The 57671-nt window shown below is 64.0% G+C and carries 37 protein-coding genes (1 of these 37 running past the window's edge); 7 read left to right on the forward strand and 30 right to left on the reverse strand.

Annotated elements, in window-relative coordinates; genetic code table 11:
* Nucleotides 1-608: 608 nt before the first annotated feature.
* Nucleotides 609-1058 (reverse strand): hypothetical protein, encoded by a 450-nt coding sequence (locus B0919_RS16885; protein ID WP_078013462.1) that lies wholly within the window; start codon nt 1056-1058, stop codon nt 609-611.
* Between the two features lie 727 nt (nt 1059-1785).
* Here B0919_RS16885 and B0919_RS16890 point away from each other — a divergent pair.
* Entirely contained in the window at nt 1786-2097 is a 312-nt protein-coding gene (locus B0919_RS16890) for a hypothetical protein (RefSeq protein WP_078013463.1), read from the forward strand.
* Here B0919_RS16890 and B0919_RS16895 read toward each other — a convergent pair.
* The 22 genes from B0919_RS16895 to B0919_RS17000 form a co-directional block, all read right to left on the reverse strand.
* Nucleotides 2001-4310, reverse strand: a complete 2310-nt coding sequence (locus tag B0919_RS16895; RefSeq protein WP_078013464.1) for a DUF5703 domain-containing protein — start codon at nt 4308-4310, stop codon at nt 2001-2003. The genes B0919_RS16890 and B0919_RS16895 overlap by 97 nt on opposite strands.
* Before the next feature lie 125 nt (nt 4311-4435).
* Nucleotides 4436-5872, reverse strand: a complete 1437-nt coding sequence (locus tag B0919_RS16900; protein ID WP_078013465.1) for a sialate O-acetylesterase — start codon at nt 5870-5872, stop codon at nt 4436-4438.
* A gap of 170 nt (nt 5873-6042) precedes the next feature.
* Nucleotides 6043-8094 (reverse strand): glycoside hydrolase family 127 protein, encoded by a 2052-nt coding sequence (locus B0919_RS16905; protein ID WP_078013466.1) that lies wholly within the window; start codon nt 8092-8094, stop codon nt 6043-6045.
* Nucleotides 8095-8253: 159 nt separating this feature from the next.
* Complete coding sequence (locus B0919_RS16910) at nt 8254-11775, reverse strand: glycosyl hydrolase (RefSeq protein WP_078013467.1); 3522 nt, start codon at nt 11773-11775, stop codon at nt 8254-8256.
* Nucleotides 11776-11933: 158 nt separating this feature from the next.
* Nucleotides 11934-13238, reverse strand: coding sequence for an L-fucose:H+ symporter permease (gene fucP / locus B0919_RS16915; RefSeq protein ID WP_078013468.1), 1305 nt, complete (start codon nt 13236-13238; stop codon nt 11934-11936).
* A 195-nt stretch (nt 13239-13433) separates the two neighbouring features.
* The gene (locus B0919_RS16920) at nt 13434-13886 is read right to left on the reverse strand and encodes a MaoC family dehydratase (RefSeq protein ID WP_078013469.1); all 453 of its coding nucleotides are present in this window, start codon (nt 13884-13886) and stop codon (nt 13434-13436) included.
* Between the two features lie 177 nt (nt 13887-14063).
* Entirely contained in the window at nt 14064-15173 is a 1110-nt protein-coding gene (locus B0919_RS16925) for a Gfo/Idh/MocA family protein (protein ID WP_078013470.1), read from the reverse strand.
* Nucleotides 15166-16422 carry an ABC transporter substrate-binding protein gene (locus tag B0919_RS16930; protein WP_078013471.1) on the reverse strand — a complete coding sequence of 419 codons (1257 nt, stop codon included), beginning with the start codon at nt 16420-16422 and terminating at the stop codon, nt 15166-15168. The genes B0919_RS16925 and B0919_RS16930 overlap by 8 nt, the downstream gene beginning before the upstream one ends.
* Nucleotides 16415-17578 (reverse strand): CaiB/BaiF CoA transferase family protein, encoded by a 1164-nt coding sequence (locus tag B0919_RS16935; protein WP_078013472.1) that lies wholly within the window; start codon nt 17576-17578, stop codon nt 16415-16417. Before B0919_RS16935 ends, B0919_RS16930 begins: the two co-directional genes overlap by 8 nt.
* A gap of 182 nt (nt 17579-17760) precedes the next feature.
* On the reverse strand, nt 17761-18927 hold the full coding sequence (locus B0919_RS16940) for a CaiB/BaiF CoA transferase family protein (protein ID WP_078013473.1): 1167 nt from the start codon (nt 18925-18927) through the stop codon (nt 17761-17763).
* A gap of 221 nt (nt 18928-19148) precedes the next feature.
* Nucleotides 19149-20345, reverse strand: coding sequence for an ABC transporter substrate-binding protein (locus B0919_RS16945; RefSeq protein ID WP_078013474.1), 1197 nt, complete (start codon nt 20343-20345; stop codon nt 19149-19151).
* Nucleotides 20346-20445: 100 nt separating this feature from the next.
* Nucleotides 20446-23871 carry a glycoside hydrolase family 2 TIM barrel-domain containing protein gene (locus B0919_RS16950; protein ID WP_078013475.1) on the reverse strand — a complete coding sequence of 1142 codons (3426 nt, stop codon included), beginning with the start codon at nt 23869-23871 and terminating at the stop codon, nt 20446-20448.
* A gap of 16 nt (nt 23872-23887) precedes the next feature.
* The gene (gene galB / locus B0919_RS16955; RefSeq protein WP_078013476.1) at nt 23888-26353 is read right to left on the reverse strand and encodes a beta-galactosidase GalB; all 2466 of its coding nucleotides are present in this window, start codon (nt 26351-26353) and stop codon (nt 23888-23890) included.
* A gap of 180 nt (nt 26354-26533) precedes the next feature.
* A complete protein-coding gene (locus B0919_RS16960) occupies nt 26534-27685 on the reverse strand; it encodes a glycosylase (protein WP_078013477.1) in 1152 nt (383 codons plus the stop codon).
* A gap of 122 nt (nt 27686-27807) precedes the next feature.
* A complete protein-coding gene (locus B0919_RS16965) occupies nt 27808-30705 on the reverse strand; it encodes a family 78 glycoside hydrolase catalytic domain (protein ID WP_078013478.1) in 2898 nt (965 codons plus the stop codon).
* Nucleotides 30706-31091: 386 nt separating this feature from the next.
* The gene (locus tag B0919_RS16970; RefSeq protein ID WP_078013620.1) at nt 31092-32108 is read right to left on the reverse strand and encodes a zinc-binding alcohol dehydrogenase family protein; all 1017 of its coding nucleotides are present in this window, start codon (nt 32106-32108) and stop codon (nt 31092-31094) included.
* 268 nt (nt 32109-32376) lie between these two features.
* The gene (locus tag B0919_RS16975; protein ID WP_078013479.1) at nt 32377-34176 is read right to left on the reverse strand and encodes a RagB/SusD family nutrient uptake outer membrane protein; all 1800 of its coding nucleotides are present in this window, start codon (nt 34174-34176) and stop codon (nt 32377-32379) included.
* A gap of 19 nt (nt 34177-34195) precedes the next feature.
* Nucleotides 34196-37423 carry a SusC/RagA family TonB-linked outer membrane protein gene (locus B0919_RS16980; RefSeq protein WP_078013480.1) on the reverse strand — a complete coding sequence of 1076 codons (3228 nt, stop codon included), beginning with the start codon at nt 37421-37423 and terminating at the stop codon, nt 34196-34198.
* Nucleotides 37424-37461: 38 nt separating this feature from the next.
* Nucleotides 37462-38130, reverse strand: coding sequence for a DUF3826 domain-containing protein (locus B0919_RS16985; protein ID WP_254846601.1), 669 nt, complete (start codon nt 38128-38130; stop codon nt 37462-37464).
* Nucleotides 38131-38556: 426 nt separating this feature from the next.
* Nucleotides 38557-39456, reverse strand: a complete 900-nt coding sequence (locus B0919_RS16990; protein ID WP_078013482.1) for a sugar phosphate isomerase/epimerase family protein — start codon at nt 39454-39456, stop codon at nt 38557-38559.
* Nucleotides 39457-39493: 37 nt separating this feature from the next.
* Nucleotides 39494-40954, reverse strand: a complete 1461-nt coding sequence (locus tag B0919_RS16995) for a sialate O-acetylesterase (RefSeq protein WP_078013483.1) — start codon at nt 40952-40954, stop codon at nt 39494-39496.
* A gap of 79 nt (nt 40955-41033) precedes the next feature.
* The gene (locus B0919_RS17000; RefSeq protein ID WP_078013484.1) at nt 41034-42674 is read right to left on the reverse strand and encodes a polysaccharide lyase family 1 protein; all 1641 of its coding nucleotides are present in this window, start codon (nt 42672-42674) and stop codon (nt 41034-41036) included.
* A 445-nt stretch (nt 42675-43119) separates the two neighbouring features.
* On the opposite strand from B0919_RS17000, the gene mtgA reads away from it, so the two are divergent.
* Nucleotides 43120-43866 (forward strand): monofunctional biosynthetic peptidoglycan transglycosylase, encoded by a 747-nt coding sequence (gene mtgA, locus B0919_RS17005; RefSeq protein WP_078013485.1) that lies wholly within the window; start codon nt 43120-43122, stop codon nt 43864-43866.
* A gap of 5 nt (nt 43867-43871) precedes the next feature.
* Complete coding sequence (locus tag B0919_RS17010) at nt 43872-44336, forward strand: YybH family protein (protein WP_078013486.1); 465 nt, start codon at nt 43872-43874, stop codon at nt 44334-44336.
* Between the two features lie 98 nt (nt 44337-44434).
* Here B0919_RS17010 and B0919_RS17015 read toward each other — a convergent pair whose 3' ends face one another.
* Entirely contained in the window at nt 44435-45601 is a 1167-nt protein-coding gene (locus B0919_RS17015; protein ID WP_078013487.1) for an App1 family protein, read from the reverse strand.
* A gap of 102 nt (nt 45602-45703) precedes the next feature.
* Between B0919_RS17015 and B0919_RS17020 the strand changes: the two genes are divergently transcribed.
* Complete coding sequence (locus B0919_RS17020) at nt 45704-46234, forward strand: hypothetical protein (RefSeq protein ID WP_078013488.1); 531 nt, start codon at nt 45704-45706, stop codon at nt 46232-46234.
* Nucleotides 46235-46286: 52 nt separating this feature from the next.
* Here the strand turns inward: B0919_RS17020 and B0919_RS17025 are convergent, their stop codons facing one another.
* Nucleotides 46287-47108 (reverse strand): M48 family metalloprotease, encoded by an 822-nt coding sequence (locus B0919_RS17025; protein WP_078013489.1) that lies wholly within the window; start codon nt 47106-47108, stop codon nt 46287-46289.
* A 273-nt stretch (nt 47109-47381) separates the two neighbouring features.
* On the opposite strand from B0919_RS17025, the gene B0919_RS17030 reads away from it, so the two are divergent.
* Nucleotides 47382-48500, forward strand: a complete 1119-nt coding sequence (locus tag B0919_RS17030) for a DNA topoisomerase IB (RefSeq protein WP_078013490.1) — start codon at nt 47382-47384, stop codon at nt 48498-48500.
* 80 nt (nt 48501-48580) lie between these two features.
* Here B0919_RS17030 and B0919_RS17035 read toward each other — a convergent pair whose 3' ends face one another.
* A complete protein-coding gene (locus B0919_RS17035; protein WP_139362198.1) occupies nt 48581-50083 on the reverse strand; it encodes a hypothetical protein in 1503 nt (500 codons plus the stop codon).
* Nucleotides 50084-50359: 276 nt separating this feature from the next.
* Between B0919_RS17035 and B0919_RS17040 the strand changes: the two genes are divergently transcribed.
* The gene (locus B0919_RS17040) at nt 50360-51949 is read left to right on the forward strand and encodes a hypothetical protein (RefSeq protein WP_139362199.1); all 1590 of its coding nucleotides are present in this window, start codon (nt 50360-50362) and stop codon (nt 51947-51949) included.
* 93 nt (nt 51950-52042) lie between these two features.
* Here the strand turns inward: B0919_RS17040 and B0919_RS17045 are convergent, their stop codons facing one another.
* The 4 genes from B0919_RS17045 to B0919_RS17060 form a co-directional block, all read right to left on the reverse strand.
* Nucleotides 52043-52810 (reverse strand): MbnP family protein, encoded by a 768-nt coding sequence (locus B0919_RS17045; RefSeq protein ID WP_078013493.1) that lies wholly within the window; start codon nt 52808-52810, stop codon nt 52043-52045.
* 179 nt (nt 52811-52989) lie between these two features.
* Complete coding sequence (locus tag B0919_RS17050; RefSeq protein ID WP_078013494.1) at nt 52990-54471, reverse strand: exonuclease domain-containing protein; 1482 nt, start codon at nt 54469-54471, stop codon at nt 52990-52992.
* 409 nt (nt 54472-54880) lie between these two features.
* Nucleotides 54881-55351 (reverse strand): PA2169 family four-helix-bundle protein, encoded by a 471-nt coding sequence (locus B0919_RS17055; RefSeq protein ID WP_078013495.1) that lies wholly within the window; start codon nt 55349-55351, stop codon nt 54881-54883.
* Nucleotides 55352-55489: 138 nt separating this feature from the next.
* Nucleotides 55490-56674: an AI-2E family transporter gene (locus B0919_RS17060; RefSeq protein WP_078013496.1), complete on the reverse strand. Its 1185-nt coding sequence runs from the start codon at nt 56672-56674 to the stop codon at nt 55490-55492.
* A gap of 207 nt (nt 56675-56881) precedes the next feature.
* Here B0919_RS17060 and B0919_RS17065 point away from each other — a divergent pair, with 207 nt between their 5' ends.
* Nucleotides 56882-57671 carry the beginning of a DNA topoisomerase IV subunit B gene (locus tag B0919_RS17065; RefSeq protein ID WP_078013497.1) on the forward strand. The gene runs 1157 nt beyond the window's last position, so only the first 790 of its 1947 coding nucleotides appear in the window; the start codon lies at nt 56882-56884; its stop codon lies off the right edge, out of view.

Here is a 57671-nt window from a genome sequence, read left to right on the forward strand (position 1 = left end):
TGGCTCAACTGCTTCCGCCGCCTAGTGGTCGACTACGAGCACCTGCCCGAAAGCCACGCCGCCTGGATTCTCTGGGCCAACATCACGCTCTGCCTAAATCGAATCACCTAATTCCCCAACACGCTCTTAGATACTCAGGGTCAAAAAAGAAACCTTTTTCTCGTAGTCAGCTATTGGGACAAACTTCATAGTATCAATGAGGGACCTTTTCGCTGTCTGATCAATCACAGCCATCAGCATCAACTTTTGGCATGTGCCTGTCAACGATTTAAGCGCGCCAATATCAGTAGCCACGTCGGCGATGAAATTGCTATTGATGTATTTGTGCGTTTGTGCTTTGATCTCTACAGCCGTGGGCGTGGTACCCCCCTAACTGACTATTAAGGACCCAATCGAGACGCCCCCCGTACCCGAACATATGGGCCACTTCTCGCCGGAAGTCATACTGTGTACTGTGGAACACATCCAGATAGACGGGAAAGTCGATCTGAATCCAGTATTCCCAGCCACCCTCGATGTCGAGGATTGGGCTTAGGAACCTAGTCTTCATCCGCTTCTCGATATCTGTAGCAAGGGCGTCTACGTGGTATTGCTGCATGGCGTACCGGCTAGCGGGTAGCCTTGAATCGAGCCAAGTCTTCCTCCCCTGGCGCCCATACTACCAGCGCGTAGTAGGACACGTAGAAGTTCTCCTGAGTGGCCCAGTCTTGTGCTGAGGCTTCCTCAACGACGGAGTAACAAGCGCTTACATAAGTCGTGGTCTGCCCTGAGCCGTCTGCATTTGGAACTGGCGTCTTGGTCGATTCGAACTGAGCACCGGTCTGGACGGAACCTGAACCGATAATATTATTTAGGACGGTGGTCACCACATCCAGGGCATCGGTTGCCACCTTTTGCTTATCGCCGTCAAATGCGGATTGCAGCAGCAGTTGTGCGCCTTCCGTGTATTCGTTAGCGATAGGGTCCGTCGAATAGACCATATCGAACTGCACAACCCGAACGTCGGCCACCACGGCATTGGGCAGTGCCACCCCCACCCATGTTCGTCTGAAAATCATTGAACAGCGTGGCAGACATCTGCGCAGACAGCGCGTCCATTTTTGCAACGAGGTCAGAGCTGCTCTGTACTTGCTTCTGTATTTGGGTATTGGAATGGTGTCCCATTTAGGAAAGTTGTTGACAAAATGAGTTAAGGATATGTGTCCTACATTCTCTGAATTAGCGTGCACGCAGAATTTTTTGAGTAGCAGAATTACAGCAGTAAATATTCCTTACTAAATCAAAAGTAAAAAGGAAATTAATGCAATTATTGTGACTATTAATATCACAATCGTATGTATAATTATTGATTGTATATGTGATATTTTAAATTATAATAGTTCAATTATATCATTGCCCATCTATTTCATGTTATTAGGGGTAAGTGAATTATTTTCAGTGCCTTACACCAATATAACCGGGCGTGTGTAACAAAAGGTCGATTGCCCTGCCTAGCCTGCACGGGGGAAGCAGATAGCTTCACTACCGCATTCTGCCCCTGCCCGATGAATCAGTTATTTGCCGCCGGTGTCGAGTTGGACCTCGATGAGCAGACGTTTATCCTGCCCAACTTCGTGGTGTCGGGTTTAGTGGGCCCGACTAAGGTGCTCAGCGACACTACGCCCAAGGCCAGCCTGCCGGCCACCAGCAAGAACCACCACGCCCTCAGCCAGGCGGCCTACGGACAGCAGCATCCAGCGGCTGCCCTACTGTTCCCTGCCCGACGTGACGCTCTAGGCCGACGGCGTGGACATCATGCCCCGCGCCTGGCTGCTGCTCAAAGGCTTCGACGGCCGCTATCAGGTGCAGCTGGTGGCCGGCAACAAGCGGCTGGTGGAAGCCCTGGGCGAGAAGACGCAGCGCGACCTGGACTTCGCCCGCTTCGACCATACCTGGACGCTCGCCAACGTGGAGCCCCCAACATGCCCCCTGAGCGTCAATATCACTATTTCACCATCTCACTACTTTACCTCCACGTCCGCGCGCCGCGACTCCGGCGTCACCTTCAGCTCGGTGATTTTGCCATCCTTCACGGTACATTCCACGGTGGTCTGGTAGGGCGCGTGGAGCTTGAAATGCACGTCCCAGGCGCGGGGCCAGGCCGGCAGCAGGTAGATTTTCCGGTCGTCGGTTTGCAGCAGCATTTCCTGCAGCCCGATCATGCCCGCGCCGCCCCAGTTGTGGTCGGGCGCCCAGTCGTAGCCGGGGCCCCAGAAGGCGGGAAAGCGGCGGCCCGAGTCCTGCAGCTTCTGCACCGTGAGGGCGGCGGCCTCGTCGGTCAGCCCCAGGCGGGCGGCGAAGATGTTGTGCTGCTTCCAGCCGATGTGGGTGCGGAATTTCTGCACGTCCGGGTCGTAGCGGTAGGTATTCTGCGCCACATCCAGATCGGGCCGGCCGATGCCGTACAGGCCCCAGGGAAACACCGGGTAGAGCTGCGGGCTTTCCACGTTGTTAACCCGCTCCCAGCTTTTGGCCGGCGCCAGCATCCTATGCCCGTCGATTTCGCGGAAGCTGATATTGGGGATGCGGCCGAGCATGGCCGTCCACGTCTTGCGCTGTTCCGCCGAGCCCATCTGCGGCGGCAAGGCCAGCAGGCGCGTGAGCACCGTGCGCAGGCCGCTGATGGTGGCGGTGGAGTTGTAGGCCATCTTGTAGGTCTCGGCTCCCGAACCGGGGTAGAGCACGAGGTGGCCTTCGCCGTCGAGGGCTTTGGCGCCGCGCTGCCGGGCCAGCTGCTGGTAGTGCTGGTCGAAGAAGGTCAGGCAGCTTTCGATGAAGGGCAAATACGGCCGCACGTCCTGGCCGCTGTACTGCCCGGCGTCGAGCATCATCAGGCAGAATTCCAGCACCGTGTCCCACTCGTATTCCAGCCAGGCGTTGTACTCCAGGCCGGGGTCAAAGCTGGGCGGCCGCTTCCAGCCGTACTCGGCGGGGTTGGGCAGGCCGAAGTTTTCGAGCTGTTCGGTAAAGCAGGCGCCGGGGTGCTGCCAGTACATCTGGCTGCGCAGTTCGGCGTTTTTGAGTAGGCGCAGGTAAAAATCGAACTGCGGCTTGAGTAGGGCCGCGTCGCCGCTTTTGAGCAGCGGCCAGTACACGAGGCGCTGGTTCTGGGCCGTGTGCGTGCCGCCGCCCCAGTTACGGAAGTCCGGGGTGAACTTCAGCGTGGAGTCGGTCAGGGCGGGGTCGTAGGTAAACAGGCCGCCGTTGAACTTGGTGGGCCACTGGCCCAGGCCATTGCAGCCGAGCATATAGCGCATCAGCTGATAATTGCGGCCGGCCTGCCACTCGGGGGCGTTTTCAGCGGCTCGGTCCGGCTGTACGTGGATGAAGCTGCGCTGCCAGAAGCTGCGCCACCAGGCCAGCGTCTGCTGCCGGGCGGCTTTGGGGTTTTGCCGGGCGGCTTGCTGGGTTTGCTGCAGCTCCCGCTGCCACTGCGCCAGGCTGGGCGCGTAGCTGGTGTGCAGGGCCAGCGTAAAGGCGTGGCTGCGGGCGGCGCTGCGGCTTTTCAGGGCATAGGCACGGTAGGGCGTGCGTTGGTATTGGCCCTCGGAGGTGCCGGCCGGCTGCATGTTCTCGCCGGTCAGCGCCCCGCCGAAGATGAGGTTCTGCAGCGGGTTGTACAGCTGCGCCTTCACGGCTTCGAGGCCCTGCTGGCGCACCGCCACGTCGAAGACGGTTGCGGGGCGGTTCTGGTGCACGAACTCCACCGCGCCGTTGCGGAAGCTGATGCTGTCGTGGCGCGTTCTGACCTCACCCTGTGGAGCCCACTTGTAGGAGTTCTGGTTGTTTTCCTTGCCCTTCGGCAGGCGGTCCTGGAAGCGCCAGCTTTCGTAGCGGGCCTCGGCCGTGAGCTTCTGGTTGCTGCTCACTTCCACGTGCACTACGGGGCGGAACACGTCGACCCAGATGTGCACCTGCGCTTGCAGGCCGCCTTGCGCGGCGGTCAGCGTCACGTCGCCCTGCCGTAGGTTCAGCGTCTGGGTGAAGGAGCCTTTTTCAAACGGATTCGGCGAGAGACGCAGGCGCACGCGGCCGAGCTTGAGCAGGGAGTTGTTTTCGTCGAAGGTGCCGCTGCGGGCGGCGTAGAAGAGCACATCGCCGTTTTCAGACCACACGTTCAGGCCCACGTCGCCGCCGCCGCAGGGCATGGACTCGGCGCTGTTGCGGCTCGGGCTGGTCCAGGTGATGTTGTTGGTGGCCAGTTCGGGGCTTTGGGCGGCAGCCGGGAGGCTGGCTAGTAGGAGCAGGCCGGCCCAGGCGAGGCGCCTCACCCTCCGGCCCCCTCTCCGAAAAAGGAGAGGGGGAGCCGGACGACAAGGGGGCTGTTCTACAGGCGACGACGTTTGATAGCACGTCCTTCCTTCCGGAGGGAGGGGCACGGAATGAGGCGCTTGGTTCATTGCGCCCAGTCATCGGTGCGGAACGAGGACACCGGCAGGCCCTCGGTGCTGTAGAGCGTGGCGCGGGTGAAGTCCTGAAAGGCGTAGCGCACGGCCACCGGCTGCTTGACTTGCTCGGCCGTCACCTTGATGACGCTGCCGTCGATGCTGGCTTTGGCGGGAAACCATTTCTGGTCGGCCCCGGCCACTTCAAAGCCCGTCAGCGCCTCGCCGAAGGAGGTCATGCCGTTGGGTGCGTCCTTAAACTTCACCACCGCGGTGCCCTCCTTTACTTCCATCGATTCATACGCCGGGCTCACCGCCCCGAAGCCCTTGCGGCCGTAGATTTTCTGCAGGGCCAGCAGCGCCAGCCGCTGCCCGCCGGGCTCCTTGCGCATGGGGTGGATGCTGGCTTCCTCGCCCACGTCGAGCAGCACGGCCATGGCGGCGTTAGGAATCTGCGTTTCGGCCTTGCGCTGAGCGTCGCGGATAAAGGCCGAGTTGAACTTGCCGCCCTTGTTATAAGGCGGCAGCTGGGCGTAATTGTAGGGCGCAATCTGGGCGTAGTAGAACGGAAATTCGCCCTGGCCCCACTCCGCGCGCCACTGCTTCACCAGCGCCGCCAGCCGGGCCGGGTACTCGTCCGGGTGCTCGTAGTTCGACTCGCCCTGGTACCACAGGGCCCCGCGGATGCCGTAGCCCGCTACCGGGTGCAGCATGCCGTTGTAGAGCGTGGTGGGCGTGCGGTTAACCACCTTGATGGAGTCGGTTTTGGGTGGAATCGTCACGCCCGCAAACTGCCGCAAGGTTTCCTCGCTCATCCACGCCTCGATGGTGGAGCCGCCGTAGCTGCAGTTAATCAGCCCAACGGGTACGTGCAACTGCTCCTGCAACAGCCGACCGAAGTAGTAGGCCGTGGCGCTGAAATTGGCCACCGCCTCCGGCTCGGCCAGCTTCCAGGCAAAGGGCTTGCTGTTGTCCTTGGGCGCGGTGCGCGAGTTGCGCGGCACGTTGTAGAGGCGGATGTTGGGGTTCGTGGAGTGCAGAATGGCCTCGTTGGAGCCCAGAATCGGCTGGCCCTTGAAGCCCTTCATCGGCATCTCCATGTTCGACTGCCCCCCGCAGAGCCACACCTCGCCCACCAGTACGTTATTCAGCGTCAAGGGCTTGTCGTCGCCGCTGAAGTTGAGCGTGTAAGGCCCGCCCGCGGCCGGCGTCTTCACCCGCAGCTTCCAGCGGCCCTTGTCGTCGGCCTGGGCTTGGTACTTCTGCTTGGCCCACGACGGGGATACGGTGATTTTAGCACCTGGCTTGGCCCAGCCCCAGACAGCGCACTCGGCCTGCTGCTGGAAAATCATGTTGTCGGTGAAGAGGGAGGGCAGGCGCAGCTCGGCCCGCAGCAGGAGCGGGGCCAGGAGCAGGGCGGCGGAAAGCAGGAGGGGCTTGGTGTTCATGCGGAGAATGAAGCTAAAGCTAGCTCCCCTCCTCAGATGAGGAGGGGTTGGGGTGGTTGATGAGCTAGAGCTAGAAAGAGCTGGAATTAGAAGTTGTCCAAACGTCATTCAACCACCCCTAACCCCTCCTCATCTGAGGAGGGGAGCTAGTCCTAGTCTAACTTTAGAAACTACCGGCTCACCGGAATCCACACTTCCATGTCGGCGTGGCCGCGGTTGCCCCAGGCGTAGTAGGGCACCAGCGTCAGCGGCACAGCGGTGGGCTTGCGGGCCGATACCGGGCGGTAGAGCTGCCCCTGCCACTGCGGCTCGGCGGCCAGCTCGCCCTTGCCGGTCAGGCTCATCAGCTGGCTGCCGGCTATGGTCAGCGGCTTGGGCGTGAGCTTGATGCCGGCCGGGATGGTGAGGGCCGACAGCGGCTGGCCGGCCGGAAAGTCCTTGGTTTCGAGGCAGTACACGATGGGGCCGCGCTTGACGGCCACTTGGTTGCGGGTTTCCTCCACCAGCGGATTGGCTTCGACGAGCTGCGCGGGCATGGGCAGGGCCAGTTCTACCTTGTCGCCGCTTTTCCACGGGCGGTTGATTTCCGCGTACGTGCCGGGCGTCAGTGCCACCGCCTGGGCTTTGCCGTTCACGAGCACCTTGGCGCCCGCGGCCCAGGCCGGCACGCGCAGAAACAGGGAAAACGCGGCGGCCGGGGCTTCCTGCACCGTGAGCTGCACGGCGCCGTCCCAGGGGTAGTTGGTGGTTTGCTTGAGCTTGAGCGCGGCGCCGCTCTTGAGCTTGGTGGTTAGGTCGTTGGCGCCGTAGAGGTTCAGCCACAGGCCCCGGTCCGACACGCTGTAGGCGTAATTACCGACTTCGGCCACGGTGCGCACCACGTTGGGCGGGCAGCAGTTGGAGAGGCTGATGTAGTCGACGCGGTCCTTCGACCAGCGCTGCTGGAAGGGCAGCGCGTCGGAGTAGGCCAGGGGGTTGGTGTAGAGAAACTTCTTGCCGTCGAGGCTGATACCGCTGAGCACGCTGTTGTAGAGGGCCGTTTCCAGCACGTCGGCGTACCTGGCCTCGCCGGTGAGCTGCAGCATGCGCCAGTTCCAGAGCACGTTGCCGATGTTGGCGCAGGTTTCGCCGTGGGCCGTGTGGTTAGGCAGCTGGTAGTCGCGCCCGTAGGCCTGGTGGATTTTCTGCACCGTGTCGGGCTTGTAAGCCGTGCCGTCGGGCGAGACGCCGTCGTACAGGGCTCCGCAGGCCCCGGTCACGTACATCTTGCGCGAGGTCACGTCGTCCCACATCTTGTTGAGCGTGGTGAGCAGGGTCGCGTCGCCGGTTTCGGCGTACACGTCGGCCACCCCGGCGAAGAGGTAGTTGGCGCGCACGGCGTGGCCGCCGGCTTTCTGCATCTGCCGGAACGGCAGGCGGTCCTGGTTGTCGTCGGTGCCGATGTCGCCGGCCAGCCCGCGGATGTTGATCAGCTGCTGGGCCAGCTCCAGGTAGCGCGCATCCTGGGTGGTGCGGTACATTTCCACCACGCCCATGTAGTGCGAGGGGCAAATGGCGTTGCGCGCCAGCTCGGGCGAGGAGCGTTGGTAGAAGTTGTAGAGGTAGTCGGTGGCCTTTTTCGCCAGGTCCAGCATCGTGGTCTTGCCCGTGGCGCGGTAGTGCACGCAGGCGGCCGTCATCAGGTGGCCCAGGTTGTAGCTCTCGAAGTTCAGCCGGTCCTGAAACGCGGTGCTCTTGCCCGTGTTCATAGCCGCAATGGTGGCCTGGGTGTTCAGGTAGCCGTCGGGCCGCTGGCACTTGGCAATGACTTGGATGGCCTCGTCCATCATCTGGTCCAGCTTGGGGTCCTTGGTCACCGCGTAGGTCGCCGCCACCGATTCGAACAACTTGTAAAAGTCGCCGTCGTGGAAGGGCGGGCCCTTATGCTCGCCTTTCTGCAGGCCGGCCGCTATTTCGAAGTTGCGGAAGCTATGGTTGCGCACCGGGTCGTGGTAGAGCGCCCACATGGTCGGAATCATGGACTCGCGGCACACGCGGAACCGCTCCCCCCAGAAGCCCTGGGGCTGCCACTGCACGCTGCTCAAATCCACGCCGCTGAGCTTGGCGTGCTTGCTGGCGCTGGTATTGACGAGGCCCTTGTCCTGGGCGGGCGCCGGGCGGGCGGCCACGGCCAAGCCGGTGAGCAGGGCGGCGGTGAGGAGTTTATGGGTGGGGAAATTCATGATAGGAGAGGGCAAAATGGCCGTCATGTCGAGCTTGTCGAGGCATCTCGCGGGCTGATGCCGGATAGCAACCTGTTCGTTCAACAAGAGAATTGCTACCTGGCGAGATTGGCTTACGCCTTCCTTCGGTTCCTCGACTTTGCTCGGAATGACGTTCGGTTATCTGGTCGGATTTGGTGCTGATTCCGTGGCTGTGCTGATGAGCACCGGCCCGAGCAAGCCGGCGGGCAGCAGCGGCTTGGTGGCGGCTGGCGCGGGCGCCGTGGTCAGCGAGGTGCGGCGCTGCTCGGCCGGGAGGGCCGCGTCGCCGATGAGGCGGTTGGCCCAGGTGTTGGTCACCCGGATGCGCAGCTGATTGTCGCCCTTGCGCACGGCGTCGGTGATGTCGAGGCGGTAAGGTGCGGTCCAGGCCGTGCCGACGGACTGGCCATTCAACTCCACTTCGGCTAGGTTGTTTACCTGCCCGAGTTCGATATACACGCGCTGGTCGGACTTCTTTTTCGCTTTCCAACGGAAAGCCTTCGTGTAGTCGGCCGTGCCGGAGTAGTGGCGGATGCTTGCGTCGGCGTGTTGGCTCCAGTCACTTAGCTGCGCAAATGCCACGGGCTGGGCCGGGCCGCCGGCTTTGACATCGAACTGCACCTGCCAGGGACCGTTAAGCGTTTGCGCGGGCGTAGTCATCAGCCAGTTCTGGCCGTTGTGCGCACTGAGTTGCGAGGTCGGCTGGCGGAAGACGACAAATATCGACCCGCTCGGCTCCAGGCGCAGCGGCAAGCGGGTGCGGCCGTGTTCCTGCTGCCAGTCCAGCGCCGGGCGGGTTTCGCCCGTTACCGCGTCCCATAGCTCCGGCTGCCGACCAGCCACGCGCAACGACAGGTCGATGGTCTGCAAGGAGTCAAGCTGATTGGACACGAAGTAAATGTCGAACTGCTCGGCCGTGCGGTGCGTCCAGGCAATGCCGCGGGCGCGCTGGCCGCCCGGGTAGCTGGCCGTCACGTCGCGGGTCAGGCCCAGCGGCTCGAAGGACTCGGCGGTGTAGGGGCCGCGCAGCAGGCGGCCATTCTGGCGGTTTGCCTCACCCTCCGGTGGAGAGGCGGAGCCAGACACAGCAGAAGCCTGGGCGTCGGTGGTGGCGGTTTTCAGGCTGGCCGTCAGCTGCTGCACCTGCTGATCAGCCTGGGGGAAGTTGCGCAGTTCGGGCGAGCGGCTCGGCTGCCGGTCGAGCAGGACGGTGGCGCCGGCCTGCACCAGCTCCCGCAGCTTCTGCGCCACGGCGGGCGTCATGGAGGTGCTGTCGGGCCAGAGCGTGGTAGCGCCGGGCACTACGAGCAGGCCGTAGCTGGCGCCGCCGGGCAGCTCGATGCGGCCATTGCGGACCCGGGCCAGACGCAGCAGCGCATCGGGGTTGAAGGAATCGTAGGCGTAGCCGCGGAGTGGGTCCACCAGCATGGCGGCGGTGAAGCTGCCGGCCGTGGCCAATACTTTCTCAGGCATTTCGCGCATGGGCACGCCGGCGTTGGCCAGGCGCTTCCTTTCGCTTTCGACCTTCTGCGGGCCGACGATGCCGGGCAAGGTGGTCGTGAGGCGCTCGGGCAGCACGGCGCGGCGCGGGGTTTCCTCGCCGTTGAACACGGCCACGTCCACCACCGGGCGGCCCAGCTGCAAGAGCGCCTGGCAGCGGCGGGCGTAGTCGACCCAGGCGCGGCCGGGCCGCCACCAGGTCTGGTCGCGCTGGAAGTAGAGGCCCACGCCGTTGAGCGTCATACCTGGTTTTTTATCTAGCCAGGGGTTGTGGGCGAAGACGTGGTACACCAGGCGGTTGACGCCCAGCGCGTAGTTGCGGTCCTGCACCGATTTTAGCATGGCCGGGTGCTCGTCCCAGGCCATTTTCAGCTCGGTGAAGGACTCGGCCTGCACCACGTTCTTGCCGTAGATATGCGCGCCGGAAATGGCGTCGAGCATGTCGTTGGGCTTGTCGTGGGTGGGGCTGCGCAGCCAGAACTCTCCCATGGGCGCGTCCACGTGCTGGTAGTGCAGCAGCCCGTCGCTGACCATGGTGGGGGCAATGGCTTCGGCCGAGAAGCTCACGCCTTTGGCCTTGGCTTCGGCGGCCAGCGTCACGTAGAATTTGTCGGCCACCAGCTCGGCAATGGTCTGGCGCACGTCGAAGAGCACGCGCTCCGATACCTCGGCGCTTTGCAGGGGCACGCCGGCCAGCACCGGCAGGTAGGGCAGCAAATCGTAGCCGCGGCGCTGCCGGAACTCGGCGGCGAAGTTCTGGGACCAGTTCTGAGAGCCGCACTCCCAGCTGTCGACGTGCAGGGTCCGGAGCACGCGGCCGGCCAGCTCGGGGCCGCCCTGGCGCAGCGCTTCGCCAAACCAGCTGTCGAACTGCAGCTTCACGGCCTCAGGGTTGAATTTATCGCACTCCAAACCCAGGCCGCCGCCGCCGGTGTAGTTGGTGTAGCCGGTAGCGGTGTGGCCCACGCGCAGGATGGTCCAGCGCCCGGCCGGAGCGGTCCAGCTCAGACGGCCATCGGCCCCAAGCTTGTCGGTGAGGTTGAGGATCTTGCCCAGCGGCACGCACAGGGAATCGGGCAGCTCCCGGGCGGTGCTGCGCGGGCTCACGCGCCAGACTTCGCCGTTTTTGCCCTCAAACTGGTTGATGCGCGCCTCCGCCGACAGCCGGATTTCCGACACTTTCAGCGAGGGTTTCCACTTGGCAGCGTCCAGATCTTCGCCGCCCGGCTCGGAGCCGGCGGGGTCGTAGCGGAAGCGGAAAAAGCGGGCGGTGGTGGTCGGCAGCGCGTGCGTGACGGCGCTGCTGTCCTGCCAGCCGCTACGCGGCGGCGTCAGGCGCGTAACCGGCCGGAAGGTCTTACCGTCCTGGCTGGCTTCCACGATGAGGCGGTTGGCCTGGTAGTTATAACCGCTGGAGCGGATGCGCAGCGAGCGGGCCGTGAAGGGCTTGTCGAAAGCATACTGAATCCAGCCCGGCTCGGTGAGTTTGAAACCCTGCTTGTTGCCGGCCGTGGTCAGCAGCTCGGGCTTGCTCTCGGCGGCGCTGCTGGTCACCGTGGGCTTGGTCGTATAAGTCGAGACCCCGCCGCCGGCGGGCGTGGGGTAGGCGTACACGGCAATGTCGCGGTAGTAGCCCTTCACGGCCGCCGGCTGGGGCAGCTGAATGGCCTGCCGGCGCCCGCCCGTCAGCCGCGTTTCACTGAACACCACCTTCTGCATGGCCAGCTCGGGCGTAATCCAGGGCCCGCCGGCCAGGGCGAATCCGTCGCTCACGTGCATGGCCAGCTTCAGGCCCAGGCGGTCGGCTTCCGTCATGGCGTGGCGCACCATCTGCCACCAGCGCGGCGAGAGCTGCTCGGCCGGCGGCGTGACCAGCGGCTTGTCGCCCGCGCCGCGGATGGGCATCAGGTAGGCCCCGCCGATGCCGGCCTGCCGCATGGCTTCCAGATCGGCCGTGAGGCCCTCGGGCGTGACGGCCGCGTTCATCCAGTACCAAAATACCCAGGGCTTGGCCGCCTCGGGTGGGTTTAGGAAGGCGGCCGGCAGCTCCGCCGCGGAGGTCGGCGCCGACTGCGCCCAGGCCGAACCTGCCGGCAGCCAGCTCAGGGCGGGCAGCGCTAGGGTGAGCAGGGACAGGGAAAGAGTGTGCCGGTGCAGCATGAGGAAAGTGGTTGGGCGGAGCGGCCGGTTTGTGGAGCCGCAACCTTCTTGTCGTCAGAACGAAATCGGCTGACGGGACTTTAAAGCAAAATCGTGTTGGTGGCCCTGGTGGCGCCGACGAAGAGACGCCAGGTTGCGGCGGCCCCACAGTTGACGTGCTAAACCAGCTTGTGGCGGATGCGGTAGCCGTACTGGCCGAAAAGCAGAATGACCAGGTAGCACACCAGCGGAATGAGGTAGCCAATCTGAATATTGTCGCCGCGCATGTCGATGAGCGTGCCCATGAGGTAGGGAATAATGGCCCCGCCCACGATGGACATCACCAGCCAGGACGAGCCGGGCTTGGTGTCGTCGCCCAGGCCGGCAATGCCCAGCGCGAAAATGGTGGGGAACATAATGCTCATAAAGAAGCCCAGGGCGCCCAGGGCGTAGATGACGTAGGCCCCGTCGCCGAACACGGCCACCGCGCACAAGGCCATGGCAATGACCGCGTAAATCGACAGCAGCCGTTGCGAGGCCACGTACTTGAGCAGGGCCGTGCCCACGAAGCGCCCGATCATGAACAGCAGCCCGTACATGGCCAGGTAGTAGCCGGCGGTTTTCTCGTCGACGCCGGCGCCCTGCTTGGCCATGCGGATAAAGAAGCTGGTGACGCAGACCTGGGCCCCGACGTAGAAAAACTGCGCTACCACGGCCCAGGTCAGGTGCCGGTGCCGGAGCACGGCGAAGAAGCCGCCGCCCTGCGAGGGCTCGGCTTCGGCTGCTTTCACTTCGGGCAGCTTGCTGAAAAAGAAGAGCACCGCCACCGCCACCAGCACGCCGCCCAGCACCAGGTAGGGCAGTTTCACGGCGGCGGCTTCGTGGTTGAGGTAGGCAATGCGCTCGGCCGCGGGCATGGCCGCCAGCTGGGCCTTGCTGTACTCCGTGCCCGACAAAATCATGTTGGCCCCGACGATGGGCGCCACAAACACGGCCAGGCCGTTGAACGAGGCGGCCAGGTTCAGGCGGCTGGTGCTGCTTTCGGGCGGGCCGAGCACGGCAGCGTAGGGGTTGGCGGCGGTTTCGAGCGTGGTCAGCCCGCAGCCGATGATGAACAGCGCGGTCAGGAACAAACCGTAGGAGCGGGCATCAGCGGCGGGCACGAACAGGAACGCCCCTCCCGCAAAAGCCAGCAAACCCAGGATAATAGTGGTCTTGTAGCCCAGGCGCTGCAGCAGCATACCCGCCGGCATGGCCATCAGGAAGTAGGCCAGAAACACGGCCGTGTCCACCAGCGTCGACTGCCGGTTGTTGAGCTGGCAGGCCTTCTGCAGGTGCGGAATCAGGATGGAATCCAGGCTGTGCGCCATGCCCCAGAGGAAAAACACGCCCACCACCAGAATGAACGGGAGCAGGTAGGCGCGGGCGCTGGCGGGGGAGCCAGCGGCAACCGGCGGCGGGGTGGGAGCAGGGGCAAGGGCCATGGGGCGGAGCGGGTTGGGTGGGAGGTTCGGGTTGGATTTTGGGTTGGCGGGCTGTCGTCAGGCCCTGGTCAGGCTGTTAGCGGCGGCAGGCCGTCACGACGAGCTTGTCGAGACACGTCGCGTGTTTAGCCGGATAATAATTTCTATCCGACATCCGCACGCGAGCTGGCTCGCCAAGCTCGTCGTGACGGGCAATTAAGCGCTTTGCGGCCGCAGCTTGACCACCAGCAGATGGTCGCAGGCCAGCACGACTTCGCCGTGCTCGTTGAAGATTTCCACGTGCTCGGTCACCTGCCCGTAGCCTGGCTTTTTGCCCGCGGTTTTCTCCGAAATCGTGACTTCCGAGCGGATGGTGTTGCCGATGAACACGGGCTTGATGAAGCGGAGCCGGTCGTAGCCCTTGGAAAAGGCCTCCGGGTTGATTTCCGAGGCCGTCAGCCCAATACCGATGCTGAACACCATGGTGCCGTGGGCAATGCGCTGGCCGAAGGGCTGGGTTTTGCACCACTCCGCGTCGAGGTGGTGGGGAAAAAAGTCGCCCGTGTGCCCGGCATGGACCACGAAGTCGGTTTCGGTGAGCGTGCGGCCCAGCGTCACGCGCTTGTCGCCGAGGGTGTAGTCTTCGAAAAAGGTGGATTTGAAGTACATAGCAGGTTGAGCCTGGCCCCGGCCACCTTTCCCGAGAAGAGGCGAAGCCAATCAGCCGCAGTGAGTTCAGTTGCTCATCGACTTCGGCTGCCGACTGGTTCGTCGCTGTGGAGTGGTGTTCGGGGCTTAATGGGGTGGTTAAGGTGCGCGGTTAAAGCGTGGCAAGTGTCCTGTTCTCTACCGCTTTTCGAGAGTAGTGGCGGCAGCGGCGCCCGCAGCGCCGGGTGCCCCGTCACTAGCCGCGTACGCCGCTTCCACTACGGCCATGGTTTTGATGACGTCCTCCACGCTGGTGGGCAATACATCGATTTCGCCGTTTTTGAACTGCATCAAACTGCCCATGGTGCCCATGAAGGCGTCGGGGAACCATGAGCCTTCCAGCTCCACCGTGTGCCAGCTCGGGGCTTCGCCCTCGCGCACCAGGCAGTACTCAAACTTGTCGGGCACGCCGTGGGGGTAGTCCATGAGCAGGCCCATGCGGGCTTTGATGGCGCCTTTGGTGCCTTCCCACTTGATAAAGCTTTCCTGGTTGTGCGGCCCGAAGGAGTGGTCGTGGTTGGTGTTGATGACCGCGTGCAGGGTGTCGCCGTAGTCGAAGAGGATGGTGGAACGCGAGGAAGACAGCGCCTTGGCCGGGTGCTTGAGCGTCTTGGCCATCACGCGCTGCGGCTCGCCCAGGAAGGAGCGAATCAGGTCGATGTAGTGGATGCTGTGGTACTGGATTTCCAGGCGCGGGTGCACCATCACGTGCGGAAACAGCTCCCAGGGCGTTTCCAGCGTCACGCGCACTTCCAGATCGTACAGCTCGCCGATCAGGCCCTGGGCCAGCATGTGGCGGGCGGCGGCCACGTAGGGGGCGAACCGCAGCTGGCAGTTGATGGCGGCCACCAGGTGTTTGCGCCGGCAGACCTCCAGGATTTGCTGGCTTTGCCAGAAATAGTCGCCCATGGGCTTCTGAATCAGTACGGCCGCCCCGTCGGGTAGCTGCTCCAGCGTTGCCACGAACTGCTCGGGCATGATGGTCACGTCGTAGACCGCGTCGGCGGGGGCGTACGCCACGGCCTCGGCCACCGAATCGTAGACGTGCGGAATGCCCCACTCCGCGGCCAGCTTTTCGGCCCGGGCGCGGGTGCGGTTGGTGATGCCCACGACTTCAAAGCCCGCCTTGCGGTAGGCCGGCAAATGGGCGTCGCCCACGATGCCGCCCGCGCCAACGATGACGATGGGCAGCGGCCGGGCGGGCCGCTGGGGCTGGTAGGGAATTGGGGTACCGGCTATGCTAAACATGGTCGGGAGTGGTGTTTAGAGCGTTGATTTTGGCTTGCGCAGCGGCCAGCAGCTCGGCTACCGGCTCTTCGGTGTTGAGGGCCTGCAGCACCACTTCGTCGATGACGGCGGCCAGCTGGGCCCAGTTGGCCTTGGCCGGTAGGGTTTCGGCCTGTTCGTGCAGCGCGGCCAGCTTGTGGTAGTAGGGCACCTGGGCGTTGATGTCGGCGTCGTGCCAGGTCGAGAGGCGGCAGCCGATGCCGCCTTCCAGCGTGAGTTGCTTGTCGTTTTCGGCGCTGGTGGCGAAGCGGATAAAGTCATAGGCTACGTCCTGGTGCCGGCTGCCCGCGGCTATGGCGTACAGCCAATACACGTTCAGCGAGGCGGAGCGGCCCGTTGCACTTTCGCCGCGCGGCACGGCGGTAATGTCGACTTTGCCGCGCACCGGGCAGGCCGCGTCCACCTCGCACACGGCCGCGAAGCCAAACCAGTTGATCATCAGCGCGGCCTCGCCGCGGGCAAAGGCCTGCCCGGCCTGCACCGACTCGTACTGCATGGACTGCGGGTGAATGGCCGCTTGGTCGCGCAGCAGCTGGCGGTAAAAGCTCAGGCCTTCCCGCGCCGCTGCGGAGTCAATCTGCACCCGCCCCTGCTCATCCAGCAACTGGCCGCCGCGGGTCCAGAGCTGCAGGCAAAAGTCGAAGACGGTGTTGTGCCCGTCGGGGTAGCCGGCAGCCACGAAGCCGTACAAGTTCTGCGCCGGGCGGTGGAAAAAGCGGGCCACTTGCTGCAGCTCCGTCCAGGTAGTGGGCGGCTGCAAGGGGCGGCCGTGCTGCTGCTGAAAGGCGGCTTGCTCCTGCGGATTGTCGAAGAGGTCTTTGCGGTAAATCAGGCACTCCGGCCCGTCGTGGAAGGGCAGGCCCAGGGTGGTGGCGCCATAGCCCTGCATGCCCAGCAACGAGGGACTCCAACCCTGCGGAAAGTCGGCCGGCGGGTTGTGCTCGATGAGCGGCGTGAGGTCCAGCAAAGCGCCGGCGGCCTGGGCTTCGGGCAGCCAGTCGGTGTTGATGTGGGCCAGGTCCCAGGCACCGGTTTCCAAGCCCTTGTCGGTGAGCAGGCTCTGGTGCAGCGGGTGCAGGTCCAGGGCCACGAACTCGGCCGGCAGCGTGCAGCCGGAGTGCGCGCAGTAAGCCGTCCAGAGCTTCTGCATGTGGGCTTCGAAGGGCGCGAACTTGCGCACGGCCATGCGGAACGGGGTCGGCTCAGTCATGCTGCGCGATGTTGCTGGTCATGAATTCCTGCTGCAGGCGGGCGTTGTCCTGGCCCAGCTGGGGCGAGCCGACAGCCGAGGTCAGCAGCTCCCCGTCGAGGCGGATGGGGCAGCGGGTGGTCTGGTATGCATAGCCGTCGGTCATCTGCACGGTCTGCGTCATGTCCAGGCCGCGGAAACCCTCGTGCTGCAGCAGCTCGTCCCAGCGCAGCACGCCAGCGCACCAGATATCGGCGGGCTCCAGCACGGCCAGCCAGGCTTCCGTCGTGTTGGTGCGCAGGTGCTGAGCCAGCGTGGCCTTGATGTCGTCGCGCTGCTCGAAGGCCTGCTTCGGGTCGGGATACGCCAGTAGGGCCGGGCAGCCGAGCAGCTCACCCAGCTTGGGGATGGAGCCCATGGCCAGGGCCAGGTAGCCGTTCTGCGTCTGGTAGATGCCGTAGGGCGCGCCGAGGTAGGCGTGGGCGCTGTTGTGGCGGGTGCGCTGGGGCAGTTGGCCGCCGTCGTTGAAGTGCGTGGTCAGCGTCTCGAACTGAAAGTCAATGGCCGATTCGAGCATGCTCACCTGCACCAAACCTCCCTCGCCGCGCAAACTGCGGCGCACCAGGCAGGCCAGCAGCCCCTGCGCCAGGTGCGCCCCGGCCAGCATATCCACGATGGAGAGGCCCATGGGCACCGGGCCGCTGTTCGCGTTGCCGCTCAGCCAAGTCAGGCCCGAAACGGACTGCAGGAGCAAATCCTGGCCGGGCTTGTCGCGCCAGGGGCCGTCGGGGCCGTAGCCGGAAATTTCGCCGTAGACCACGCTGGGGTTCTGGGCCCGCACGCTCGCGTAGTCGAAACCCAGGCGCTCCATCACGCCGGGGCGGTAGTTGTGCATCACCACGTCGGCGCGGCGCACCAGCTCCCAGACCTGGGCGCGGTCGGCTTCGCTCTTGAGGTCGGCGGCAAAGCTTTCCTTGTTGCGGTTGATGGCGTGAAACACCGACGACTCCCCGTTCATGATGACGTTGGAGGTGTAGAGGTGCCGGCAGATGTCGCCGGTTTCGGGCCGCTCAATCTTGATGACCCGCGCCCCGAAATCGGCCAGGCGCAGGGCCGCCGAGGGGCCGGAGAGGAACTGGCTGAAATCAACCACTAAGTAGTCTTCGAGCGGCTTCATGGGAAGTAGAAAGTGGAACGTCATGTCCAGCGCAGTCGGGACATCTCGCGGGCTTCGTTGCGCCGCACGGGCCCCCTCGGGGGCCGGCCCCTCTCCGAAAAGGGAAATGCGCCTCAGGCATTTCTTCGGGGAAGCCAGACGATGTAGGCTTGGGGCGCTGGATTTTGACGCGGCGTTCCTGGTCAGTTGCTGATGGTGGTTCGTAGGTTGAATTCCGCGTCTAGGGCGGCGGTGTGCTGGCCGGGGCGCGGGGCGGCCTGGGGCGCGTACAGCTTCTGGCCGTCGATGCGGATGGGGCAGCGGGTGGTGGCCAGCTGCTGGCCGTCAGGTAGCTGCACGCGCTGCTGCATGCCCAGGGCCTGGAAACCGGGGCTGCTGGTGGCCTGCTGGTAGTCGAGCACCTGAGCGCACCAGATGCCCAGCGGCTCCAGCGTGGTCAACCAATGCTGGGTCGGCTTTTCGCGCAGGGCGGCGGTAAGTTTTTCGGCAATGGCGTCGCGGAACTCAAACCACGACGCGGGCTCGGGATACGCCTCCAGGATGCCGCAGCCCAAGGTTTCATCAAGCTGGGGCAGGTTGCCCATGGCCAGGGCCAGGTAGCCGTCCTGGGTGGGGTAGAGGCCGTAGGGCGCGCTCAGGTAAGGGTGGGCGGTGCCGCGCACGGCCCCGCGCTGGGGCAGCTGCCCGCCGTCGTTGAAGTGGGTGGTCAGCAGCTCAAACTGCATGTCGAGCACCGATTCCAGCAGGCTGGCTTCCACCAGCACACTTTGGCCCGTCTTGCCGCGCTTCAACAGGCCGGCCAGCAGCCCCTGGGCGAAGTGCGAGCCGCAGATGATGTCGGCCACCGCAATGCCGAAGGGGGTGGGGCCGTCCTGGGCGGTGCCGCTCAGCCAGGTCAGCCCCGACATGGATTGCACCAGCAAATCCTGCCCCGGCTTGGTGGCCCAGGGGCCCGTCGGGCCGTAGCCCGTCACCACGCCGTATACGATGCGCGGGTTCAGGGCGCGCACGGCGTCGTAGTCCAGCCCGATTTTCTCCATGATGCCCGGCCGGAAGTTGTGGGTCATCACGTCGGCCCGGGCCAGCAGCTGCTTCACGCGGGCCAGGTCCTCGGGGTTTTTCAGGTCGGCCGCGTAGGATTCCTTGTGGCGGTTGATGGTGTGAAACACCAGGCTGGAGCCGTCGATAAACAGGTTCTTGATGGCAATCTGCCGGCCTGCCTCGCCCGCGCCCGGCCGCTCGATCTTGATGACGCGCGCGCCGAGGTCGGCCAGGCGCAGTCCCGCCGAGGGCGCGGCCAAAAACTGGCTGAACTCGATGACTAGCAGACCTTCCAGGGGAAGTGACATAGAAGTTTATTCGGGGTTCTTTGGGTTGTCCTGTCGAGCTTATCGAGGCATCTCGCGGGCTGACGTCCGAGAGTATTGTTCCGATGCCGCGTTTACTATCTCGCATCAGCCCGCGAGATGTCTCGGCTTCGCTCGACAGGACGGGCTGCTTTTTTTGTTCAGGCGAAGCGGTAGAGCTGCTTCGACTGCGCTCCGCATGACGTTCTTATTTGCTCGTTCAGTTAGCGTTGCGCAGCAGCGGCGGTCGGTGCTTCGGCCGCCTGCATCTGCCGCGACTCGCGGTAGAGCTGGTTTAGCTCCTGCAGCAAGGCCCGCTCGTCGCCGCCGTGCTTGAGGTACTGGCGTACCGGCTCGCCGGCGTGGTCCTGGAAGAACATGTGGCCGTGGTAGCGGGGGCGCAGGAAAGCGCGCTGCAGCGTGGGCAGGGTGGCGCGGAAATAGTCGTGGCTCTGCTCGTTGGGGTGCGCGGCCTGCCAGGCGGCGAGGTGGCCGGGCTGGCCGCCGTTGTCGAAGTACAGGGTTTGCTGGCAGGCGGGCGAGGCCACAAACGCGGCGTACTGAACTGCTACTTCCACGTGCTGGCACTTGGCGGAAATAGCCAGGCCGGTGCCGCCGAGGGTGCTGCGCATGGGCGTGCCGCCGGGCTGCAAGGCCACTAAGTCGTGGAAGTGCAGCAGCTGGCGGGCGTAGCCGCGGCGGGCGTAGTTTGAGTAGCCGTAGGCGAAGGGGCAGTAAGCCAGCGAGTCGGTCTGGGTCATAGCCTCGTACACCTGAATGGGGTTGCGCTGGAAGCAGGCCGGATCGACCTTGCTGGCCAGCTCCCGGAACAGCTGCAGGGCCTGCACGCCCACGGCTTCGCTCACCACCTCGTCCTCGCGCTGGCAGGGGTCTTCGCCCAGCGAGCAGCAGAACATGTAGAAGCTCATCAGCGTGTCGATGGGAATCAGTGCGAAGGCCACCAGGCCGCGGTCGGCCAGCCGGAGCAGCTCCTCGAAGGTCTGCGGCACCTGCAGGCCGTGCCGGGCCAGCAGATCGGGGCGGCTGGCGGCTACGGGCGTGGCCGCGTCGATGGGCAGGGCCCACTGGTGCCCGCTGAAGGAGTAGCTTTCGTAGGAGTGGCCCACGGTGTTCTGCTGCTGATCGGCCAGGAAGGCGGCGGGCAGGTGCTGGTCGAGGGGCAGAATGGAGCCGGTGCGGGCGGCAAAGCCGGCCCAGGGGTGGTCGATGACCAGCAGATCAAACCGCTCGGCCAGCTGCTGAATGGACTCATCGGCAAACTGCTGCAGGCTGCGCTTTTCCCAGCTGATGCTCACGTTCGGGTGCAGCTCCGAAAAGCGCTGCGCGGTGGCGGCCATGGGCACGAAGCCGCGGCTGTGGTTCCAGGTAATGCCTTTCAGGTGAATGTGTTCGGCGGACATGTTGGAGCGGTGCGCCTCACCCCCCGGCCCCCTCTCCTCAACAGTCGAGGGGGAGCCAGGCGCAGGATTTAGCGGCTTTGATGAAATGAATTTTAGGAACCTAGCGCAGGGAGCCGGTTGCTCCGGCGGGCGGCGGAGTAGTCTGCCGGGCCGTCGGGGTGGGAAACTGGATGCGGCGGGCCAGCTCGCCGGGCTTTTTCTTGCCATCCACCGGCAGCAGGTAGAAGCTGTAGCGGTAGGGCTTAGCCGGCAGTTGGTACTGCGGAATCGGGGCAGCCTGGTCGTCCCAGCTGGTGTTGCCGCCCACGCCCATCTGGGCCAGGTCGAGGTTCAGGCTGATAAAGCCGGCGTCCTTGAGGCGGTTGGTATGGCGGGCGGTCTGAATGTTCTGCTCGGTGAAGGGCAGGGCCGTCATGCTCAGCAAGGAATCGGCCACTACCAGCAGGCCCTTGCCCTGCTTATCGGCCAGCTGCAGCCAGCGGATGTCGGTGCGGGTGCCGAATTCCTGGGGCACCACGTAGGAGTCGGCCGCGCCGGGCAGCGCGTGGCTGTAGATGCCGGCGTCGATGCCGTAGCGGCGGTCCACGTAGTTTTCCCAGGGGCCACGGCCGTAGTAGCTGAGCTGATCGTAGCTGCGCTTGATGCCGCCTTGCAGACCTACGCGCGGAACATTCGGCAGGTCGGTGGCGGGCGTGAGGGCATAGTCGACTTTCAGCACCCCGGCCCCGTTCACGGTGTACGTCACGCGCACTTTGGTCGTGGCGTCGATAAGCGAGTAGGTGCTGGTCAGCGAAGCCAGGCCGGCGGTGGATTTGTCCAGGGTCAGGCTTTCGAGCTTGGGCTGGGCCTCAAACCAGGGCTTGAGCTTCTTGGGGGCCTTCCAGCCGCGCCGGTCGTTGTCGGTGAGCGGGCGGGTGAAGTGGGGCAGCAGCGGGGCAGCCAGCTGCTCGGCGCCGTTCTGCTGGTAGCTCGTCAGCGCGCCGGTGGTTTTGTCGATGCTGACCGCGAAGCCCTTGCCGCTGATGATGTAGGCCTTGGCCTCGTCGCGCACGGCCACGGCGGGGAAGCTTTTGGCGGGTTTTGCAGGTTGAGCCAGGCCGGTCAGGGGCAGCTGGTTGGCGGCTACTTCGTGGCCCTTCGGCGCCCACAGGGTAGCTTCCGGCAAGGTGAACGAAACCGTAGCCAAATACTCCGCGCCGGCTTTCAGCTTCGGCAGGTAGGGCTGCAGGCTGATGACGGTGTCGTGCTGGGCGGCCAGGCGCAGGCGGGGCAGCGGCTTGGTGGCCACCACGCGGCCGTCTTCGCGCAACGTCAGGGTCAGCACATAGTCGGCAGCCGACTTGGCGGCGTGGCGGTTCTGCACCTTTACCAGCGCTTTGCTAGCGTCTGCCAGCGTAGTTTCCAGCGGCTGGTTCACGCGCTTGCACTCGTAGAGGGCGGGTTTCGGATTGCCCTCCGAGTCGGCTATGCCTTTGATGGTGAAGTCGTCGTAGTACTTCTCCTGGAAGTCGCCGCCGTAGGCGTAGTAGGCGGTGCCCACGGAGTCGCGCTTGAGCAGGCCCTGGTCGCGGTACTCCCAGATGCAGCCGCCGATGACGCGCTTGGTGCTGCGCCAGGCGTCCCAGAACTCCTTGATGTTGCCGGTGGCGTTGCCCATGGAGTGGGCGTACTCGCAGAAGAAAATGGGCCGGTTGTCGCCGTTCGGTTGATTCGCCAGCAGCTCGGCGGTGAAGATGCCCGGGTACATGCGGCTGACCATGTCCACGTAGGGCTGGTCGCGCGGCACTTGGATGCGGTAGGCGTGGTTTTTCGGGTAGCCGGGGTCCGAGGGGCTGATGTAGCCGGGCAGGCGCGGGTCGCCCTGGGCGGGCTCGTAGTGCAGCGGGCGGGTGATGTCGAAGTCGCGCAGCCAGGCAGCCATGGCGGCGTGGTTGGGCCCGCGGCCCGACTCGTTGCCGAGGCTCCAGAACACCACCGAGGGGTGGTTTTTGTCGCGCAGCACCATGCGCTGGCTGCGCTCCTGGTAGGCGGTGGTCCAGGCCGGGTCGTTGCTGAGCTTGGCCCCGAGGCCGTGGGTTTCCAGGTTGGCCTCGTCCATCACCAGGATGCCGTACTCGTCGCAGAGGTCGTAGAAGTATGGGTCGTTGGGATAGTGCGAGGTGCGGATGCAGTTGAAATTGAACTGCTTGAGCGTCATCAAGTCCTTGCGGATGTCCTCGCGCGAGACGGCCATACCCTTGGTCGGGTGGTGGTCGTGGCGGTTCACGCCGTAGAGGTACGTGAGCTTGCCGTTGATCAGCAGCTTGCCCGAGTCCTTATCAAATTCAATGGCGCGGAAGCCCACCTTGCAGCTCTTGCTTTCCAGCACCGCGCCCGACTTATCGGTCAAGGTCAAGACCAGCGTGTACAGGTTGGGCGTCTCGTCGCTCCACTTCAGCGGGTTCTGAATTTTGGTTTCCAGCAGGCCGAACTTGGCGTTGTCCAGGCGCGGGTAGGGCTCGTTGATGATGCTTTCGGCTGTGCGCTGCAGGGGCTGGGCCAGCACCGGCTTGCCGGCTTGGTCGTAGAGCTGGGCTTTGACCTCGTAGCCTTTCAGGTCGTTGTCGCCGGTGAAGTTTTCCAGGCGCGGGCGGATGCTGAGCACCGCGTCCTGGTACTGCTTGTCGAGCTTGGCCTGCCAGTGGAAGTCGGCCAGGCGCATCTTGGGCTCGGCCAGCAGCAGCACCTCGCGGTAGATGCCCGAGAGGCGCCAGTGGTCCTGGTCTTCCAGGTAGCTGCCATCCGACCAGCGCATGACCTGCACCGACACGGTATTCTCACCCGCTTGCAGGTAGGGCGTCACGTTGAATTCCGAGGGCAGGCAGCTGTCCTCGGCGTAGCCCAGAAACTTGCCGTTGACCCACACCTTAAACGCCGAGCTGACCCCGCCGAAGTGCAGGGTCACGTTCATCCCTTTCCAATCCGCCGGCACCGAGAAGCTGCGCTGGTAGCTGCCCACGCCGTTGTAGTCCTGGGGCACGAAGGGCGGATCGACGGGGCGGAAAGGGTACTTGGCCGATTTGTATATGGGCAGGTCGTATCCGTTCATCTCCCAGTTCGAGGGCACGGTGAGCTGCTTCCAGCCCTTCACGCGGCCCTGGTGGAAGTCTTTGGGCGCGTCACTCGGTTTCTGGGCGAAGCTGAAGTCCCAGCTGCCGTTCAGCGAAATCAGCCGGCCGGATTTCTCGCGGTTGCCTTCCAGCGCGGCGGCTTCCGAGGCGAAGGAGTAGGCCGTGGCCCGGGCCGGGTCGCGGTTCAGCTCGGTAATCTGCGGAATCTGCCAGCCGTCGGCTTCCGGGCCGGCGTACACCCGCGGCGGGTGCGACACGCCGGGGAAGAAGTACACGCTGGCTTCCTGGGCCTGAGTGGCCAAGGGCAGTAGCAGCGTGGCGGCCAGCAACAGCTGCCGCCCCCGACCGCCGCGCGAGGAGCGGGGTACTACCAGGGATGGGCGAAGGGGAAGCTGCGGATGGCGGGGCTGAGTCATGCGGTACTGGGGTTACTTAGTTGCCCGCGGTGCCGGCGGCTGCGGCGCCTTTGGCGGCGGTGGAAGAAGCTTCGCTTTTGAGCAGCAACGAGGCGGGCTGCAGCCCGTCGGCCACGGCCTGCACCACGATGGTGCCGGGCTGCTCGGTGGTTTGCACAATGGCCAGGCACATGCCGTTGTAGGCCCTGCGCTCCGTGGCCTTGAAAGGCTCCAGGCTGGCCTGGTAGCCGTTGTCGACGCCGGCCACGAGGCCGGGCCCGCTCAGGCCGAAGCGGATCTGGTGGGCGGCGTCGGGCACTAGGTTGCCCTGGGCATCGAGCACGCGTACGGTCACGAAGGACAGGTCTTTGCCATCGGCGCCGAGGGTGCTGCGGTCGGCCGTCAGCTCAATCCTGGTTGCCGGGCCGGCCGTGCGGATGGTGCGCGTGAGTACGGCTTGCCCGCCGCGGCGCGACACGGCCTGCAGGGTGCCCGGCTCGTACTTCACCCGCCACGCTACGTGCAGCTCGTCGCCCTGCTTTTTCTTTACGCCCAAGGACTTGCCGTTGAGTAGCAGCTCCACTTCCTCGGCCTGGCTGTAGTAGGCCCACACGTCCACCATCTGGCCCGGGCGCCAGTTCCAGTGCGGCAGCACGTGCAGCACCGGCTGGTTGGTCCACTCGCTCTGGTAGAGGTAGTAGGCGTCCTTGGGGAAGCCGGCGAGGTCGACGAGGCCGAAGTAAGAGCTGCGCGCCGGCCAGGGGTAGGGCAGCGGCTCGCCCAGGTAATCAAAGCCCGACCACACGAACAGGCCCGCGATGTGCGGGTTCTGCTTGACGCCCCGCCAGGCGCTTTCGTGCGTGGCGCCCCAGTAGGGTCGGGCGTTGTCGTAGGACGAGGCCGTGAAGTCGCGGTTGCCCGTCGTGAGCTTGGTTTTGCCGTCCAGGGGCCACACGCGCACGCTGTCGGCGGGCATATCGTAGTGGCCGCGGGTTTCGAAGGCGGCGGCAGTTTCGGTGGCCAGAAATACCTGCCCGGGGAAGCTCTTGGGCAGCAGCGGGTAGCCCTCGTGCTTGTAGTTGAAGCTCAGAATGTCGAGCACGCCGGCCTGGCTGATGTAGTTCTTGTCCGGCTCCTGTTCTGTCAGGGCGGAGGTAACGGGACGTGTGGAATCCAGGCGCTTCACCGTGGCCGTGAGTTCCTTGGTCAGGCGCACGCCGGTGCTGTCGAACTGCTCCCGGATTTCGTTTCCGATGCTCCAGGCGATGATGCTGGGGTGGTTTCGGTCGCGGCGCACCATGTCCTGCAGGTCGCGGCGGTGCCACTGCTTGAAGTCCTTGTGGTAGTCTTGGCCGTTTTTCTTTTTCTGCCACTGGTCGAAAGCCTCGTCCATCACCAGAAAGCCCATCCGGTCGCAGAGGTCCAGCAACTCGGGCGCGGGCGGGTTATGCGCCATGCGAATGGCGTTGCAGCCCATCCTGCGCAGGATTTCCAGCTGCCGCTCCATGGCGCGCACGTTCACGGCGGCGCCCAACGCGCCCAGGTCGTGGTGCTGGTTCACGCCCAGGATGCGCAGCGGCGCGCCGTTGAGCGAGAAGCCGCTCTGGGCATTGAACTCGAAAAAGCGGATGCCCAGCGGGGTTTCGTACTCGTCCACCAGCGTCTTGCCGTCGAACACGCGCGTCTGCACCCGGTACAGGGTGGGGCGGTACAGCGACCAGAGCTGCGGCTTCTTAAGCTGCAGCGTCTGGGTCACCACGCCCGAGTCGGCCAGCGTGACGTTGTCGGAGCTGTGCCGGGCCACGGTTTTGCCCTTGGCGTCGACGACGGCCGTTTCCACGTGCACGCGCCGCCGCCCGCCGCTGGCGCTGCGCAGGGTGGTTTCGACGGCCACGGTAGCGGCCTCGCGGCTGACCTGCGGCGTGGTCACGAAGGTGCCCCACTGGTCCACGGCTACCGCGTTGGTGGTCAGCAGGCGCACGTTGCGGTAAATGCCCGAGCCCGAGTACCAGCGCGAGTTGGGCTGGGCCGAGTTGTCGACGCGCACGGCCAGCACGTTGGTGCCCCCGGTGCGGCGCAGGTGCGGGGTCAGGTCGTAGCGAAACGACACGTAGCCGTTGGGCCGCCGACCCAGCAGCTGCCCGTTCAGCCACACCTCGCTGTTGCGGTACACCCCGTCGAACTCGATGTACACGCGCTGGCCGGCCGTGGCGGGCAGCACGAAGGTTTTGCGGTACCAGCCTACGCCGGTGGGCAGGCCGCCGCCCTCGGGCTTGGCCGGGTTTTTCTCGTCGAACCTGCCCTCGATGCTCCAGTCGTGGGGCAGGGTGAGCGGGCGCCAGCTGGCGTCGTTGAAACCCGAGTCCTTGGCCCGGGCGTCGTCGCCGAGGTAAAACTTCCAGTCTTTATTGAAGTCCTCCACCCGCCGCGTTTGCGGGGGCGCGGCCACCACGTGGCCGGGGAAGCTTAGCGACAACAGCAGGAGGGCAAAAAGCCGGAGCATGGCGGGTGAAATAGTCAAGGCAGTTGGCAGGTTGGGGTTAGGGCGTCATGCGTCGGGGCCGCCGCGCCTGATGCAGCGGTTGGCGGTTCCGGGGGCGCTCGACGCCCTAATTTCACGGTTGATTGCGCATTGACAACTTCTGCGGGTGCTGCTTGCGGGGTCGCACCCGGCTTTTCGGGCCTAGTTAGTTGAGGCCTTGCCCTCTTTTTTCTTCTTTTCCGGCGGGGCAATGAACGTCACCTGGCTCTTGCCCAAATCCTTTGAGGTGGCCACGGCAATGCCGCGTTGGTCGGGCTTGTTCACGGCGCAGTAGTAGTGGTACACCACGCCCTTGTGCTTCACCACGAAGGACTTGTGGGCAAACAGCTCGTCGTAGGGCTCGGAGGGCTCGATGAGGTTCTGCCCGCTCCAGTCGGTCCAGTGGGTCAGGTCGTAGGAGCAGGCGAAGCGGTTCACGGCGCCCTTGATGCCGGGGTAGAAGGCCCCGAAGTAAAACATCACCCACAGGTCCTTGTCAATTCCGTCAACCTTCTGCAGGTAGGCGTCGCCGGTGATGCCCTTGTGGTGATTCAGCACCGGGTTGCGCAGGTAGCGCGACCAGTGCACCATATCATCCGACACGGCCATGCCGATGCGCTCGGCCCCGCGCTTCGTGTCGAGCGAGTCGCCGTTGGCGTTGTAGTACATCACGAAGGGGTGGCCAGTCGTCTTTTGCTGGTCCCAGATGACGGAGCTTTTGTAGATGGTGTGGTTTTCCCACCAGCGCACATCCTTGTCGTCGGGCCGGAGCACGGGCTGGGGCAGGCGCTGCCAGGCGTGCACCTTCGTCGGGTCTTTGTCGGTGTAGGCCATGCCGATGGAGAGCAGGCCCTTCTCGTAGCCCCGGCTCTTGCCGCCGAAGTAGGACATCCAGTACCGGCCCGCGTACGGCTGCCACTGGTACGAGCCGCCCCACTTGTGGTCCTGCAGGGCCACGTAGCCGGCTTTCTGGTTGGTGTCCCAGTCGGTGGTGTCGGTGAAGGCCATGATTTTGCCCTTGGTTTCCCACTTGAGCAGGTCCTTGCTCTGCGCCAGCCAGGTTTCGTAGCCCCGGCCGTCGTAGATGATGTAGGTCATGTACCACTTGTTGCCCTTGCGGAACACGCTGGGGCAATCCATCTTCTTCTGGTTGTCGTCGGTGACGAGCACCAGGCCGTACTTGTAGGGCGTTTTCACTTCCTCGTACACCCGCTGCATCACGTCGGTAGGTACCTCCCGGGGCTTGGCCGATTGGGCGTAGGTCTGCGGGCCGATAAGGCCCAGGAGCAGGAGGCTGGCGAGTTGAAGTTTCATGCGGGAAGGGCGCCTCGCCCCCCGGCTCCCCCTCTCCGAAAAGGAGAGGGGGAGCCGGACGATTTCGGGCCGTTGAGTTCAGGAGAATCGGTAAAGAAGCGTAGGTCGGATGCGCAGCTAGGTCAGTTTTGATTGGTCGGGGCAGGCGTCGACTGTTTGCTGTCAGAACGCCCCCCCTCTCCACCGGAGAGGGGGCCGGCCCCGGAGGGGTCCCGTGAGGCGCTACGAAACCGGTACACCCCCGAACCCAAGGCAATGCGCGCCCGGCCTTGCTCCACGCCCAGCAGCTTCAATTCCGGCTGCCGGCTCAGCGGCTGCCCGCCTTCGGTGATGGTAGCGGCGTCGGCCGCCGGTAGGTACACCGTGGCGGTGGTATTGGCCGGAATGGTGCAGCTCAGCTCAAAGCCGGAGGCCGTCTTCTGCCACTCGCTGGCAATCAGCCCGTAAGGCGAAAGGTGCGTGGCCTTGGCCGACGTCACGTCGCCCACGGGCTCGGGGCGGATGTCGATTTTATCAAAAGCCACGGAGCCCGCGGCCGGCCGGATGCCGGCCAGCGCGCCGTACAGCCACTCCTGCAAGTGGCCCAGCATCAGGTGGTTGTTCGATACCGTGGGCAGGGCAGCCCAGCTTTCGGTGAGAGCGGTGGCGCCCTGGGCCAGCTGGTAGCCGTAGCCGGGCACGTCCCGGCGGTTGTTCATGGCGAAGATGACGTCGGAGCGGCCCGCGTCTTCGAGCACGCGCAGCAGGTAGCGGTAGCCGATGTCGCCGGCCGTCAGGGCATTGTTGCGGTCCTGAATGTCGCGCACGAGGTTGTCGACCACGGCCGCCCGGTGCTCAGGCTGCACCAGGCCCATGTACACGGCCATGGCGTTGGCGGCCTGGCTGCCGCTGGCGTACTGCCGGGTTTGGGGGTTGAAGAACTTCGCGTTGAAGGCCGTGCGCACTTCGCGAGCCAGCTGCTCGTACTTCGCCGCGTCGTCGGGCTTGCCGAGCAGGCGCGCCACGGCGCCCAGCGTGGTCAGGTCGTAGTAATAAGTAGCGGTGCCCGTCACGCCCATCGGCGTGAGCTGCGAGACGCCCGGCGGCTTGGGGCCCAGGTCGTACCAGTCGCCGAGGCCCTGCGTGAGGATGTGGCCCTGGGCCTTGGTGGCGAGGTAGGCCGCGTAGCGCTGCATCATGGGGTAGCTTTCGGCCAGCACCTGCCGGTCGCCGTACCACTGATACACGTACCACGGCAACAGGATGCTGCTGCTGCCCCATTCGGGCGAGTCGCGGAACATGTCGCCGCCCCACTCGAACTTCACGTACTCCGGCGCAATTTCCGGCACCAGGCCATTGTCGAGCTGCGACACCTGCAGGTCCCGGATAATCTTGCGGTTGAGCGTGGCCACGTTGTAGGCGTAGCGGATGGAGGCGCCCATCAGGTGCGTCTGCTCCTGCCAGCCCAGCTTTTCGCGGTGGGGGCAGTCGGTGAGCACGCTAGCCATGTTGCTCTTCACGGCCCAGTCGATGAGCGTGTTGGTCTGGTTGAGTAGCTCGTTGGAGCAGCTGAAGGTGCCCGCCGCTGCCGCCGCGTTGCGGGTGTGCAGCATGGTCAGGGCCTGTACTACCGGGCGGTTTTTGGGGTTGGCCTCGCCCGCGGGCACGGCGCCTTCCAGCTGCGCGTAGCGGAAGCCGTAGTAGCTGAAGCGCGGGCGCCAGGTTTCCACGCCGGTGCCGCGCAGCACGTAGGTGAAGTAGTAGGGGCTGCCGCTATTTTTCTGGTTCACGGTGCCATCGGCCCGGCGCAGCTCGGCCGGCGCGATGCGCACCGTGTCGCCGGCGCGGCCCTGCACCCGCAGTTCGATGATGCCCGAGGCGTTCTGCCCGAAGTCGTACACGAACCGGCCGGGCTGCGGCTGTGTCACCTGCCGGGGCCGGAACTGCTCGTGTACCTTCAGCGGCTCGGTCTGCTGGCTTTCCAGCCGGGCAGGGCCATCCACCAGCACCACCGGCTTCCATGCCTGGGCACCCCCGAAGCCAGGGGCGTCCCAGCCGGCTTGCTCGCGGCGGGCGTCGTAGTCCTCGCCGCCGTAGATGCTGCTGAAGGTCACCGGCCCGGCCGTGGTCTGCCAGGAGGCGTCCGTGACGACGTTTTCCTGGGCGCCGTCCTGGTAGTCGAGCTGCACGCGGCACAGCAGCTTGGGGTAGCCGAAAGCGGTTTTGAGCTTGCGGAAGCGGCCCTTCACCGGCGGCACGTAGTAGAAGCCGTTGCCGAGCATCACGCCCACCGTGTTGTCGCCCTTGCGCAGCTGCTCCGTCACGTCGAAGGTCACGTACTGGGCGTGCTGATCGTACTTGGTCCAGGCCGGGTCGAGGAAATGGTCCCCGACTTTCTGCCCGTTCAGGCGCAGCTCAAACTGCCCCAAGCCGCACACGTAGGCCGTGGCCCGGCGCAGCTTCTTCTTCACCTGGAAATCCTTGCGCAGCAGCGGCAGCACGTTGCCGCCCTGGTAGCTGTCCTTCCGGCCATCCACGGGCAGCACCGTGACGTGCTCGGCCGGCAGCTGCTCATAGGCAATCCACCGGGCGCCGTGCCAGTCGGCGGGCGTGAGCAGGCCCATCTGCCAGCGGGCCGGCTGGCTCCAGCCTGAGGCCTGCTGCCGGTCGTCCCACACCATCACCTTCCAGTAGTAGGTTTTGGTGGGCTGCAGCGCCGGCCCGGCGTAGGGCACCTGAATGGAGGCGGCGGAGCTGGTTTTCTGCGAGTCCCACACGTTGCCCTGGTTGCGGGCGAGCAGCTTCTCGTCGTCGGCCACCAGCACACGGTAGGCGGTCTGACGGGCGTTGCGGTGGTCGGCCATTAGCTCCCAGCTCAGGTTCGGGGCCGGCAGCTGCACGCCCAAGGGATTCGGGCGGTAGCCGCAGCGCAGGTTCAGGGCCGCTGGCGCCTTGGCTTCGGCCTGGTCCACGCCCGATAGCAGCCCCGTCAGCAAAGCCAGGGTAGACAACGCAGAAGCAACCGGGGAAGGGCAGTGCATGGGCAGCGGGTGGGAGAGGCGGAGCGAAGACGCCAAGGGCCGCCGCCTAGCCAGCGACGGCGCAGTTGGAGCCTCTACAAAAGTAACCGCCCGCGTCCCGCGCCTTTGCCGCCGTTTGACAAGTTGTTGTAGGATGTTAGCACGGCCGTACGCCGCGGTCCGGGGCTGCTGCGGCTCTGGCGCAGCGGAAGCCACGGCCGTTCAGCCCCTCGGATGAGGCCCACGAATCGCCGCTGGTCGCGCACCGAAGTGGCCGTGCCAGGTAGCCAGGGCTTCCGGTTGATGTTAGCTTCCTACAAAAAGCCGCCGCGCCCCCTGAGTTCAGGCAGCGCGGCGGTTGGCACCCTGCGTCCTCTGCGGGCCAAGAGGTGCCAGGCTCGTAAGCGTTAGTTCAGCTCCACCATCGCCTTGATGACGCCCGTGGCCGGATCGAGCCAGCCGGCAAACTGCTGCTGCACCTGCCCAAAATCCACGCGGTGCGTGATGTACGTCGTTGGCTTCACCAGCCCAGCCTTCATCGAGCGGATGACGTGCTCGAAGTCCTCGCGGGTGGCGTTGCGGCTGCTCATCAGCGTGGCCTCGCGCTTGTGGAACTCGGGGTGGGCGAAGCTGATGTCGCCCTTCTGCAGGCCCACCAGCACGAACCGCCCGCCGTGGGCCAGGTACGCAAAGGCCCCGTTGATGGCCCGCTGGCTGCCCGTTGCGTCGATGACCACGGTGGGCATGTCGCCATGCGTAATAGCGCGCAGCTGCTCCGCTACATCGTTGGCGGCGGCGTTGATGGTGTGCTCTACCCCGAGCTGCGCGCGGCAGAAGTCCAGGCGCTGCTGGTTCAGGTCGAGGGCAATGACGCGGGCGCCGGCAATGCGGGCAAACTCCATCACGCCCAGCCCGATGGGGCCGGCCCCGACCACCAGCACGAACTCGCCCGGCCGCACCCCGGCCCGGCGCACGCCGTGCGCCCCGATGGCCAGCGGCTCCACCAGGGCCAGCTCGTCGTAGCTCAGGTCCTGGCCGTGCACCAGCGCGGCGGCGGGCACGGCCAGCAGCTCCGTCATACCCCCATCCACGTGCACGCCGCACACGTTGATCTGGGTGCAGCAGTTGGGCAGCCCGTTGCGGCAGGCCACGCAGTGGCCGCAGCTGAAGTAGGGGATGAACGTGACGGCCGCGCCGGGCTCGAAGCCCTCGGCCCCACCGGCATCTACCACCTCACCGGCCAGCTCATGGCCCAGCACCCGCGGGTAGCTGAAAAAGGGCTGCGTGCCCTCGTAGGCGTGCAGATCGGTGCCGCAGATGCCAATGCGACGGATGCGCAGCAGCGCGTGGCCGGGCGCGGCGGTGGGCGCAGGACGCTGCTCGTAAGTGAGTTGGCCGGGCTGGCGGCAGACAAGCGTGTTCATCATGGAAAAGTCGGTAGTTGGTAGTAGGCAGCCGGCAGCACGGCTACTGCACAAAGCTGCGGCTCCGGCCTCGGGCAGCTCTCCTGAGCCTACCCGGCCTTCTGTAAGTTGTGAGATGGTGAGGTGGTGAGTGCCGTTCAAACAGCACCCATTTACCGACTGACTCAGCCCAGGAAATTCAAACGGCCCCGACAACCTGTGTTGCCGGGGCCGTTTGCGCATCTAGGGTTGTTTGAACGTCAAACTCACCATCTCCACAACTCACCACCTACTGCAGCGGGTCGAAGGCGCCGCCCCAGGTGTTGTTCTGCACCAAGCGCGGGTTGTTGTCGAGGGCCGACTGCGGAATGGCGAAGAAGTAGTACTCGGGGCGCCAGTTGATGTTGTAGCGCGTATCGAGGTCCTTTTCTTCGAGGGCGAAGTAGTCCGTGTACACCTGGTCCAAATTCAGCCCGTCGCGCGTGGTAGCGAAGTTGGCGGGGGCGTTGGCCTTCAGGGTGATGACCAAGCGCTTGCGGCGTTTGCCGTTGAGCACGCTCTCAAACTTCTTCCAGCGGCGCAGGTCCCAGAAACGCTTGCCTTCGAAAGCAAACTCGATCTGACGTTCGAACAGGATGGCCTCGAACATCTGCGAGCGGCTCATGCCCGTCTGCAGGCCGTAGTTGCTGCCGCTGCCTGCCTCGATGCCGGCGCGCTGGCGGATGGCCTTCAGCTGGGTGAGGGCCTCGGGCAGGCGGTTGACGCCGGCGGCGGCCTCGGCCAGGTTCAGCAGCACTTCCGCGTAGCGGATTTCCATCCAGTCGGTGCCCACGTACTGGGCCGCCCCGATGGCCACGTTCGGATCAACGGCTTTGCGGCAGTAGAAGCCCGTGGTGCTGGCGCGCGGCTCCACCGAGGTGGTGCCGGCGGTGTTGAAGTAGGTCCAGAGGCGGTAGCTGGTGTTGCCGTTGAGGGGCCAGGTGGCCCCGTTATAGGCAATGGTCTTGTCGAAGCGCGGGTCGCGGTTCTTGTAGAACTGCTGCTGGTTGTAGGTGTAGGCCCCGGGTTCGTTGATTTTCTTGCCGTCCTTCATCGGGAAGGCCTTCACCAAATCCCAGGTGGGCTGGTGCGAGCCGCCGCCGGTGCCCGTGTACGAGGGGCGGGCGCCGTTGTCGAAGGAGTTGTTCTTCTTGGTCTGGTCGCCGGTGGAGGTGTTGAAGCCGGTGATGAACACGGCTTCCTTGTTGCCGACCTCCTGGAACCACATCTGGTCGAAGGAGGCGTGCAGGCCGTAGCCGCCGGCGTTGCACAGGGCCACGGCCTGCACGCTGGCGTCGTAGGCCGCCTGCCACTTGGCCTGGTCGTCGGAGGGGTTAAACTGCGGGCTGGCGGCGTAGAGCAGGGCGCGGGCCTTGAGGGCGGCAGCGGCCCCGCGGCTGATGCGGCCCCAGTCGGCCGAGGCCGACCACTTCACCGGCAGGAACATGATGGCCGAGTCCAGGTCGCTGGTAATCTGGCGGAAGGTTTCGCTGGTGGTGTTGCGCGGCAGGTAGGCCGCTTCGCGGGCGTCTTCACCCACGCCGGCCAGCGGCTTGAGCACCAGCGGCACCCCGCCGTAGAGGCGCACCAGATCAAAGTAGCGCCAGGCCCGGAAGAAGTACGCCTGGGCCATCAAGCGGTTCTTGGTCTGCTGCACCGGAATGGTGCCGTTGCGCACGGCCCGCAAGAACATATTGGTCGTGCGGATCTTGCCGTAGTTGGTGTTGGTGGCGTGCAGCTGGGTGCCGAAGTCGGCCACGTCGTTGGGCTGCAGCGTGCCCTCAAAGAACTTGCTTTCCCCGCCGCTCTCGTCCGAGAGCTTGCTCAGGTTCTGGTCGCTCAGGGTTTGGGCCCCGCCCCAGGCGGTGGGCAGGTTCTGGTCGTAGACGTAGTCGAGGTTCATCTGCGCCAGCGTCGAGTCGGCGAAGAGCATCTGCTCGTTGGCCGAGTTCAGGTCGACTTTGTCCAGCACGTCTTCGCAGCTGCTCAGGGCGAGCAGGCCCGCGGAGCAGGCGGCGGCCAGGGCCAGAGAAGTATAGTAGCGTTTCATGTCGCGGGTGGGAAGGGAATTACAAACCAACGTTCAAGCCCAGCGACAAGGAGCGCAGCGTGGGGTAGGCGTCGTAGGCGCCCGAGTAGGCCTTGTAATCGTAGGGATTGTAGAAGTTGATGGGGTTGATGGCCACGAAGTACAGCTTCACGCTGCCCATGCCCATGCGGTTGGTGAAGGTGGCGGGCAGGGTGTACGACACGTTGGCGTTGCGCATGCCGGCCGACAGCGAGCTGCGGAACCAGAAGGCCGACGGCTGGTCGTAGCTGCCAGAGTAGTAGGGGGCCGGGTACTTGGCGCCCTGGTTTTCCGGCGTCCAGTGGTCGGCCCAGAAAGCCGGGCGGTTGGAGGTAGCCGTAGCCGCCTTGCGGGCCGCCGATTCCACCATGGCCTGCCCGCCCCACGAGATGCCCATGGTCATGGACACCGTCAGGCCGCGCCAGGTAACGCTGGGGTTGAAGCCGGCGCCGAAGTGGTTGTTCTGCTTTTTGGTCAGGTATTCCATGTCCACGTCGGTGATTTTGCCGTCGGGGCCGGTGTACTGGCCGGAAGCGTCTTTGGGGCCGCGCAGGTCGGCGTAGTAGAGCATGCCCGGGCGGGGTGCCTGGCCGAAGAGGGTGTAGTTCCGGTTTTCCGGCAGGGCCATCCACGCGTCCACTTCACCCTGGTTGCGGAACATGCCCAGGTAGCGGAAGCCCTGCAAGCCCATGTCGGAGGAGCGGCCGGTGGGGTCTTCGTAGGTGCCGATCCTGCCCCGCTCCACGTCCACTTTCGCCTGCTTGTTGTCGTTCCAGGAGAAGAAGGTGTTGACGCGGTAAGCCAGGTCGGTGCCCACCTGCCCGGAGTAGCCCAAGGACACTTCGGTGCCGAAGCCGTTCACCGCGGCAAAGTTTTCGGAGGGCAGCGTGGCCCCGATCAGCCACGGCGCCGAGCTGGTGATGTTGGTCAGCACGTTGTAGCGCTTGTCGTAGTAGCCGTCCACCGACAAGGATACCTTGTTGTTGAGGAACTGCACGTCGAAGCCGCCGTTGTACTTGGTGTTGTCGTCCCAGCGGGCCTTGCGGTTGGCCATGGTGTTGTTGGCCGCGAAGACGAGGCCGCGGTCGTTGTTGCCGCCAAACACCGGGGCCTTGCCCGTCTGAATCTTGTAGCTCTCCAGCCACATGTAAGGCTTGGTGGCGTCGCCGCCAAGGAAGCCCACCGAGCCGCGTACCTTCAGCATGTCGATGAAGCTGACGTTGTTGCGGAAGAACGGTTCTTCCGAAATCACCCAGCCCGCCGACACGGAGGGGAAGAAGCCCCAGCGCAGTTCCGGCGCGAAGTTGGTGGAGGCGTCGTAGCGCAGCGAGGTTTCGAGCAGGTACTTGTTGGCGAAGCTGTAGTTGATGCGGGCGGCGTAGGAGAGCAGCCCGCTTTCCACTTCGCTTTCGGGGCCTACCGTCTGCGTGCCGGTGGCGAAGCCCAGGTTGGCGCCCGCGCCCAGGATGGTGCCCTGGGCCATGGAGGCAATACCGTCGCTGGTTGATTCCGTCTGCTCGAAGAAGGCAATGGCCGACACGCGGTGCTTACCGAATTCGCGGTCGTAATTCAGGTAGCCGTTCAGCTGGTAGCTGTCGAGGAAGGTGGGGTTCCAGCGCACCCGGTCGCCGTTGTCGAGCACGGAAGTGCCCAGCAGGCGGCCGCCCTGAATGTGCTTATGCTCGCCCAGGCCTTCGTAGCGGTACACGGTGTACTTGGTGCCGTACTGCTTGCCGAAGGAGTTGTCCATGGTCTTGCTGTAGAGCACCCGCGCCTTCAGCCCCTTGAGGAAGGGAAACTCGTAGTCCAGCTCGGCCCGGATGTTCAGGCCGGTGTTGCGCGTGGCCGTGAAGTTGTCGGAGCGCTGCACCTCGAAGAAGTGGAAAGCGTCCACCGAGTTGGCGTTACCAGTCGAGAGCAGCACGGGTTTGCCATCGATGTACGGCAGGTTGAACTGCGGCGTGTACAGCAGGCTCTTCATGTCATTCTCCGGATTCTCCCCGCCTTGCTTGAGGTAGTACATCCGCTTCTGGTACAAGTCGCCGCTGACCTGCAGGTTGGCCCGCAGGCCCTTGGCCAGCTGCACGTCCGTGTTGGCCCGGAACGTCCACTTGTTGGCGTTGATGTTGTCGAAGTTGCCGTTCTGGTAGTTGTACGACACCCCGGCGAAGTACGTGGCGCGCTCCGAACCGCCGCTGACGTTGAAGGCGTGGCGCGTGACGATGGCCGGCTTCCAGGCCTCCTTCAGCCAGTTGTAGTTGTAGTTGCGGAAGTGCTCCAGCTCGTCGGGGGTGTAAATCTCGGCGTCGCCGGGCCGCCGGCCCCGCTCGAAGTTGTAGTCGTTCAGCCAGGTCGCGTGCTGCACCGCGTCCATCATGTTGGGCAGGCGCACCGCGTCGGCGGCGCCCACCGAGCCGCTGTAGCTCAGCTTGGGCGGACCGGCCTTGCCGCGCTTGGTCGTTACCATCACCACGCCTTGGTTGGAACGGGCCCCGTAGATGGCCGCCGCCGCGTCCTTCAGAATGGAAATGGACTCCACCTCCGACTGGTCGAGCAGGTTGAAGTCTTCCGAGGTGCGCACCACGTTGTCGATAACGAACAGCGGCTGCAGCGTGCCCCCGTCCTTGGAGAGCAGGGTGGGGTTGCGCACCGTAATCTGGCCCGGGTCGCCGGGGCGGCCGGTGCCGCCGCTCACGCTCACGCCGGGCAGCTGGCCCTGCAGGGCCGTGGAGAGGCTGCCCACGGGCAGCTCCTGAATGGCCTTCATGTCCACGGTGCCCACCGAGCCCGTCAGGCTGGCTTTGGTCTGGGTGCCGTAGCCCACCACCACCACCTCGTTGAGCGCGGAGGTTTCGTCCTGCAGCGTCACGTCGACGGTGGTGCGGCCGTTGATGGGTACTTCGATTTTCTTGAAGCCCACCGAGCTGATAATCAGCGTTTCGTTGCCGCTCGGCACGTTGATGCGGAACACGCCCTGCGCGTCGGTGGAGGTGCCGGTGGTCGTGCCTTTCAGCACCACGCTGGCGCCGGGAATCACGCCGCCTTTGGCGTCTTTCACCGTGCCGGTAATGTTCACGTTGACGCTCCGGTCGGCCGCGGACGGAGGGGTAGGAGTGCCGGGTAACGCAGCCTGGGCCGCGCCCGTGCCGACGAGCAGGCCACCGAGCAGCGCGCACGCGATGCGCGGCGCGTGGCCGGCAGCGGGAAGCGTGGGTAAAAGTTTTTTCATAAAGGTTGGTGTGTGGGAAAGCAGGGTCGGTGGTGGAGCTATTTTTGGCCGGCGCCGGCCGCCTGGGCCCGCCGCACCTCCCAATCCTTACCGGCCTGCTTCATGTCGATGCCAGCCGCGGATAGGTAGTTGTTGATCTTGCCTTTGTACTTGCCGAACCAGGCGTGTTTCTGCTCCGAGGTGCCGGCGTCCATGGCCTTTTCGCGGGCTTCGGTCAGCCAAGCCACGATCTGCGTTTTCTGGGCCTCGGTCAGGTCGGGCAGCATGTCGTTGTAGGCCCGTACCGTGATGGGCAGCACCCCGTAGGTCATGCCGTCCTTCACCTGCTCGATCTGCGCCGTGGTGAGCTGCTTGCCCAGGCGCTTCAGGTACTGCGGGTGCAGCTTGTCGAGGGCCGCCGTGGTTTCGGCTTCAATCTTCTCGGTTTGGGCCTTCTTGGTGGCCTCGTCCGGGTTCTGGGCTTTCAGCGCGGCCAGCCGGGCTTTGCGCGCTTCGTGAATCTCGTTCAGGGCCCGGTACTGGTCCACTATCACGCTGCGCACCTTGGGAGCCTTGGCCGGGGCCAGGTCGGGGAGCTTGGCCACAATCTTGTCGGCGCGCTCGGTGATGGTGCGGGTATAGGCTGCGTCCTTCGACTCCGGAGCTTGCGGGGATTGGGCCAGGGCCCGTGGGGTGCCGCTGGCGGCCAGCAGGCCAGCGAGGAGCAAACTTCTGAGGAGCAAGGTCATAAACGGCTTGTAACTGCGATACTGGCAGCAAATTACAAGCTCAAGGAAGCGGCGGAATGCAGGTTTTGACCAACTTATTGTACTAAATTAGCATACCATTAACCTCTTCCTATACTGGCTGCTAACATCCGCAAACTCCGAGGGCAAAACCTCTGGCTTCAGAGCCGGCAAGCAGGTAAAGCCCGGCAGTAAGAGTGGGTGGGCTGGCTTGCTGGTAGATATCGGGTAAGTACGTGGTATTAAACGTATAAGGCCCCGCAAACAGGACCTAGTCGGAGCATCAGGCCAGCTACGGTGCGGAAGATGATAATGCTGGTAATGCTGAGCCGGTGAGGACTTACTTACTCGTAGCCAGAGGTAATATATTGGAATGCCCGGCGCTGCGCAGCAAGGCCGACGTCGTGCCTAAATCGCCTGAAAAATAGACTTCATGTAAGCCGTGTTGGCCCCGAAGTTCTTCTTCACGTTGCGCGGGTCGTTGGCGTCGCGCGAGCGTTCAATCACCAGCCAGCCCTGCCAGCCCATGTCGGCCAGGGTTTGCTTTACGCGGTTCATATCCAGGCGGGTGTTGTTTTGCAGCCACACGCCGTCGTCGTCGGTGCAGTGAATCTGGCAGATGCGCTTGCGGCCCAAGGTGCGCAGCTCCTGGTACAGGTCGCGGCCGTTCTTCAGCGGGTTCGAGAAGTTGAAGTAGATCTGCACGTGCTTCGAGCCGATGTCCTTGAGCAGCTGCACCTCGCCGGCCGCGTCCAGCGCCGTCTCGATGCCGACTACGACGCCGGCCTTTTCGGCCATCTTGCCCACCACCCGCAGCCGCTCCACGATGGCCGGACGCAACTCGGGGTGTTGAACCAGGTCGCCTTGGTTGCCCAGCGGCAGAAAGGCCACCTTCACGTTCATCTGCCGCATCGTGTCGATGCAGTCCTGCACCATGCGCTCATAAGTGGGGCGCGTGGCGAAAGACTGCGCGTAGAAACCCGTCATGGCCAGGGAGCAGATTTCCAGGTTCAGCTCCTTGGCTTTGTCGAGAAACTGCTGCCGGATTTCGGGCTTGCTGAGCTGGCTGTCGAAGGTGTCGCGGTTGCCGAGGCCGCCCATGTCCACTTCCACGCCGTCGGCTCCGATATCCTTGGTGAGCTGCAGCGCGCCCAGCTTCTGGCGCTTCAGAATCATCAGGTCCACCACGGCAATCTTGTAGGTGAGCTTGCGGCGGTGGGCCAGCGCCGCCAACGGGCGCGGCAGTACGAGGCCCGCGGTCAGCAGCAGGCCGGCGGAAAGAAAGTCGCGGCGGGAGAGAGGAGCCATGGCGGAAGGAATAACTGAGTAGTCAGCAAGCGGGGCATTAGCGGCCAAGCGACACGTCACCAGCAGCCGTGGGCGTGGGCTTGTCGGTGCGGAAGGGCCGGGCCGGCAGTCCTTCGCTGGAAAACAGGTTGGGCTGGGCGGCTTCGTGCCAGGCAAAGCGAACCGCCGTGGGCCGCGCCACTCCCGTCGCCGATACCACTACTTTTCGGCCCTGGATGCGGGCCTCGGCGGGCACGAACTGACCATCGGTGCTGGCCACGGTGAAGCCTGTGAGCGGCTGCCCGTCCCGGCTGACGAGGTGGCCTCGCAGCGGCTGAAAACGAATTTCGGCGGTCTGGCCCTTGAGTTTGAGGCTACGAAACACCGGTCCGCTGGCGGCTACCTCGCGGCGGCCGTAGGTATCGGCCAGCGCCAGCCGCGCCAGCCGCCGGCCGATTTCCCACTTGTAGGGCGGGTGAATGTCGTCGAGCTTGGTCACCAGGTCGGTGGTCACAATCAGGCCAGTCCGCGGGACCTGGGCCAATACCGCCTCCTGCGCCTCCCGAAACAGCGGCAGCGTTACGGGCGTCAGCGGCGCCTTGGGCTCCTTGGATTCGGAGTACTTGAACGGGGCCAGTTGCACCAAGTAAAACGGCAGACCTGTGTCCTGCCAGGCCGCGCGCCAGCTGCTGATGAGCGTGCGCATCTTGTGGGTGTAGGAGCTGGTTTCGGCCAGAAAGCAGTTTGATTCGCCCTGGTACCAGCAAAAGCCGCGCAGCGCGAAGGGCGCCAGCGGCCGGATCATCGGCTCGTAGAATTTGCCCGGGTCGCCGCCGACGGGCTGCTGGTAGTAGCTGTCGGCCCCGAAGGCTACCGTGCTGATCCACGGCTCGATGCGGCTGCCCGGCACGGCGGAGCTGATGACGCCCACCGGCACGCCCAGCCGTTGCTGCAGCTCCTGGGCAAAAAAGTACGCCGGCGCCGAAAAGGAACGCAGCGCCGAATCCTGCGCGATGCTCCAGCCGCGGTGCAGGGAGTCGGGCCGGTCCAGCTCCTTGCGGTTGACCAGAAAGATGCGAATCTGCGGATTGTGGGCCCGCTCCAGTTCCGTGAGTGGGTTGGGCTCGGGCTGCGGCGGCACGGTCGCCTTGCTGTTCTTGCGCATGGTGTACTCCATGTTCGACTGCCCCGAGCACAGCCACACTTCGCCCACCAGCACGTCGCGCAGGCGGATTTCGTTGGTGCCGCGTACCGTTAGCTCAGCACCGGCGGCGCTGGCTTTCAGCGGCGTCAAGCGCACTTGCCAGTGCCCATCGGCGCCGGCGGTAGTGCGCTGCTGCTGGCCGCCGAACTGCACCGTTACGGCCTCGCCCGGCGCGGCCGTGCCCCAGATGGGCACCGGTTTCTCGCGCTGCAGCACCATGCCATGGCCCAGCACCCGCGGCAGCACCACCCGCGCCTGAGCGGCAGGCGCTGCAAGGGCTAAAAAGGGGAGTAGGGCGAGCAGGCGCAGGTTCATGGAGTAAATAAAAAGGCTAAGGCTAGCTCCCCCTCAGCTGAGCAGGGGAGCTAGCCTTGGCTTAATTAAAGCATGTGCCTTACATCGACGGGCGCACGTTTTTCACGGCTACCAGGCTGTTGAGGTACTCCTCGATGTTGGTGTAGCCGTCCTTGCCGCGTACCTGGCGGGCGTCGGCGGGGTCGTTGGGGTTCAGCTTGTTTTTCTTCTCGTACTGGTCGGGCATGCCGTCCTTGTCCGAGTCCTGGTAGGGCGTGCCGGCGTAGGTGGGGTAGCCGCCCACCTGGCTGATGTCGGTGATGATGCCCTGCTTGTAGGAGTCGATGGGCAGGCGGCGGTGCTTAAACTGCGTTTCGGGCAGCTTCACACCCTCGCGGTAGGTGATTTTGCCAGTGCGCACCTGCTCCACCACGCGGGCGTCCACCGGGTCGCGCTTGGGCAGGGTGGCGCCGGCATTTTCCAGCACGTAATCGTAGGCTTTCTGGGCGGGCATGATGGTGAGCTGCGGCATGGGCAGCGGCGCATTCACGCGCATGTCGGCCATGTACTTGCCGGCATCGGCCTGCTCTTCCACCTGCACGCCGCCGTTCCAGTTGTCCTTGGTTACTTTCTCGTTGCCGTCCACGATGTTGCCCGCCACGTAGGCGCGGCCGTACACCTGGTACTTCAGCTTGCTGCGGCCCGATTCGGGCTTGAGGATGCGGTAACCCACCGGCGAGTTTTTGGGCGTAAGGGGCCCCGGCTTGTAGTAGTTGTTGATGATGTTGTACATGGCCCGGTAGTCGCCGCCGTCGGTGGAGCGGTGCACCCAGTTGAACATCACGTTGTTGGCGAAGTTGAACACCCCGTTCCAGCCAATCGATGGGTTGCGGCCCGCGTTGTCGGCCCAGAGGTTGCGCATGAAGGTGCAGTTCTCCCCGCCCAGGGTGCTGCCGAAGGCGTGGTTCCAGGTGTCCAGGGCTTCCGAGAAGATGCTGTTCTGGATGGTGATGTTCACCGTGCCCAGCTTCTGCTCCGCAATGCCGGTGCTGTCGTTGTACATGTGGCGGTACATCGACATGTTCTCGTCCAGCCCCCACGAGGCCGACACGTGGTCAATCATGATGTTGCCGATGGGGTTGCCGCCGATGGCGTCGTCGCGGCGGCCCACGTTCGTCTCGCCGCGACGGAAGCGCATGTAGCGGATAATCACGTCGTGGGTGTTGATCCACACCGATTCGCCGGCCACGCACACGCCATCACCCGGTGCCGACTGGCCCGCAATGGTGATGTAGGGCGCGCGAATCATCAGCGGCGACTTCAGGCGGATGATGCCGGCCACGTTGAACACCACCGTGCGCGCGCCGCCCTGCTCACAAGCTTCGCGCAGCGTGCCGGGGCCGCTGTCTTCCAGGCTCGTCACCACGATAACGCGCCCACCGCGCCCGCCAAACGAATATGCTCCGCCGCCCTCCGCGCCGGGGAATGCCGGAATCGGGGCCTGTGGCAGATCGATGGGGCGGGCCGCCCACGGAATGTAGGGCTTGCCCTGCCGGGCTTCCTGCTGAATGATGGGGTAGGCCTTGGCCCAGGCAATGTCGGACTGGCGGCGGGCTTCCTTCATCAGCTCGTCGCTGGCTTTCTGGATGTCGGGCGGAATCGAGGGATACTGCGCCAGGGCCACCGGCGCGGTCGACAAGACGAGGCCTAGGCAGGCAAGGAAAGCAGCGGACGTTTTCATGGGCGGGAAGGCTAATTTAACGGTGGCTAAGGTCGGGGCTGTAGCGAGCGGCACCGTGTACCATTTTTTCGAGCCTGTGTATAATCTTAGCATGGCCGCGCCTACCCGGGGTAAAAACGGCAAGCCAAGATGCTAGAATAGAGTAGGATTTATGGGTAAGCACCGATGGGTAGAATTGGGCAACTGCAGAAGACAAGCAAGGTTGATGGGCTATAACTGTCATCCTGAGCCGCAGGCGAAGGACCTCTTCCTGTTTGAACAACTGCCACAACATCGACTCGTTCTGACGTGGTAAGGTCCTTCGCCTGCGGCTCAGGATGACAAACGAAACACCCCCGCGTTACTTGTTAAGCTACCACAGTGCTTGGGCGCCGGGCCCGGGCTGTTAATTTCGCCGCCGGACGGCCGCCGCTCGGCCGCTTCGCTACATCATCTTCTTCCGCTCATGGCAGAGTTTGCGGACCAGCTGCGGCTGGCGCGGCGCGTGGCGCTGCAAGTATTGGCCTCCTTGTTCCTCGTCACGGTGGCCTGGGTGCTGGTGTACCGCTGGGTGTCGCCGCCGGCCACCTGGCTGATGCTGGAGCGCCGTAGCCACCGCCCCGAGGCCAACTACGGCGGCCTGCTGCCCGAAAATGCCTCGCGCCGCATTCACTACGACTTCGTGACGCTCGACGAGGTGTCGCCGCAGCTGCCGCTGGCCCTGGTGGCCGCCGAAGACCAGCGCTTCCTCATGCACCACGGTTTCGATACCGATGCCATCATCAAAGCCGCCAAGCACAACTTCGGCGAGAAAAACGGCGGCATCCGCGGGGGCAGCACCATCTCGCAACAGGTGGCCAAAAACGTGTTTTTATGGCAGGGCCGCAGCTACATCCGCAAAGCGGCCGAAGCCTACTTCACCGTGCTCATCGAGCTGCTCTGGAGCAAAGAGCGCATTCTGGAAGTGTACCTGAACGTGGCCGAAATGGGCGACTGCGTGTTCGGGGCCGAAGCCGCCGCGCAGAAGCACTTTGGTAAGTCGGCCAAGCAGCTTACGCCCAGCCAGGCCGCGCTGCTGGCCGCCGTGCTGCCCAACCCGCTGAAGTTTCAGGCGGGCCGCCCAGGGCCCCAGGCCCGCACCAAGCAGCAGCGCGTGCTGCGCAATATGCGCCGCCTGGGCGGTACCAAGTTCATCCAAACCATTCTGAATTAACCGCTATGCAGCCCTGGAAATCGGTTTTACTCAGCCTTTCGCTGGGCGTATTACTGGCCTGTACCAGTACCCGCGTAGCCGTGCCCACCGCCGCGCAGTTCGCTTCCGAGGAAGCCAAGATCCGGGCTGTGCTCAGCACCCAAGCCGCCGCCTGGAGCCGCGGCGACCTGCCGGGCTACATGGATGGCTACTGGCACTCGGATTCGCTGCTGTTCATCGGCAAAAACGGCCCGCAGCGCGGCTGGCAGCGCACCCTGGACAACTACCAGCGCAGCTACTCCACTGCCACCGTCATGGGCCAATTGGACTTCTCGCAGCTACAGATTACCCCGCTCAGTCCCGCCGCCGCGCACGTGGTAGGCCACTGGCACCTGGCCCGGCCCCAAATCGGCGACCTGCAGGGCTGGTTCACGTTGCTGTTCCGCAAAATCGACGGGAAATGGGTTATCGTGGCAGATCATTCCAGCTAAGAGCGGTAGTAGCTGGCTGGTAAAAATAAAACAGGCCTTGTTCGCGGTGAACAAGGCCTGTTTTGATGAAGTCAGGACAGGTACGTCCTGACAACAACTCACTTCGTGCCTGCTTGCTCGGCTGCTTCACCAGGGTCTTCGGGTGTGGCTTCGTCCTTTTGTTTCTCGGCCTGCACAGCAGGTACAGCTTCCGTAAAGACCAGCCCCGAGGCAACGGCGTGCTCGGCTGCCTGCACGGTGTCTTTCACCAGCAGCATTTCCACCTTGTCGCCGCGCAGCTCCTCGGCCACGCGCTGCACCATGGCGGTGCGCTCGGGCAGGTTCACGTCGCGGATGTAGATGGCCAGCACGCGGCCGGGGTGGCGGCGCACCACTTCGCGGTAGATGTTGGCGTCTTCCTGGCCCGAGTCGCCGATGAGCACAAAGGGCAACTGCGGGTACGTGAGCAGCAGGTTGTCGATTTCCTTGAGCTTGTGGCCGTGGTGGGCCGAGGCGTCACCCGAGGCCTTTTTCTTCAGAGCCATGTCGCGCAGCAGCAGGGGGCCGGGCGGAATCTGATTGAGCGCCAGGAAGTCTTCGAGCAGGTCGTACAGGTTCCAGGGCGACGAGGAGACATAGAAGAAGGGGTTGTTGCGCTTGCCGTTGCGGCCCAGTTGCAGCTGCCGGTAGAATTCGGCCACGCCCTTGAAGGGCAGGCGCGAGCGGGCGTTGCGCAGCAGCACCGTGCGGGCCATGCGCAGCAAATCGGTGGCCGACGTCTGGATTACCGTGTCGTCGAGGTCCGAAATGATGCCGTATTCCGCATCGGTGGGGGGCACCAGCACGGGTGCCGCGGCGCTGCGTTGCGTGGGCAGCGGCGCGGGCGCGTGCACCAGCTCCACTTCCACCGGGTGCCAAAGGAAATCTACCGCCGGGTTCAGCTCCCGGGGCTCGATGTTGAGCACGAAGTAGCCTTCCTCGTCGGTTACCACGGGGTGCTCGGTGCCGTCGCCGGGGCGAATGATGAGCTGGGCGCCGGGCATCTCCTGCGAATCAAAGCGGCGGTACATGTTCAGCAGGTTGTGCCAGCGCGAATCGGACGGATCTGGTTCGCCGATGCCTTTGTCGGTGAGCACGCGGCCTTTCACGTAGAGGCGCGTGGGCGTGCCGTAGCTGCGGTAAGGCAGAATCTGTACCGGGTGCAGGAGGCCCAGGCGGGTGCGGGCGCGGCGCAGCAAATCGTCGGCGCTTTCGGCCAGGTCGCTGAGGCGGTCGAGTAGGGACATGAGCTTGGAATAAGAAGGACGCGAAACTACTGAACGGTTCGGGCTGCCGTCCCGTTGCGGTAGCTTTAAATGCGCCTCCGTACCCCGTATCCCTTGGTTGCCATGATAAAGTCTTCGCTTGCGGCCCTGCTATTGCTGCTGTCAGGGGCTTCCGTGCCCGCTTTTCGGAGCCCGCAGCCCGCACCGGAAGGTGTGACGGTGTCGCTGGCTGCGGAAGCCACAGCTGCCTACAACATCGTTTGGCTGCGGGCCACTATCGTCAACAACACGGGCAAGTCCGTGAAGCTGCTGAACCCGATGGATACCGTCGAAACGGCCTGCCCGCGCGCTGCCAGCTTCGTGCTGCAGGTGCTAACGCCCAGTCAGGACACGGCCGTTTTCTGCCGCCGCTGCAACGAGGACTTGGCCCCCAACCGCACCCAAAAATTGCGCCCCGGTCAGCAGTGGACCACCCATCTGCAGGTGGATCTGAACCGGGTGTTGCCCCGCGCCGTGGCGGATACGATGCGCAACTGCCGGCAATACAACAACCGCACGTTGGGCGCCTACCGCTTTTACCTCTCGCACAACTTTGGCGTGACCAATGGCCCGCCCCGCGCTAGCAACATGGTAACGGTATACCGCAAAAAATAAGGCCAGCCGGTGGAGCGACTGACCTTATCGGCACTAGAAAAAATCGGGGGCGTTACAGCAGGCTTTTCAGCTCCTGCAGGCCGCTGCTGTTCACCTGGCGGTTGCGGCAGTTCAGCTCGTCGGCCTTGGTCTGGATGGCCTGGATGCGGTTGTCGGGGTTGGGGTGGGTGCTCAGGAACTCGGGCGGGTTGGCCTGGCCTTCGTTCTGGGCCTTGATGAAGAAGCCGGCAGCGCCGTCGCAGGCGTAGTAGCCGGTGCCGTTGAGGTATACCACCGAGTACTGGTCGGCTTCCTTCTCAAAATCGCGGCTGAACTTCAGCTCACCCAGGCCGGTGGCAATTTGCACCAGTTGGCTGGGGTTTTCGCCGAGCACCACGCTCAGCAGCAGGTTGATACCGTACTGGTTTTGCAGCTGGCGGGAGGTGTGGCGGCGGTCGGCGTGGGCAATTTCGTGGCCCAGCACGCCGGCCAGCTGGCTTTCGTCGTCGAGGTACTTAATCAGGCCCGTGAACACGTAAATGTGGCCGCCGGGGGTAGCAAAGGCGTTCTGCGTCGCGTCGTCCTTGATGATTTTGACATCCCAGGGAAACTCGTTGCGGTACTGCAGCTGGCCCGAGTTCAGCACGCGGTTCACCACGGCGTCGAGCAGCTGATAGGCGCGGGCGTTGCGCGGGTCGGTGCGCAGCAGCAGCTGGCCCTGAGCCTGGTAGGTGGAATCGGTTTGGTGGGCTACCTGGTCGCCCAGGGTTTTATCGTCTTCGATGCTGAACAGGACGGGGTTGCCGTTTTCGTCGGTGCAGGAGCTAGTGGCAAAGCCCAGCGACAGAGTCAGGGCGCCGAGCAGGTAGAGACGGGAAAAAGTGCGTCGGAACATGCGGGTAAGTAGGGCAGGTGAGTGAGAGAAAAGCGCGGCTGAATCGGCCCAAAGAAAAAACGGTGCCAAAACCATCCGCCGAGCGATACGCGCCGCGGTGGTAGCGCGTTGCACCCAAACCGGGTAGTTGGGTTTAGGCGGGGGCGCAAGGATTTGGCCAGCTGGTCCTTAAAACCACTCATCCAGCCGCAAATTGGCCGCCTGGGCACCGGTTTACGTACACTTTTTGCCGCCACCAGCTCGGGGCGGCTTTTCGTTTTCATCAGCCCGCTCATGCCTACCGCCGCTACTGCTCCCCGCCTCAAAATCCGCAAAAAGAAACTCGCGCCCGCGGACGCCGACGTGCACGAGCTCTATAAAGACCCCGCCCGCCAGGCTGAACTGGCGGGCCTGCGGTACTTCCCCGACACCAAGCCCGGCATCACGCGCCAGCTGGGCCGCAACGGCGAGTTTCGCTACGTCAACGCCAAAGGGGAGAAGGTCGCCGACGAGAAGACGCTGGCCCGCATTCAGGGCTTTGTCATTCCGCCGGCCTGGAGCGACGTGTGGATTTCGCCCTCGGCCAATACCCACCTGCAAGTCACCGGCCGCGACGCCAAGGGCCGCAAGCAGTACATCTACCACCCGCTCTGGGACCAGGCGCGCAGCCTCACCAAATTCAGCCGCCTGCGGGCTTTCGGCGAAAAGCTGGGCGAGCTGCGCCAGCGCCTGCAAAAAGACCTGCAACGCCCACAGCTCGACAAGCAGAAAGTGGTGGCCCTGGTACTCACCCTCATGGATCAGTCCTTTATCCGCGTCGGCAACCGCGAATACGCCAAGAAAAACAAGAGCTACGGCCTGACCACGCTGCGCGACCGGCACGTGCAGGTGGAGGGGGCCGACGTGCGCTTTGCCTTCGTCGGCAAAAAAGGCGTAGCCCACGACGTGACCCTGCACGACCGGAAGCTGGCTCGCCTGGTGCAGAAGTGCAAGGAAATACCCGGCCAGCACCTGTTTCAGTACTACGATGCCAACGGCCACCGGCAGGAGCTGGAGTCGGGCGACGTGAACGACTACCTGCGCGAAGCCACCGGCCTGCAGCTCTCGGCCAAGGACTTCCGTACCTGGGGCGGCACCGTGCGCATGGTGCGGTGCTTGGAGCAGGTGCTGCACGAGGAGCCCGAACTGCCTAAGGATAAGGTGCTGAAAAAAGCCGTGAAGGACGTAGCCAAAGACCTCGGCAACACGCCCACGGTGTGCTCCAAGTACTACATTCACCCGCAGGTGGTGGAGCTGTTTCAGTCCGATAAGCTCATCAACTATCTGCGCCGCCACGACGCCGACCCTGCCGAAGACGACCTGCTCACGCCCAACGAGCACCTGGTGCTGGAAATGCTGCAGGAAGTGGCTTAATGTGCTAATGCGGTCAGGTGCTGATGTGCTCTGAAGTCAGACCAGACATTAATACATCAGTACCTGACCGCATTAGCACATTATCGCCCTGACCCGTCGCGGTCGAAGGCGTGGGTAGTGACGCCGCTTTGGGTTTTGACTTTGAGTTCGGAGGCCAGCTCCGCGTTGTTGTTGCGCTTGGTGTCGTAGAAGCGCGTCATTTTGCGCAGGCCCGCCACGCGCGAGCTGTCCGCAACGGTGTCCTCGCCGGGCCCGCCGTAGATGTCGATGCGCGGGGAGTGGCGTACTTGGCCGCGCAACTCGAAGACGTCCTTGCCGCCAAGGCCGTGGAGCGTGACTAGCTTGGTTTCGGTGGGATGAAAGCGGCGGCGGTACAGCAACTGGGCCGGCGCTTCGTCCTTGGGCTGGCTGAACACTGACACCACGGTGAGCGTGTCGCTGAGCCGCTCCACCACGAACCGCTCGCTGCCGTCGGTGCCCGGCACCACCACTTCCTTCGCTTGCAGGCGGTAAAACTCCATGGCCACCCGCGGCAGCTCGGCCCGGCGCGCGCGCAGTCCGGCCTCCAGCCGGGCGCCTTCCAGCTGATACACCTCCCGGGGCAGGCGGCGGGCAGCCGTGCTGATGACCTCATCGGTGAGGGCCTGCTGCAGCGCAGTGGCCGTAGCTGCGTACTGGGCCCGCGTGGGTTCGTTCAGGCAGCGCGAGTCGATGAAGCGGGCGTTGCGGGTGTAGCCCTCGACGCTCTCGTAGCGCGGCCCGAAGGTGCGGAACTTGCGGACCGCCTTGCTGGCCAGCCAGGGCAGCACGCCATCGTCGAAGCGAAAGAATACCTGGTCCCGGTCGATGGGAATAGGGCGGTAGAGCAGGCGGCCGTTGGGTTGGCGGTAGGCTACCCAATCCCACTGGCCCTCGTGCCGGTCCCAGTCGCCCAGCCACAAATCGAGCAACCGGGCGCGCAGAAAGGCCGGTTGATCGATGTAGTGCTGCGCATCCTGGTACACCGAAGCCAGCACGTCGTCGCTTTCCTCCAGGTCCACCGCATTGGGCCCGAACACGGGACCGAGGTTCTGCTTGCTTTCGTATTTCTCTTCCAGTAGCACCACCTTGCCTTGAAAGCGCTTCGACGCTGAGCCCAGGCCTTGCTCATTGGCCGGCACGTAGAAGGGCCGCGGCACGGTGTGCAGCACCCCGGCCGCCTGGGCCAGGGGCGGCACCACAAACGCGCCGTAGGGGTTGCCGGCCGAGGTAGCGTCGCGCACCACGTTTAGCACGAAGGTGTGGCGCAGTACTTTGGGCAGCGTTTTGTACGGGTCCTTATCGAGGCTGCGCAGGGCGTAGGTACGGTCGCCGGCGCCATTGAGCGTCATGCTGGTGGTCTGAAAGCCGCCGCCCATTTTGCCCGCCGTCAGCGGCCCGCCGGGCACCGCGCGGGCCAGGTCCAGTACAGGTAAAGTGACGGGCTGTGCCCACACGGCGCGGTAGTGCGGGCCAAACCACAGCCGCCCGATGGCATTGCGCCGGTAGTGGCGGCCGGCCGTCACGCGGGCACTATCGGGCGCAGTAGCGGTACTGCCCGGCACGCGCGCATCGGGTTGAAAAAAATGCTCACGCGCGCAGCCAGGGGCGGCAAGTGAGCCAATGAGCAGAAGCAAAAGGCCGGTGGGGCGGCGCGTCATAGACAGACTGAAAGAGCCAGGACCAGTGTGTTGGTGCATCCTTGAACGCAACCGCCCGGCAAACGGCTGAAATAGCACTGCAATGGCACAACCGCGCCGCGGCACCCGCGGTATAAGAGGCGGCCGGTCAGGCCCGAGCCGTACCCGCCTCGCTCTTCAGTTGCCGTTTTGCTCACGCTGTTGCCTACTTCCCGTTTGTTGCTGCTGGCCTTGGGGTTGCCGGTGGCTTCTCCCACGCATGGCGTGGCGCAAATGCCCCTGCCCGTTATCGGGGCCGATTCGTTGGTGCACGTAGCGGCCGGGCCGCAGTACCGGCGCGGCTGGCTGCATCAGCTGCTGTGGGGATTTCACTACCGCAAGGAATGGGCTACCCCGGTGACGGCGCCGGTATTTAACCTGCGCACGGTGGTGCCGGGCGGGCTGAAGCCGGTGAAGGAAGGCGGCAGCTTTCAAACGCACAACCTGCGCCTCGTAGCCCCGGACGGCCGCCAGTACGTGCTGCGCTCCGTCGACAAAGACGCCACGGCCGCTCTGCCCGAAGAGCTACGCAACGGCTGGATAGGTCGCCTGATGAAGGACCAGACCAGTGTTATACACCCGTACGGTGCCTACATCGTGCCCCGGCTGGCACGGGCTGCGGGTGTGTACCACACCAATCCCCAGCTGTATTTTCTGCCCGACGACCCGGCTCTGGGCGAGTTTCGCAAGAGCTTCGCCAACGCGCTGTACCTGTTTGAGGAGCGGCCCGAAGGCGACCAGCGGCAGGTGCTCAGCTTCGGCGGGTCGGCGCAGGTGGTCAGTTCCCGCCACGTGTTCGGCCAGCTGATGGCCACAGCGCAGGCGCACGTAGATGCCCGCCGCTACCTGCGCAGCCGCCTGTTCGATATGTGGCTGGGCGACTGGAGCCGCCGCGAAGACCAGTGGCGCTGGGCCAGCTTCCCGACCCCCGACAGCACTACCGTGTACCGCCCCATTCCCCGCGACCGGGACCACGCCTTTTTCAAGTTCGATGACGGCGTGGTCACGCGTCTGGTGAGCTTCTTCAAGACCAACTACCAGACCTTCAGCCGCGACATCAAGCTGCACGACGTGGAGGGGCTGAACCGCGCGGCGCGACCCATGGACAAGTCCCTGCTGGCCTATCTTTCCGAGCAGGACTTCCGGCAGATAGCCGATTCGCTCCGGCAGGCCTTGCCCGACCCGGTCATCAGCGAAGCCTTGCAGGTGTGGCCCAAGGAGGTGTACGCGCTGTCGGGCGAGGAATTCAGGGACAAGCTTCGTAGCCGCCGCGAGCAGCTACCGCGGGTGGCCGAGGAGTTCTTTCGCCAGCTCGCCCGCGACGTGGAAATTCCCGGCACCGACCAGTCCGAACGCTTTGTCATCGAGGCCACGGGGCCCTGGAAAGTAGCGCTGCAGGTATACGTGCTGCGCCCCGACGGCACCAACGGCCGCCTCATAGGCCGGCGTACCTTTGATGCGCGGCAGACGGGCTCCCTGAGCTTGTTTGGGCTCGGTGGCAACGATGAGTTTCAGATTATCGGCCAGCCCGACCGCCGCCTGCGCATCAAGATTTACGATGGGCAGGGCCAGGATGTGGTGCAGCAGCTGCAAGTGCCCGTCCGGGCCACCAAGTCGCGCGTCACCATCTACGATTCGGGCGACGGCAACACCCTGCGCGTAGAGAAAAAGCTGATCGACACGGAAGCCTACCAGCCCAAAGCCAACGAGTACGACGGTGCCGGCTGGCTCCTGCGCCACCGGTTGTATTAAGTCGTAGTCGGTAATAACACCAGAACGTCATTCCGAGCGCCTCGCTTTGGTTCCTCGGCTGCGCTCGGAATGACGTTCTGAGGGCTTTGGCCGTTAATTCCCGTGCACGTGGTCGATGCGGAACATGCCGGCGGCGTAGTTGTCGGCCAGTTGCATAGCCGGAGCACCGCCCGCCGCCGAGTTTAAGCTGGCGAAGCGCACTGGACGCGGCCCGTCGAATGCCTTGAGCACATCGGCTTTGATGTGCATTTCGGGTGCCTCGTCGCCGCCGCGCACGTGCAGAGCGGCGGTGCCGTTGGGCAGAGTGAGCGTGACGGTTCGAATGGTGTTGTACGGGTGGCGGAAGCCGGCTACGTCGTAGAACAGGCCGCCATTGCCCGGTGCCTGTGGCGACGAGCCATTGAGCCGGAAGAAAACGTAGCCCTGGTTCCAGTCCCAGAACATGCCGTGCATGGGGTCCAGCGCCCCGGTTTGCACGCCGCGGGTGTTGCGCACGCTGTCCACCCCGATGGTCATCATCACCTTCGCGTAATCTCCCAGCGGCACCTCTGACAGGGTGAACTTCCCGGAAGTAGGGTCGGCCTGGTCGATGAGGTAGTAGCTGTCCGGCGCGTCCCAGCTCGTGCCGTCGGCGCGCAGCAGCCGGATGTTGGAAAGGTAGTACGTCAGGGTGGATACCCGAAAGGCGTCGCCGGCGGCCGTGGTGTACGGCGTATTCAGCGCCAGCGGGCTGCTGCCGGCCACGTTTTCCACGTGCAGCTCCACGGTACCTAGTTGGGGCTCGGGCTGTTCTTTTTTGCTTTCGCAGGCGGCCAGCGCCAGCAAGCCGGCGAGCAGGAGGGGGTACGTGGTGCGGTTCATAGACAACGATGCGGCGGGTTGAGAGGGCTGCCGTTTTGCCTTCTCACTCGCAGCTACCGCCCCAAAGGTTGCCCCGGGCACACGGTGAGATGGTGAAAGGGTGAGTCTCGTGCTACTTGCGCGGAGTCGCGCCGTCAGAACATCAAACTCACTATTTCACAACTTCACCATCTCACCACCTAGGCAAACACCTTCACCTTGTCCTTGTGCTTGGTACGCATGTACTGGCGGATAATCTGCTGTACATCCTTGTTGTCGACCTGCGCCTTGATGACGTCCTTGAACGCCTCCATGCGCCGCGCCGTGAACGTCTCGTCGATGTAGCCGAAGCCCAGGTAGCGCCCGTGCTCCACCACCACCACCGACCGCTCGCCCGCCCGGCGCCCTTCGCCGATGATGACGAAGGATTGGTGCTCGTAGGTGATGCTCTCCACGGCCTCGTCCACGCGCCGGTTGTAGTCCTCGACCGGCTCCAGCCCGATGCACGCACCCTTGCAGCGGTGCACCTGGTAATCAAAGCAGGAACTGCTGGTCTTGTACAGGTCGCAGAGCTTCTGGCAGAGGTTGTACTTGGCTACCTTATGGTACAGGAAGCCCTTGGCCTTGAACTGATTGCCCAGCGCGATGATGGGTATTTCCTGATTGTTGGCGTCGGCGCGGCCGTAGTAGAGGCGCTTGTAGCCGTTCTCGTCCACCCGCATGTAGATGCCGGCCGGAAACACCGAGCGGCGCTGCGCCCGGTTGTAGTGCGGCTTCAGCCGCTTGATTTCCGACGACTCGTGCAGCAGGGCCACCAGCTCCGAGCCCGTCAGCTCCCAGGTGATGTCGGCAATGGAGTTTTTAAAATCCAGCGACTTCCGGGACTTGTAATCCACCGCGAAGTGCTGCTGAATCCGCTTGTAGATGTTGATGCTCTTACCCACGTAAATCACTTCGCCGTGCTCGTCGTGGAAGTAGTACACACCCGCTTCCTGCGGCAGCGAAGCCACTTTCTCCGGCGTAATCAGCGGCGGGAGCAGGGCCGTCTTGATGGCCTGCTGCACGGCCGCCACCTTGCGGGCCGTGGGCTTCTTCAGTGCTGGGCGGTTGCCCATGGGCGCGGCGGCATCCACGGCCATGAGCTTGTCGGTGGCGGCCGCTTCCTCGTAGCCCGGCGCATCGGCCTCCTGGCTTATCTTAAGCAGGCGGTCAAACAGAATAGCCGTAGCCTCGGCGTCGCCGGCGGCGCGGTGGCGGTTGTGCAGCTCGATGCCGATGTTGGCGCACAGCTTGCCCAGCGAGTAGCTCGGCTGCCCCGGAATCAGGGAGCGGCTCAGGCGCACGGTGCACAGCGTTTTGCGCGAGTAGGTATAGCCCAGGTCGGCAAACTCCTTTTTCAGAAACGAGTAGTCGAAGCGCACGTTGTGGGCCACGAACACGCAACCCTCCGTCATCTGCACCACCTTTTTGGCCACCTCGTGGAAGCGCGGCGCTTCCTTCACCATTTCGTCGGTGATGCCGGTGAGCTGCTGAATGTAGAAAGGAATAGGCCGACCGGGGTTGAGCAGGGTCGAAAACGAATCGACCACTTTATCCCCGTCGTGGATGAAAATGGCTATTTCCGTAATGCGGTCCTGCGTCGGCTGGCCCCCAGTGGTTTCAAGGTCGATGATGGCGTACAATCAGGCAGCGGCTTAGTAGCGTCCGGGATGGTGACGGTTGATAACAAACTTAGCACGAGAAAAGGTGCCGGATTAGTAATCCAGGTAGGAGAGGGGGCAATTAGCGCCAGTCCCGAAGCGGTCCACCGGCAGTCATTGCGAGCAACGCGCGGCAATCGGTCCTGGCCAATGTGCTGACCGTAAAAACGAGCACCGCCCAAAACCAGCAGCTGTAGTTTCGGCCGGTGCCGTTTTTGGTCGGTAGGTACTATCTCCGCGGTGCTACTAGCAGAAGGGTTTGCTCTGCCTTCCTGCGGTTGCCGCGCTCTGCTCGCAATGACTGCCGGTGCTACCGTTTCGGATGGCCCTAAAACAAAAGAACGGCCCGCCTTTCGACGGACCGTCCCTTCTCTCAACAGCCAGGTTAACCCTAGCGGTTGGATCCTTTCCACTGCGTAATCTGGTTTTTGGCAGCCAGAATTTCGCCGTGTTGCTTTTGAACTACCGAGGATACCTGAGCCGGAATCCCCGATTTCAGTGCCGTTTCGTAAGCCTGCAGGGCCACTTGGTCACCGGTTTCGCACTCGCCCAGGATGGCGTCGTCGCTTTGGCCGGTGATGGCCGATTTCAGGTTGATCCAGCCACGGTGCACGGCCGCAGCCGCATCGGCTACTACGCCTTCTACCGTGTTGTCGTTCGTTACGTCGATGCCGGCTTGGCGGGCTTGCTGCTCCAGCTCCGAAACGAACTGGGCGCGTTGCTGGCTCAGGCGGCTCAGCTCCGATTTCAGTTGCGGGTTCGAAACGCCTTCGGCAGCTTCTTGGTAGCCTTTGGCGCCGGTTTTAGCAATTTCAACGAGGTCGTTGAAAGCGCGGGCTGCATCAGAATTTATCGCGGCCATAGTGGTGGTGTCTTGGTTTTGGGTGTGGATAGGGAAGCCGAAGCGCGGCGGTAAGAAAAGTGCGCTTGCGGTTTCTGAGGGCTTATACTTCGGGCTGCGGCGCGGGGTTACGCCCCACGGAATAATTTCTTGCGCAGCTTACTTGCCCACCATGTGCCAGAGGCGCCGGTACCACGGGCGTATTTCCGCTTCCGCTTGTTTTTTGCTGGTTACGCTGTCTTCCCCATCGGCCACGTCGCCGAGCAGGAAGCCGAATGGCTCCAGCGGCTTGTAGGCGTCGAAAACCACTTTCAGGATGGCCGTCAGCGGAATGCTCAGAATCATACCCGGCGTGCCCCACAAGGCCCCGCCCAGAATCAGCGCCAGGATGGCCGCCAGCGGGTTGATGCTGACCGAGGTGCCCGTAATCATGGGCGTGATGAAGTTGCCTTCCAGAAACTGCACCACCACAAACACCCCAATCACCAGCGCTGCCTGCAGCGGGGAGCCGGTTTCTACCAAGGTAATAATGGCCGGAACGGTGGCCCCGATCATGATGCCGATGTAGGGAATGACCGCCAGCACCGACGCGAAAATGGCAAAGAACACCGCGAACTTGACGTTCAGCACCACCAGCCCGATGCCGTTCAGGATGCTCACGATGATAATCACCTTCACCAGGCCTGTGATGTAGGCCTGCACCACCGTCTGAATGCTGTCGACGGTGTTAAGCACCGTGGTGCGCTTATCGGGGGCTACGAAGCGGAACATGAACTGCCGCAGATGGTCGCGGTAGTACAGGAAGCAGAAGATGTAGATGAGCACCTGCGCCAGGTTGCTGAGCACGGCCGTGGTGGTGTTGAACGTGGTACCCAGGTACGTAGTGCCCGATTTTTTCAGCGCCTTCACCGTCGAGTCCTTCACTTCCTCAATGCTCATCGGCTCGTAGCCGAACCGGTCGTGGGCCCAGCTCTGTGCCTCGTTGAAAAAGTCCATCACCTTGGCCTGCAGCTTCGGCAGCTCGTCGCGGAACTGCGTCAGCTGCGACCCAAATCCCAGGATAATGCCCGTGAAAATCAGCAGCACCAGCAGCAGGCACAGCACAATGGCCAGCACCCGCGGCACCTTGTGCACCTCCAGCCAGCGACAGATGGGCAGCAATAGCAGGGTGAAGACGGCCGAAAAAGCTATGGGCAGCAGAATGTCATCGAGTTTGTGCAGCACGAAGACCAGCAGCGTGAGCCCGATGAGCATGAATGTATAGTGGATGACGGGCGCCTGCTTGATTTCCGGCGCCTGATGCGGGTGCTGCGGCCGGTTAAAATTGTTGGGAGGAGGGAGCATTTGCTAAAATTATTGGGAGAAAGGTGTGGGCGGAGCGTGCAGATTTGGCGGCTTTTTCGGAAATTTGACTGAACCTACTCCGAGCAGCGGCGGTTAGGAAACGGGCGGTTTGCCAAAATCAGTAGCAAGCCGGCTAGGCGCGGCAAGGCGGGAAACCTGCCTTTTCTGCGTTATTTTACCGCTTAAACGTATTGAAGGATTTACCGAATGGCTGAGCAGCAACTGCCTCTCGACAGCGCAACGACCCCCACCGCCGACCACGGCTACAACGAGGATTCCATCCGTTCGTTGGACTGGCGGGAGCACATCCGCCTGCGCCCGGGCATGTACATCGGCAAGCTGGGCGACGGCTCCTCGCCCGACGACGGCATTTACATCCTCTTCAAGGAGGTGCTCGACAACTCCATCGACGAGCACATGATGGGCTACGGCCGCACCATCGACGTCAAAATCACGGAGCAGCGCGTGAGCGTGCGCGACTACGGCCGCGGCATTCCGCTGGGCAAAGTTGTGGACGTGGTCAGCAAGATCAACACCGGCGGCAAGTACGACTCCAAGGTCTTCCAGAAGTCGGTGGGCCTGAACGGGGTGGGTACCAAGGCCGTCAACGCCCTGAGCACCACTTTCGTGGTGCAGAGCGTGCGCGACGGGCTGATGAAGTCGGCCGAGTTTCAGAACGGGCAGCTCGTCAGCGACGACAAGCCGGTGAAGACCTCGCAGCGCAACGGCACCATGATGGCCTTCGAGCCGGACCCGAGCATCTTCCGCAACTTCAAGTTCAAGACGGAGTTCCTGGAAAGCCAGATCTGGAACTATGCCTACCTGAATGCGGGCCTGACCATCAACTACAACGGGCAGAAATACCACTCCGAAAACGGCCTGCGCGACCTGCTGGAGCGCAAAACCGACCCGGAGGCCATTCGTTACCCGGTCATTCACCTGAAGGGCACGGACATCGAAATGGCTCTGACCCACGGCAATGACTACGGCGAGGAGT

This window comes from Hymenobacter sp. CRA2 (assembly GCF_002007105.1).
GTDB lineage: Bacteria > Bacteroidota > Bacteroidia > Cytophagales > Hymenobacteraceae > Solirubrum.

What these genes read in the sequence shown, in the direction of transcription:
- B0919_RS16885 (WP_078013462.1), bottom strand. Translation starts at nt 1,058, where the DNA reads ATGATTTTCAGACGAACATGGGTGGGGGTGGCACTGCCCAATGCCGTG.
- B0919_RS16900 (WP_078013465.1), bottom strand. Translation starts at nt 5,872, where the DNA reads ATGAACACCAAGCCCCTCCTGCTTTCCGCCGCCCTGCTCCTGGCCCCG.
- B0919_RS16905 (WP_078013466.1), bottom strand. Translation starts at nt 8,094, where the DNA reads ATGAATTTCCCCACCCATAAACTCCTCACCGCCGCCCTGCTCACCGGC.
- B0919_RS16910 (WP_078013467.1), bottom strand. Translation starts at nt 11,775, where the DNA reads ATGCTGCACCGGCACACTCTTTCCCTGTCCCTGCTCACCCTAGCGCTG.
- fucP (WP_078013468.1), bottom strand. Translation starts at nt 13,238, where the DNA reads ATGGCCCTTGCCCCTGCTCCCACCCCGCCGCCGGTTGCCGCTGGCTCC.
- B0919_RS16920 (WP_078013469.1), bottom strand. Translation starts at nt 13,886, where the DNA reads ATGTACTTCAAATCCACCTTTTTCGAAGACTACACCCTCGGCGACAAG.
- B0919_RS16925 (WP_078013470.1), bottom strand. Translation starts at nt 15,173, where the DNA reads ATGTTTAGCATAGCCGGTACCCCAATTCCCTACCAGCCCCAGCGGCCC.
- B0919_RS16930 (WP_078013471.1), bottom strand. Translation starts at nt 16,422, where the DNA reads ATGACTGAGCCGACCCCGTTCCGCATGGCCGTGCGCAAGTTCGCGCCC.
- B0919_RS16935 (WP_078013472.1), bottom strand. Translation starts at nt 17,578, where the DNA reads ATGAAGCCGCTCGAAGACTACTTAGTGGTTGATTTCAGCCAGTTCCTC.
- B0919_RS16940 (WP_078013473.1), bottom strand. Translation starts at nt 18,927, where the DNA reads ATGTCACTTCCCCTGGAAGGTCTGCTAGTCATCGAGTTCAGCCAGTTT.
- B0919_RS16945 (WP_078013474.1), bottom strand. Translation starts at nt 20,345, where the DNA reads ATGTCCGCCGAACACATTCACCTGAAAGGCATTACCTGGAACCACAGC.
- B0919_RS16950 (WP_078013475.1), bottom strand. Translation starts at nt 23,871, where the DNA reads ATGACTCAGCCCCGCCATCCGCAGCTTCCCCTTCGCCCATCCCTGGTA.
- galB (WP_078013476.1), bottom strand. Translation starts at nt 26,353, where the DNA reads ATGCTCCGGCTTTTTGCCCTCCTGCTGTTGTCGCTAAGCTTCCCCGGC.
- B0919_RS16960 (WP_078013477.1), bottom strand. Translation starts at nt 27,685, where the DNA reads ATGAAACTTCAACTCGCCAGCCTCCTGCTCCTGGGCCTTATCGGCCCG.
- B0919_RS16965 (WP_078013478.1), bottom strand. Translation starts at nt 30,705, where the DNA reads ATGCACTGCCCTTCCCCGGTTGCTTCTGCGTTGTCTACCCTGGCTTTG.
- B0919_RS16970 (WP_078013620.1), bottom strand. Translation starts at nt 32,108, where the DNA reads ATGAACACGCTTGTCTGCCGCCAGCCCGGCCAACTCACTTACGAGCAG.
- B0919_RS16975 (WP_078013479.1), bottom strand. Translation starts at nt 34,176, where the DNA reads ATGAAACGCTACTATACTTCTCTGGCCCTGGCCGCCGCCTGCTCCGCG.
- B0919_RS16980 (WP_078013480.1), bottom strand. Translation starts at nt 37,423, where the DNA reads ATGAAAAAACTTTTACCCACGCTTCCCGCTGCCGGCCACGCGCCGCGC.
- B0919_RS16990 (WP_078013482.1), bottom strand. Translation starts at nt 39,456, where the DNA reads ATGGCTCCTCTCTCCCGCCGCGACTTTCTTTCCGCCGGCCTGCTGCTG.
- B0919_RS16995 (WP_078013483.1), bottom strand. Translation starts at nt 40,954, where the DNA reads ATGAACCTGCGCCTGCTCGCCCTACTCCCCTTTTTAGCCCTTGCAGCG.
- B0919_RS17000 (WP_078013484.1), bottom strand. Translation starts at nt 42,674, where the DNA reads ATGAAAACGTCCGCTGCTTTCCTTGCCTGCCTAGGCCTCGTCTTGTCG.
- mtgA (WP_078013485.1), top strand. Translation starts at nt 43,120, where the DNA reads ATGGCAGAGTTTGCGGACCAGCTGCGGCTGGCGCGGCGCGTGGCGCTG.
- B0919_RS17010 (WP_078013486.1), top strand. Translation starts at nt 43,872, where the DNA reads ATGCAGCCCTGGAAATCGGTTTTACTCAGCCTTTCGCTGGGCGTATTA.
- B0919_RS17015 (WP_078013487.1), bottom strand. Translation starts at nt 45,601, where the DNA reads ATGTCCCTACTCGACCGCCTCAGCGACCTGGCCGAAAGCGCCGACGAT.
- B0919_RS17020 (WP_078013488.1), top strand. Translation starts at nt 45,704, where the DNA reads ATGATAAAGTCTTCGCTTGCGGCCCTGCTATTGCTGCTGTCAGGGGCT.
- B0919_RS17025 (WP_078013489.1), bottom strand. Translation starts at nt 47,108, where the DNA reads ATGTTCCGACGCACTTTTTCCCGTCTCTACCTGCTCGGCGCCCTGACT.
- B0919_RS17030 (WP_078013490.1), top strand. Translation starts at nt 47,382, where the DNA reads ATGCCTACCGCCGCTACTGCTCCCCGCCTCAAAATCCGCAAAAAGAAA.
- B0919_RS17045 (WP_078013493.1), bottom strand. Translation starts at nt 52,810, where the DNA reads ATGAACCGCACCACGTACCCCCTCCTGCTCGCCGGCTTGCTGGCGCTG.
- B0919_RS17055 (WP_078013495.1), bottom strand. Translation starts at nt 55,351, where the DNA reads ATGGCCGCGATAAATTCTGATGCAGCCCGCGCTTTCAACGACCTCGTT.
- B0919_RS17060 (WP_078013496.1), bottom strand. Translation starts at nt 56,674, where the DNA reads ATGCTCCCTCCTCCCAACAATTTTAACCGGCCGCAGCACCCGCATCAG.